This is a genomic window from Streptomyces sp. NPDC046909 (assembly GCF_040644695.1).
Lineage (GTDB): Bacteria > Actinomycetota > Actinomycetes > Streptomycetales > Streptomycetaceae > Streptomyces.
Genome location: NZ_JBEYXC010000021.1, coordinates 115344 through 171744, shown reverse-complemented (window position 1 = coordinate 171744; position 56401 = coordinate 115344). Strand labels below are relative to the sequence as shown.

Here is a 56401-nt window from a genome sequence, read left to right as displayed (position 1 = left end):
GGCGGCTCCTGGGGAGCGTAGGGCCAGGCGGCACAGACCATGGCGTTACGCGGCATACCGGCGGTGAGCGGATACTTGCCCCGACTCTCCTCAACCCCCTTCTGATACAGGGGGGTTGACGTGGGCCAGGCGACGTCGTTGCACAGCGTCCCCGCCCCCACGGCAGCGACGTTCTGCAACACCGCATCGGGCGGTGAGGCGGGCGCGGCAGGCAGGGTGCCACTCTCGGCGGCCAGCATCAACTTGGCGAGCACGGGAAAGTCATCGGGGTCGTACAGCACGTCCAGCATGGTCTGCCGCAACACATTCCCGTTCAGCTCCTCGGGATTGGCCCCGGGCCAAGGAATCGGCTCCCGATCGAGCCGAGCGGCCAACTCCAGGAAGAGCAGCCGCACTTGGTCGGCATTCTCGGCGAGCTGATACGGATTCCCGGGCGCCGCTGCCCACTTGGCGAACTCGGGGAACGTGTCCTCGACCCCCTGCTCATGCCCGGCGAGCCAGGCACGGGACACCTTCGTCGGATCCGGGTTGTCATTGCTGTCCAGGACGAAACGGTCGGTGCGCTGCGGAAACAACTGGGCGTAGACGGCCCCGACATACGTCCCGTACGACACTCCCCACGCGGAGATCTTCCGCTCGCCCAGCGCGGCTCGGAGGCGATCGAGGTCGCGGGCCTCGTTACGGGTGCTGATGTGCCCAAGCAGCTCACCCCCGTTGGTGGCGCAGGCGTCCGCCATCCGCCGGGCGGTGACCATGTTGCCCTCGACGGAGCCGTCGGCGCCGGGCCAGGGCCGCAGTCTGGACAGCGCGAGATCCTCGTGCGCCAGCCCGCAGTCCACGGAGGTGGAGGGCGCGAGCCCACGAGGCGCGAACCCGATCAGGTCGTAAGCATCCCGGACGTCCTGCGGCAGCTTCTGCCCTTTCCCGGAAGGGTCATTGAGGCTGGACCCACCCGGCCCCCCGGGAATGAGGAACAGCGCCCCGCGCCGAGCACTCGGCCTCTCGCTCACGATCCGGGAAACCGCGATGCTGATCTTCCGGCCACCGGGATCGGCGTAATCCATGGGGACTTGGAGGCTGGCGCACTGCTGACGGGGATCGACGGCGGAGCCGGTGCACGGCTTCCAGTCGAGAGCGGGCCCCGACTCGGCTGCGGCAGCGGCCGACGGAGTGGAGCCCCCGAAGGAGACGACGGCGGCGACGGCCGTGAGAGAGACGGCGAGGGCGGCGTTCCAAGCGATCTGCTTCTTCTTCATGTTCGTCATGCTCGAGAGCCTCGCGGATCTTCGCCCCCCGCCCCATCCGGCCAACTGCCTTGTCGAACGGGGGGTTTACCCCAGGCCCGGACGGAAATCGCGGCTAGAGGGTTCTTGCCGCGCGGGCTCGGCGAGCTGCGACAGTGGTCCGGCTCGCGCAGGTGTTGGAGCCGAAGCGGCGGATGCCGCGTGGCGCTGGCAGGCGGCGGCACCAATTGGCAGATCCGTTCCCACCCGCCGCCGGTAACACCGCAGGTGGCCGAGCCCCAAGCCCGGACAGATCTGCCAATTACTCAGCCAGCAACCCCGCCTCCACCCCCGCTCCACCAACCGGTAGCCGCTGAGCCCTCCCGGTGTCCCGCCGAGGCGCGCCCGCGCCCGCCCGGCCGTCCACCGACGGTCAGACGCCAGGCTCACCCGGCGTGCCGCCGAGGTACGGGGGCGCCCCACCCACCGCACCGCGAACCCACCCGGCGGGCCATCCATCCCCCAGGGCCGCCCGCTCGCTAATCACGACGCTGACAAAGAAGCGGGCGGCCGCACGGCAACGTCTCCGGCAGGCGCTCACCCCGAGGTCCGAATGCCAGGCGTGCCGCGCTTGAAAACGCCGTCGGTTGCGGCGTCCCCTCAATCCGCCGCCCCTCAATCCGCCGCCCCTCAATCCACCCGCCCGATATAAGCGCCGAATGGGGAGTCCACGGCCAAGGGGTTGAATCGTTGGCCATGGTTCGGCTTCAACGCCCGTACCTCGCCCCGCACTTGCAGTGCACAGACTCCTGCCGAGTGTAGGAGGAAAGACACGCACCGCATGCCTGAAGCGTGAAAGTCGAATAGGCGGGGGATTCAGGTGACGGTGACGAAAGAGGAGCCGAAATGAAACCCCCCGTCGGCAGCCACGTCGTGGACACCCGTAGTGGAAAGGTGGGCATCGTCATGGGGCATGAAGGACCGTACGTACAACTGAGACCGTACGGCGGCGGAAAGGAGTGGGACGTGGCGCCGGACACGGTCCGCCGGGCCACCCCCGCCGAGCGGCTCAGCGCCGCGACGGCGTATGCGAACGCCCGCAGCCGGGGTGAGGTGCCTTGACGCCGGTGTCGTAGGGTGCGGGCGCATGGGCCTGTGGAGCATACGGAGATGGACGAAGAAGAAGGCGGCGTCGGGGCAGAAGGTCTCGAAGCGCTACCCCGTCCCCCTCACCACCCACCAGCTCTGGATGGTCTCCCTGAGCGCCCCCGTCAGCCGGGGCCGGGACGCCTCCCGCACCACCCTCTACCCGTTCACGCGGCTCGACGACGACCGCGCCCGGAGCTGGCTGGCCGAGCAGTGGGAGATCACCTCGCGTGACGAGCTGGCCGACCGGCTCGACGACCTGGCCCGTTCCGGGTACCGGGCACGGGCCCAGCAGCTGCTCGGGGTGTCCCCGCTCGCCTGGGACGCCGCGCTGTACGTCGACATCTCCCGGCGCGGTTTCGCCTCCGGGCTGATCACCGAGGGCGAGGCGTGGACCGCCCTGAAGAACATCGTGCCGGCGGTGGTGTCGGCGTACGCCTCGTGGCAGGAGTACGCCGACCACTACCTGCTGGGCCGGAAGGTCTGGCGGGAGCGACTGGTAGGTACTCCCGACATCCCCGCCCAATCCACCCCCGCCCAATCCACCCCCGCCCAATCCACCCCCGCCCAATCCACCCCCGCCCAATCCACCCCTGCCCAGTCCACCCCCGCCCCCCAATCCACCGCCGACGCCCACCTCCGCGCCCTCCTCGACCCCGCCAACCGGGCCAGCCCCTGGAACCTCGCCCCCTGGGACACCATCAGCCGGCCGGACCGGGCACGGTGAGCCCCGCGCGTACGGGAGAATGAGGGCATGAGCCTGTTCCGGGATGACGGCATCGTCCTGCGGACCCAGAAACTCGGGGAAGCGGACCGGATCATCACCATGCTCACGCGCGGTCACGGACGGGTACGGGCCGTGGCGCGCGGTGTCCGGCGGACCAAGTCGAAGTTCGGGGCGCGGCTCGAACCCTTCTCCCATGTGGACGTGCAGTTCTTCGCGCGGGGAAGCGAGCTGATCGGGCGGGGGCTGCCCCTCTGCACCCAGAGCGAGACCATCGCGCCGTACGGCGGTGGCATCGTCAGCGACTACGCGCGGTACACCGCGGGGACCGCCATGCTCGAAACCGCCGAGCGGTTCACCGACCACGAGGGCGAGCCCGCCGTACAGCAGTATCTGCTGCTGGTCGGGGCGCTCAGGACCCTCTCCCGTGGTGAGCACGCCCCCCATCTCGTCCTCGACGCCTTCCTGCTGCGCTCCCTCGCCGTCAACGGCTACGCCCCCAGCTTCAGCGACTGCGCGAAGTGCGGAATGCCCGGGCCGAACCGGTTCTTCTCGGTCGGTTCCGGCGGCTCCGTGTGCGTGGACTGCCGGGTGCCGGGGAGCGTCGTACCCTCGCCGCAGACCCTCGAACTCCTCGGCGCGCTGCTTACGGGAGACTGGGAGACGGCGGACGCGAGTGAGCCCCGGCATGTCCGGGAGGGGAGCGGACTGGTCTCCGCCTACCTGCACTGGCATCTGGAACGCGGACTGCGTTCGCTGCGGTACGTCGAGAAGTAGGAACAGCGAGCAGGAAAAGCAAGCCGGAACAGCAAGCAGGAACAACAAGCCGGAAAAGCTGGAAGCAAGGAAGCAAGGGAGACGAGAAGCACATGGTCGTTCGCGGGATCCTGGGTCGCCAGCGCCGTGAGTACAAGGCGCCGGAGCCGCACCCGTCCGGTGCCCGCGCGCCGAAGCTGCCCGGCGAGCTCGTCCCCAAGCACGTGGCGATCGTCATGGACGGGAACGGGCGTTGGGCCAAGGAGCGGGGGCTGCCGCGCACCGAGGGTCACAAGGTCGGTGCCGAGCGGGTGCTCGATGTGCTCCAGGGCGGGGTCGAGATGGGCGTCGGCGCCATCTCCCTCTACGCCTTCTCCACCGAGAACTGGAAGCGTTCGCCCGACGAGGTGCGCTTCCTCATGAACTTCAACCGTGACTTCATCCGCAAGACCCGCGACACCCTCGACGAACTCGGCATCCGGGTCCGCTGGGTGGGCCGCATGCCCAAGCTGTGGAAGTCGGTCGCCAAGGAGCTCCAGGTCGCCCAGGAGCAGACCAAGGACAACGACAAGCTCACCCTGTACTTCTGCATGAACTACGGCGGCCGCGCGGAGATCGCGGACGCGGCGAAGGCGCTCGCGGAGGATGTCGCGGCGGGGCGTCTCGACCCGTCGAAGGTGACGGAGAAGACCCTCACCAAGTACATGTACTACCCGGACATGCCGGACGTGGACCTCTTCCTGCGGCCCAGCGGCGAGCAGCGCACCTCCAACTACCTGATCTGGCAGAGCGCCTACGCCGAGATGGTCTTCCAGGACGTGCTGTGGCCGGACTTCGACCGCCGTGACCTGTGGCGGGCCTGCGTCGAGTTCGCCTCCCGGGACCGCCGCTTCGGCGGGGCGATCCCGAACGAGGAACTTTTGGCCATGGAGGGAAGGACTGGCGACCAGTAGGCCACCTCGTAGCCGCTGTTCGTTCACCCGGGCCGTTGACGCTGCGGGAGATCACCCACCGGATCCCACCGGATCCCACCGGATCCCACCGGGTCCCACCGGATCCGCCCCTGATCTCCCGCTCGCCTCGCTGAAACGGCCACCCATGAACCGCCTGACGCCCGCCGCCGCCCTCGCCCTCGGCGCCCTCATCCTCACAGCGCTCCCCGCCCAAGCCGACTCCGGCTCCGGCCTCGACCCCGACCCCCACCTGGCCCACCGAGACAGCTACGGCACAAAGGCCACGTACGAGCCCGAGGGACACCGCTACTCGCACGCCCCCGCCGGTTTCACCCCCGTCTTCACCGAGAACGTCTCCCGGCACGGCTCCCGCTCCGCCACCGACAGCGAGGACGGCGACCTGATCCTCGCCTTGTGGGACAAGGCCGAGTCGGCGGGTCAACTCACCGGCAAGGGTGAGGAGTTCGGGCCGAAGGTGCGGGCTCTGGAGGCCGCGATGGCGAAGGTCGGCTACGGCAATCTGAGCGGACTCGGCAAGGAGGAGCTCCACGACACGGCGGTCCGCGCCGCCGAGCGGCTCCCCTCCCTCTTCTCGAAGATCGCCGCCGACGGCGAGAAGATCGACGTCGTCAGCTCCGGCCAGGGCCGGGCCATCGACAGCGCCAACGTGTACGCGAGCGCCCTCGCCGACACGAACCCCGCGCTCAAGCCGTTGATCGGCGAGACGCGCACCGACAAGGACCTGCTGTACTTCCACAAGGCGGCGGGCGGGGCGGCGTACCGCGACTACCTCGCGAACGACCAGCGCCTCGCGCGCACCCTTGAGTCGATCACCGACCAGCCGCGCACCCACACGGCCGCCCGGAGCGTGCTGCGGCGGCTCTTCACGGCCGACTTCGTCGACGGGCTGAGCGAGAGCGACCGGATCGCCGCCGCCACCGCCGTATACAACCTGTACGCCATCGCCCCCGCCATGAGCGACGAGAGCCCCGACGGCAAGGGCAAGGGCAAGGCCAAAGGCAAGGGCGAGGGCTGGGGCATGGAGCGGTACATCTCGCGCTCCGACGCCGCCTGGTTCGGATATCTCAGCGACGCCGAGGACTTCTACGAGAAGGGCCCGGGCTTCGCGGACAGCGACATCACCTACGACATGGCCAACGTCCTCCTCGACGACTTCTTCGAGCAGGCCGAGGCCAAGCGCGCAGGCACCAGCACCCTCGGCGCCGAACTCCGTTTCACCCACGCCGAGGAGATCATCCCGCTGGCCGCGCTGATGGGGCTGCCGGGGAGCACGGAGGGCGTGACCGAGGACAGCCCCTACACCTACGCCGACAACCCCTGGCGCGGCGCGTCCGTGTCGCCGCTCGGCGCGAACATCCAGTGGGACGTGTACGAGAAGGACGGCCGGTACCTGGTCCGCATGCTCTACAACGAGAAGGAGACCGCCTTCAAGGCTGCCTGCCGGCCCATCGCCAAGGGCAGCAAGTTCTATGACCTGGACGAACTGGAGCGCTGCTTCAAGCGTGAGTAAAGGCGGGAATAGGCTGTACGCACATGCGACTTAAGATCACGGACGACCGAATGATCTCAAGGGCGAGATCGTGAACCGCATGATCTCAACGGGGGTTCCCGCTTGTTCACGTTCGTGATTCCCGCGCACAACGAAGAGGCCACGGTGGCCACGATCGTCGCGCAGGCCCTGGCGGCCGCGCGGCGCGGCGACCGTGTGCTCGTCGTGGACAGCGGCTCGACCGACGGTACGGCCGCACGGGCGCGCGAGGCCGGTGCGGAGGTGCTCCGCGGGCCGCTCGGCAAGGGCGCGGCGATGCAGCTGGCGGTGTCGGAGGCGGACACCGAGTGGGTCTGCTTCCTGGACGCCGATCTCGTCACGTCGGAGCACAATGTCGCCGCGCTGCTCCGCGAGGCCGCGGCCCGCGGTACGGCGGACCATGTGGACCATGTGGTCGGCGACTACGAGTACGACCACCCGGGCACCGTCCTGGCGTCCACGTTCACCATCTACGAGCCGCTGACCGCCCGCTTCTTCCCCGAGGTCGGCTTCCACGGCGCGAACGCCCTCACGGGCTACCGTGCCCTGCGCACCCGGCGGTTGAGGTCCATGCCGCTGCCGCGGGACTTCGGGGTCGAGACCTTTATCAACATCTCCGTCGCGCTGGCCGGCGCGGAGGTCGACGTCCGCCACCTCGGCGTCATCGGCAGCCGCTACCGCGCCCACGGGGGTTCGATGGCGACCGAGATAGGCACCATGGTCCTGAACCTCGCGGAGACCCACGGCCGCCTGGACCCGGCCGACCGCCCGGAGTGGGAGGAGTGGCTGCGCGGGGGCGTCGCCGCGATCGCCTCGAACACGGCGGACCAGGGCCGCTCGGCGATGCTGCACCGGCTGTTCAGCACGGTCCGCAGGCCGATGCCGAGCGCGTCGGGGGTACGGGTCTGAACGGTTCTGAGGTGCCGCCGCGTCAGCCGCTCGCGGAGGCGCACTCCGCGCACGTGCCGAAGATCTCCACGGTGTGCGCCACATTGACGTACCCGTGCTCCGCGGCGATCGCCTCGGCCCACTTCTCCACCGCGGGCCCCTCCACCTCGACCGCCTTGCCGCACACCCGGCACACCAGGTGGTGGTGGTGTTCGCCGGTGGAGCAGCGGCGGTAGACGGACTCGCCGTCGGAGGTGCGCAGGACGTCGACCTCGCCGGCGTCGGCGAGGTTCTGGAGCGTGCGGTAGACCGTGGTCAGGCCGACCGAGTCGCCCTTGTGCTTGAGCATGTCGTGGAGTTCCTGCGCGCTGCGGAACTCGTCGACCTCGTCGAGCGCCGCCGCCACGGCGGCCCGCTGCCGGGTCGAGCGGCCCTTCACGGGCGGTCCAGCGGTCGTCACCGTTGCCTCCTACTGACATCTGCGGCTGCCGGGCCATTGTGCCAGCCCGGCCTGTGCGGAGTCAGACGCCGACCTTCCCCGATGCCTCCCGGCCGGCCGGAATCGAGCACTCCGCAGGGTCTCCTCCAGGCTGCCCGGAGGCGGCCTGCCGGGCCCGGCGCCGGGCCAGTGGGGTCGCCACCACGGTCAGGGCGATGAACGCGCCGATGGTGAGCAGCACGATCGTCGCGCCGGGCGGGACGTCCTGGTAGTACGAGGTCACGGTGCCGCCGATCGTCACGGCGACGCCGATGGCCACGGCGATCGCGAAGGTCGCCGCGAAGCTCCGGGTGAGCTGCTGCGCCGCCGCCACGGGGACGACCATGAGGGCCGACACCAGCAGCAGGCCCACGACCCGCATGGCCACCGTGACCGTCACGGCCGCCGTGACCGCCGTCAGCAGGTTCAGCGCCCGCACCGGCAGCCCCGTCACCCGCGCGAACTCCTCGTCCTGGCTGACCGCGAAGAGCTGGCGGCGCAGACCGACCGTGACCAGCACCACGAAGGCGGCGAGCACACAGATCGCGGTGACGTCGTCCTGCGAGACCGTCGAGAGCGAGCCGAAGAGATACGAGGTCAGGTTCGCGTTGGAGCCCGTGGGCGCGAGGTTGATGAACATCACGCCGCCGGCCATACCGCCGTAGAAGAGCATGGCGAGGGCGATGTCGCCGCGGGTCTTGCCGTACCAGCGGATGAGTTCCATGAGGACCGCGCCGAGGACGGAGACGATGGTCGCCATCCACACCGGGGACCAGGAGAGCAGGAAGCCGAGGCCGACGCCGGTCATGGCGACGTGGCCGATGCCGTCGCCCATGAGGGCCTGGCGGCGCTGGACGAGGTAGATGCCGATCGCGGGGGCGGTGACGCCGACGAGGACGGCGGCGAGCAGAGCCCGCTGCATGAAGGCGTAGTTCAGGAATTCCATCAGCTCAGCAGTCCCGTCCGGATCGGTTCGGCGTCGTGAGCCGCGTGCGGGTGTACGTGGTCGTGGCCGGGCAGCGCGTGCTGGCCGACGGCCTTCGGGGGCGGACCGTCGTGCAGGACGCAGCCGTCGCGCAGGACGACCGCGCGGTTGATCAGCGGCTCCAGGGGGCCCAGTTCATGCAGGACCAGCAGCACGGTCGTACCGTGCGCGACCTGCTCCCTGAGGGTCTGCGCGAGCACCTCCTGGCTGGCGAGGTCGACGCCCGCCATGGGCTCGTCCATGATCAGTAGTTCGGGGGCGGAGGCGAGGGCGCGGGCGATGAGGACGCGCTGGTGCTGGCCGCCGGAGAGGGCGTTCACGGAGTCCTTGGCGCGGTCCGCCATGCCGACCAGCTCCAGGGCGTGGCGTACGGCCGCGTGGTCGGCCTTGCGCAGCATGCCGAAGCGGGCGCGGGAGAGGCGGCCCGAGGAGACGACCTCGTTGACGGTGGCGGGCACGCCGCCCGCGGCGGTGGTGCGCTGCGGGACGTATCCCACGCGATGCCAGTCGCGGAACCGGCGGCGCGGGGTGCCGAACAGCTCGATCTCACCGGCCGCCACCGGCACCTGGCCGATGACGCTGCGCACGGCCGTGGACTTGCCGGAGCCGTTGGCGCCGAGCAGCGCGACGACCTCACCGCGGTGCACGGTGAGGTCGATGCCGCGGAGGACGGGCCGCGAGCCCAGGTCGGCGCGGACCCCGCGCATCGATATGACGGGCTCGCTCACGAGGGCCTCCGGATCGGTCATTTGGCGCCCAGTGCTGTCTTGAGCGCCGTGAGGTTGGACTCCATGACCTGGAAGTAGTCGTCGCCCTTGGACTTGTCGGTGATGCCCTCGAGGGGGTCGAGGACGTCCGTCTTGAGTCCCGCGTCCGAGGCGAGGGTCTTCGCGGTCTTGTCGGACACCAGTGTCTCGTAGAACACGGTGGTCACACCGTCGGCCTTGGCCTCGGTCTGGAGTTCCTTGATCCGGGCCGGGCTGGGCTCGCTCTCCGGGTCGAGGCCCGCGATGGCCTCCTGGTTGAGGCCGTAGCGCTCGGCGAGGTAGCCGAAGGCGGCGTGGTTGGTGAAGAAGACCTTGGTGTCGGTGGTCTTCAGGCCGTCCGCGTAGGCGGTGTTGAGGGCGTCGAGCCGCTTCGTCAGCGCGGCGGCGTTCTTCCTGTAGTCGGCCGCGTTGTCCGGGTCGGCCTTCTCGAAGGCCTTGGCGACGCCCTCGGCGACCTCGCGGTACTTGACCGGGTCGAGCCAGATGTGGGGGTCGAGGGCGTGCTCCTCCTCTTCGGAGGCTTCGCCGGAGGAGGCTCCCTCGCCGTCGTGGTCGTGCTCGACGGACCCGTGGTCCTCCAGCTTCGTCAGCGTCGCCGCGTCGATCTTCGTGCCGACCCCGGACTGGGCGACGGCCTCGTCGACGGCGGGCTGGAGCGACTTGAGGTAGAGCACCGCGTCCGCCTCGCCCAGCTCGGCGGTCTGCCGGGTGCTGAGCTCCAGGTCGTGCGGCTCCTGACCGGGCTCGGTGAGGGTGGTGACGTTGACATGGTCCCCGCCGATCTGCTCGGCGAGGTACTGCATCGGGTAGAAGGACGCGACGACGTCGAACTTGTCCGTGTTGCCGGCGGCCGCGCTCTCCCCGGAGCACGCGGAGAGGGTGGCGAGGGCGGAGGCCGCGGCCAGCGCGGGTATCAGGCGTCGTACGTTCATGACACTCATTTTCAACAAATATGGAAACCGTTGTCAACAAACCGTGGTGGGAGGCCCGTGGCGGCCCGTACTCCGAACCGATTTGATTGAGGGGCAGGGCCCGCCGGTAACCTGAGGCATTCGCTGCCGTCCATTCGTAATGAAGAGAGCACCGTGGCCGCCGACAAGATCGACACCATCGTCAGCCTGAGCAAGCGCCGTGGCTTCGTTTTCCCCTGTAGCGAGATCTACGGCGGTCAGCGCGCCGCCTGGGACTACGGACCGCTGGGTGTCGAGCTCAAGGAGAACCTCAAGCGCCAGTGGTGGCGCTACATGGTGACCTCGCGCGAGGACGTCGTCGGTCTCGACTCGTCCGTGATCCTGGCCCCCGAGGTCTGGGTGGCCTCCGGCCACGTCGCCACCTTCTCGGACCCGCTGACCGAGTGCACCTCCTGCCACAAGCGCTACCGCGCGGACCACCTGGAAGAGCAGTACGAGGAGAAGAAGGGCCGCCTCCCCGAGAACGGCCTCGCGGACATCAACTGCCCCAACTGCGGCACCAAGGGCCAGTTCACCGAGCCCAAGCAGTTCTCCGGCCTGCTCTCCACGCACCTCGGCCCGACCCAGGACTCCGGCTCGGTCGCCTACCTGCGCCCCGAGACCGCGCAGGGCATCTTCACCAACTTCGCACTCGTGCAGACCGCCTCGCGCAAGAAGCCGCCGTTCGGCATCGCGCAGATGGGCAAGTCCTTCCGCAACGAGATCACGCCCGGCAACTTCATCTTCCGCACCCGCGAGTTCGAGCAGATGGAGATGGAGTTCTTCGTCAAGCCGGGCGAGGACGAGAAGTGGCAGGAGTACTGGATGCAGGAGCGGTGGAACTGGTACACCGGCCTGGGTCTGCGCGAAGAGAACATGCGGTGGTACGAGCACCCGCAGGAGAAGCTCTCCCACTACTCCAAGCGCACCGCGGACATCGAGTACCGCTTCCGGTTCGGCGGCAGCGAGTGGGGCGAGCTGGAGGGCGTCGCCAACCGCACCGACTACGACCTCACCGCGCACTCCAAGGCCTCCGGCCAGGACCTCGTCTACTACGACCAGGAGGCCCAGGAGCGCTACACCCCGTACGTCATCGAGCCCGCCGCCGGTGTCGGCCGCACCATGCTGGCCTTCCTCCTCGACGCGTACGTCGAGGACGAGGCGCCCAACGCCAAGGGCAAGATGGAGAAGCGCACGGTGCTGCGCCTGGACCACCGCATCGCCCCGGTGAAGGTCGCGGTGCTCCCGCTCTCCCGCAACCCCGAGCTGTCCCCGAAGGCCAAGGGCCTCGCCCAGTCGCTGCGCCAGAACTGGAACATCGAGTTCGACGACGCCGGCGCCATCGGCCGCCGCTACCGCCGCCAGGACGAGATCGGTACGCCGTTCTGCGTGACCGTCGACTTCGACACCCTGGACGACAACGCGGTGACCGTCCGCGAGCGCGACTCGATGAAGCAGGAGCGCGTGTCCCTGGACCAGATCGAGGGCTACCTGGCGAGCCGTCTGATCGGCTGCTGACACCGCTGTACGAAGTCCCCGCACCCTCCGCAGGGTGCGGGGACTTCGGCGTGACAGGGCATGCGGCGGGCGTCAGTTGGAGGTGTGGCCGCCGTCCACGGCCAGTGCCGCGCCGGTGGCGAAGGAGGCGCGGTCGCTGAGCAGCCACAGAGCCGCCTCGGCGATCTCGGCCGGTTCGGCCATGCGCTTCATCATCTGCCGGGCGACGAAGTGCTCCCCGAGCTCCGGCCGGCTCTCGACGGCTGCGGCGATCATCTCGGTCCGGGTCGTGCCCACCAGAAGGGTGTTGATCCGGATGCCGTGCCCGGCGTACTCGGCCGCGGCCGACCGGGTCAGCCCCAGCACCGCGTGCTTGGCGGCGACATAGGGCACGGGAGCGCCGGTGGCGCCCATCGCGGCCGTACTGGCGGTGTTGACGACCGCGCCCCGGCCCGCTTCGAGCATCACCGGGATCTGGGCGCGCAGACAGTTCCAGGTGCCGCGCACATTGACGTCCATGACACGGTCGAACTGCGCCTCGTCCAGCTCGTGCAGCGGGGCGAGTACGTCACCGGCGTACCCGGCGTTGTTGAACGCCCCGTCCAGCGCCCCGAACCGCTCCCGCGCGGTGGTCACCGCACGCCGGACGTCCTCGGCGTCCGCGACGTCCCCGGCGCTGACCGCCGCCCGGCCGCCCGCCCCGGTGATCTCCTCGGCGAGGGTGTCCAGGGCCTTCTCGCGCCGGGCCATGAGGACGACGGCCGCCCCCTCCGCCGCGAACAGTCTGGCCGCGGCCTCACCGATTCCGCTGGACGCGCCCGTGATCATCACGACCTTGCCGCGGAGTATTCCATTCCCGTCAGTCATGCGATCAGTAAATCCCGGAGCGAAGGATTCCGGGTAAATCCCTTACGGACAGGGCCAGTTCGCGCCCCTGATTGGCCCTCCATGGGGCCGCGCGATTGGCTCTGTGGACAGGCCGCCGGGCCCGCCAGGGTGGCGGTATGAGTCTCGCGTTCCTGCTGACCACCCTCGTCGTGGTCGCCACTCCCGGTACCGGTGTCGTCTACACCCTCGCGGCGGGGCTGTCGCGCGGGCGGCGGGCGAGTGTCGTCGCGGCGTTCGGCTGCGCGCTCGGGATCGTGCCGCACGTGGTGGCGGCGATCACGGGGGCCGCCGCGCTGCTGCACGCGAGCGCGACGGCGTTCCAGGTGCTGAAGTACGCCGGGGTCGCGTATCTGCTGTGGATGGCGTGGGCGACCGTGCGGGATCGCGACGCGCTCGGCGTGGACGGTGAACCCGGGGAGCGGTCGCCGGGCCGGGTGATCGTCCGAGGTGTGCTGATCAACATCCTCAATCCGAAACTGACGTTCTTCTTCTTCGCGTTCCTGCCGCAGTTCGTGAGCTCGGGCGAACCGGACGCGGCGCTGCGGATGCTGATGCTGAGCGGCGTCTTCATGGCCGTGACGTTCGTGGTCTTCAGTGCGTACGGGGTGCTCGCGGCGTCGGTCCGCAGGCAGGTGATCTCGCGGCCGAGGGTGATGGCGTGGCTGCGGCGGGGGTTCGCCGGGTCGTTCGTGATGCTCGGGGCCAAGCTCGCCGTGACTGACAGATAACAGCTGACAGATATTGAAATCTGTCAGCTGTCATGCGATGGTGGAGGGCATGACGACACAGACCCCCCGCACCCTCGGAACCACCGGCCCCCGCGTCTTCCCGCTCGGCCTCGGCTGCATGGGCATGTCCGGGGCGTACGGCGAGACGGACCGCGCCGAGTCCCTCGCCACCGTCCACGCCGCCCTGGAAGCCGGCGTGACCCTGCTCGACACCGGCGACTTCTACGGCATGGGCCACAACGAACTGCTGATCGCCGAGGCCCTGCGCACCGCCCCGGCCGCCCTCCGGGAGAACGCGCTGACCAGCGTGAAGTTCGGCGCCCTGCGCGGCCCCGACGGCGAGTGGTCCGGCTTCGACGGCCGGCCCGCCGCCGTGAAGAACTTCGCCGCGTACTCCCTCCAGCGCCTCGGCGTCGACCACCTCGACATCTACCGCCCCGCCCGGCTCGACCCGGACGTGCCGATCGAGGAGACCATCGGCGCGATAGCCGAACTGGTCGAGAAGGGGTACGTCCGCCACATCGGGCTCAGCGAGGTCGGCGCGGACACCATCCGCCGGGCCGCCGCGACCGCCCCGATCGCCGACCTCCAGATCGAGTACGCGCTCATCTCCCGAGGCCCCGAGCGGGAGATCCTGCCGACCCTGCGCGAACTGGGCATTGCCGTCACCGCGTACGGCGTGCTCTCGCGCGGGCTGATCTCCGGCCATGTCGCGGCCGGTCAGCGGTACGCGGCGGACGACTTCCGCGCCCACTCACCCCGCTTCCAGGGCGACAACCTCCAGCACAACCTCACCCTCGTCGACTCCCTGCGGAAGATCGCCGAGCAGAAGGACGCCTCCGTCGCCCAGGTCGCCATCGCCTGGGTGCTCTCGCGCGGCGAGGACATAGTGCCGCTGATCGGCGCCAAGACCCGCGGGCGGCTCGACGAGGCCCTCGGCGCCCTGGACGTGACCCTGGACGCGGCCGACCTCGCCGCCATCGAGGCGGCCGTACCGGCGGACGCGGCGGCCGGTGAGCGGTACGCGCCCGCCCAGATGGCCATGCTCGACAGCGAACGCTGATCGCGGCGCCGGGTACCGTCTAGACATGGCCCCGACCAGCGAGACCCTGACCGCCGAGCGCATCCTCGTCGCCACCGAGGAGGTGCTGCGCCGCCACGGCCCGGCCAAGGCCACCGTGGTCGACGTGGCCCGCGCGCTCGGCGTCAGCCACGGCAGCGTCTACCGCCACTTCCGTACGAAGGCGGCGCTGCGGGAGGCGGTCACCAAGCGGTGGCTGGACCGTACGACGGAGGAGCTCGCCCAGGTCGTCGCGGCGGCGGACCGTGACCCGGAGGCCCGGCTGCGCGACTGGCTCGCCACCCTCTTCGAGGCCAAGCGGCGCAAGGCGGGCCACGACCCGGAACTCTTCGCCACGTACTCGGTCCTGGCCGCCGAGGCGGGCGAAGCGGTCAGCGGGCATCTCACCGATCTCACCGACCAGTTGACCCGCATCCTGCGCGCCGGCGCCGACGCGGGCACCTTCACCCCCGAGGCCCCCGGCACGGCCCGCGCCGTCTTCCAGGCCACGGCCCACTTCCACGACCCCGGCTACGCCCACGAGTGGGCCCGCCCGGAAGCGATGACCGACTTCGAGGCGATGCTGGACCTGGTGGTGCGGGGGCTGCGGGCCTGAACCGGCGTGCTCCGTCAGGTCTCTCGCGGTGCTCCGTCAGGTCTCTCGCGGGTCCACCGTCGCCTGATGGGCCTCCGCCAGATGTTCCTCGGCCTTCAGCCACGGCAGGAACTGCGCGCCCTTGCGCCAGCCGCAGGTGTCGCATCTGATCGTGCGTTGCGCGCCTTTGCGCTGCACTTGGACGACGTGCTCGCGCCCGTGCTGGTCCCAGCGGCTCACCTTGCTCGTGCTGATCTGCACCATGGTCTCGCCTCCGGCGAGAAGTGTGCAGCAAGACCAACATCAACAGCAGTATCTTCACGGCAAGTTCGTGGACGGGGTTGGAACCTCAGTCCGGATAGTCGCACAACTCCCGTAGTCGGTCCGGGGACCGGATCAGCAGGCGCTTGTATCCCGTGGCCAGGACGCCCTCGGTCCGCAGCTCCTTCAGCAGGCGTTCCGCCGTGGACGTCGCCGCTCCGGCCAGACTGCCCAACGAACGCTGGCTGAGGGAGAGTTCGAGGACGACCGTGCCGTCCCGGCGAGGGCGGCCGTACTCCGCGGTCAACTCGAACAGCACCCGGGCCAGCCGCTGCCGCGCGTCGCAGCCGCTGGTGTCGATCCGCCGCTCGGTGGCCGACCGCAGCTTGCGGACCACGCTGCGCAGCACCTGCAACTGGGCCGCCGGATGCGTGTGCAGAAAGCCGATGAACGAACCGGGGGCGATACGCAGCGCGACCACCCGCCCCGCCGCGCTCACCGTGGCGGTGCGCAGGTTTCCGTCCAGCACCGCCATCTCGCCGACGAGTTCACCGGCCGGCCGGATCGCCAGCAACGGTGTCTCACCCCGCCTGGTCTCACCCGTCACCACCACGACCCCGTCGATCAGCACGAACACCGCGTCCCCGACGGACCCCGCCAGCATCAACGCCTCGTCGTTCCCGAAACGCCGCCGCGTCCCGAGCCGCAGCAGCGCATCCCGGTCCACCGCATCGAGCGTGTCCAGCAGACTCCCGGCAGCCCAGGCGCCCTGCTGCGACACCGCGTCGACCACAGGCCCCGCCGGAACCGGCCCCGCCCGCATCAGCTCCGGCGGCTCCGATCGGGCCCGCCGCGACTCGGGCGACTCCGGCGGCTCCGGTCCCGGCTGCTTGGGCTCCAGTGGCGGCGGTCCGGCCCGCTGCGATTCCGGCGGCTTCGGTTCCGGCCGCTGCGATTGCGGCTGCTTGGGCTCGGGTGGCTTCGGTCCTGACCTCCTCGGTTCCGGTGGCCTCGGTTCCGACCGCTGCGGCTCCGGCTGCTGCGGCTCCGTTGGCTTCCGTTCCGGCCTCCTCGTTCTCGGCGGCTTCGGTTCCGGCCTCCTCGGTCCCGGCTGCTCCGCTCCCGCCCACGCCCCGCTCATCCGCTCTCCGGGTCTTCCGGAGCCGCTGGCCCGGTCGATCCGGTGGGTGCGGTCGGTACCCCGGCCCCTCCGGTCGACCCAGACCGTCCCCCCGTCCCCCCAGCCCCACCCAGCGTCTCCACCCGGAGGCGTAGGTCGCGTGAGTGGAGGCGGAGTGTTTGGAGTTCGGTGAGTTTGCGGCGGACGACTGGGAGGCGGTCGGTGCGTTCCTTGGCGGTGCTGCGGCGGGTTTCCTGGAGGCGGCGGACAGTTTCGGAGAGGGCGTCGGTCTGGGCCGAGAGTTGGTCTTCCAGGAGGTTGACGAGGGTGCGGTTGCAGTCGCGGAGCTGGCCGTTGAAGTCCTGCTCCACCTGACGGCGGCCGGACTCCAGCATGCGGATGACGCGTTCCTTCAGGCGGGCCACGCGTTGCCGGTCCCGGCGGTCCTCCTCCTCGGCCTGAGCCTGCTTGCTGCCGCCGAACCAGCCGGCGATATGGCCGATGACCCCGCCGATGAAGGCCCCGAGGTAGGTGCCGACCACCGGCACGACGCTGCCGACGACGGCACCGGCCAGCATGCCCATGCCGCCGCCCGTCTCCGAGCTGTTCCACACGGACCGGGCGCGCCGCCAGGACCGTACGCCGCTCATGCCGTCCTGGTCGGCGTCGAGGTCGCTCAGCGAGGTGTCGGGGAGGGTTGTGGACGGGGCGGCGACCTGGGTGGTGAGCGGGACCGAGGTGATCCTGCTGTAGCGCTCGGCGACCTCGGTGACTGCCGTCTCCAGCGCCTTGTGGGCGTCCTCGGCCGCCTCCAGCAGGGCCAGCGTGGCCTTGCGGACCAGCGGTTCGGGATCCTTCGCGGCCTGCTCCCGCTCACAGCCGCGCTGGAACGCGTCCCGGGCGGAGTCGACGGCGGCGCCGAGGCGTTTGCGGATGGGGCGGGCCGCCTGTTCGAGGTCGTCCTGGAGATCGCGCCGCCACCGGCTGCCCCCGGACCGCAGCGCCGTGAGCGTGTCCTGGGTGCGCTGGATCTCCTTCTCCACGGCGGCCAGCGCCTCCCCGCTCTGGAGCGCGGCGGCCTCGTTGGTGAGCGGCGCCGCGATCTCGTCGAGCGCCTCGTCCAGCTGGTCCAGGGCGATGTACAGCGCGGCCCGGCCGCAGGTGTCGGCGAGCCCGCCCCACAGCGCCGCCTCCAGCTCGGGGAACCCGGAGTCGGCCTCCAGCGTGGGGTCCTCGTCCTCCACGGCCTCCCAGCGCCGGAACGCCGACACCCCGACCACCACCAGGTCGTCCGGCGGGAGCTCGGAGACCTGGGCGATCCGGGCCCGTGCCTGGGCGACCACCGGTGTCGCGTCCACGACCTTGTCGACCATGGTGACCGCCGTGACGATCACCGGACAGGTCTCCAGGGCGTGCCGGACGAAGTCCAACTCCACGGTGGTGAGCGGCTGTACGGCCGAGCCGACGAACAACACCGCGTCGGCGCGCGGCAGAAAGGCCCGGGTCGCGGCCGTGTGCGCCGGGTTGATGCTGCCCACACCCGGGGTGTCCACCAGTACGAGCCCGGACTTCAGCGGGGCGAACGGCGCCTCCATCTCGATGCGTTCGACCTCCCTGACGTTGCGCGGATTGCCCTGCTCGGTGACGTACTGGTGCACCTCGGACAGTGGTACTTCGAAGGGTTCGGGGCGTTCGCCGGGCCGCTCGGGGTCGCTCAGCGGCCAGACCACCGCTCGCTCGGCGGGGCCCCAGCGCAGGGTGGACACGACGGCGGTGGTGACGTCGACGTCCACCGGGAACAGCCGGCGCCGCCGTACCAGCGCGTTGAGCAGACTGGACTTGCCGCGCCTGAACTCCCCGCACACCACCACGAAGAACTGCTCCGAGGCGAGCCGCTCCCGGCTCTCGCCGAGCACCCGGTGCCGGGTCCGTGCCTCCTCGGCGTCGAGCAGCGCGAGGACGGTCGGGAAGAAGCCGAGGATGTCCCGGCGCAGGAGGTCGAGTTCGGTCTTGGAATCGGATGATGACATGAGTACTCCGTCTTCCGTCTCGTGGCCGTCGCCGGGTCAGCGGGAGGCGTTGAAGGCGCCGATGACCGCTCCGGCGATGACGAAGAAGGCGATGAGGCCTTCGCTGGGGCCGCCGAAAACGGCACCCGCGAAGCCGGACAGCACGGCACCCGCGAGCGCTCCCAGGCAGCCGCCCCCGACCAGTTCCCCGGGCGGCGTGGACGAGGACGACGAGGAGGAGGTGGTCGAAGAGGAGGAGGTGGAGGGGGACGACACCGAGTGGGTCGTCGTACTCGCCTTCTCCTCCTCCTTCTTCGCCTTCTTCACCGTCTCGCGGGCGAGTTCGGCGGCCTTCTTCTCGCGCTGCTCCCGCGCGGCCTGCTCACGCCGTCGGCGTTCCGCGTCGGCCGCCTTCTTGGCCTGCCGTTCCCGTTCGGCCTTGGCCTTCGCCTCGGCCTTGGCCCGCCGCTTGGCCTCCTCCTGCTCCAGCCGGCCGCGCGCGGACAGCACCGCGCCCCGGACCACGGCCAGTTCGGGCTCGTCCAGCCGCTGCACGACGCTCCCGGACCGCTTGGCCAGCAGAGCCCCGACCAGCGGCATCCGGCTCGCCCCGCCGACCGGGATCACCCGGTCCACGTCCGCCCACGACAGCCCCGCGTCCCGCAGCATGGCCTCGCAGCTGTCCACCGTCCGCTGCACGAGCGGCCGTACGAGATCCTCGAACTCGGCGCGGGGGAGGGTCAGTTCGACGGGCGGGACGAGTTCGGGGACCAGGTCCTCGTAGGTGCGGCGGACGGACAGCCGGATCTTGATCGTCTCGCAGGTGTCGAAGAGCTGGATGCGGCGGCGCAGGGTGTCGGCCATATGGGCGGGCCCGTCCAGGAGTTGGGCGGTCCGGTCCGGGAACTTCGCCCGCAGCAGGGCGAGGACACCGCGCGTGAAGTCCGTACCGCCGATGTTGTCGAGGCCCCGGCTGCCCAGGATCGTGAAGGAGTCGTCCGCGGCCCGCCGGGCCACCGCGCAGTCGAAGGTGCCGCCGCCGAGATCGTGCACGAGGACCGTCCCGGGTCCCTCGATCGCGCCCTCGAAGGCGGCCCGGATCGCGGCCTCGGGCTCGGTCTCCAGGACGATCTTCCGCACGTTGAACCCCGCCTGCGCGGCCGCGGCCATGAGTTCGTTGCGCCGGGTCTGCGCCCAGGTCACCGGGACGGTCATCACGACCCGGCCGGGCTTGCCGTACACGGTCCGCTCGGCCTGTTCGCGCAGGAACCGCAGTACCTCCGCGGCCAGTTCGAGCGGCGTGTAGCTGCGGCCGCCGAGCGGCGAGGGGGCGTCCTCGCCGATGTCCCGCTTGAACTCGCTGCGGTACTCCGTCGGCCGCAGCCGCTTGCCGTTCTCGGCGGCGGCCCCCACCAGGAGTTTGCCCTCCGGGCCCACACAGACGCTCGTCGGGACGGCCACCTGCCCCGACACCGGGTCCGTGACCGGCACGAGGGTGCCGTCGCCCCTGCTTACCATGATCGACGAGTTGGACGTGCCCAGGTCGATGCCGTACGCCACTGCCAAGACGGGCATGATCGCTGCCTCCCCCTCCCCGGTCCCCCCGGGGTGCCGCGCTCTTCGTGTCTCTCTGGTTCTCGTGTTCAGGTCGCCGGGTCCTCGGCGTCGCCCGTTTCCGCGATGACCTGCTGCGGACGCAGCACGTGGTCGCGCCAGCGGTAGCCGGGTCGTACGGTGCTGAGGATGCGCGGCGCGTCGCCGCCGGGCCGGGTCTCCAGTACCTCGTGCCGGGTGAGGTCGAGCGGTCCCTCGTCGTCCACGGTCTCGATGCCGACCTCGGCGTGCAGTTCGGGCAGGCGGCGGTCCAGCCAGCGCAGCAGGGTCGCGGCATCGAGGGTGCCGGCCTCCACCGAGGCGCGCAGATCGGCCAGTTGGTCCGCCATACGCACCAGCACGGCCGCCACCGGGGGCGGCCGGTCCGCCGCCTCCTGCAAGGCCCGCAGCCGGCTCGCCGACTCGGCCTGCGCGTCGAGACGGCCCCGCAACTCAGCCACCTCCTCGGCGGCGCGCGCCGACTCCCGCTCCAGGAGGGTGAGTTCGGTCTGGTTGCTCTTGATCTCGGCCAGGGCGTGGTCGAGTCGGTGCCGGAGTGCGGCCAACTCGCCGCGCAGCGACTCGGCTTCGGCCCTGGCGGTCTGTTCGGCAGCTTGCAGTGATTCGGCTTCGGCCCTGGCCGTCTGTTCGGCGGCTCGCAGGGACTCCGCCTCGGCCCGCGCCGCCTGCTCGGCCGCCCGGAGTGTCTCGGTCTCGGCCCGCGCCGTCCGCTCTGCCTCCCGCGACTCGGTCTCGGCCGTGGTCGCTTGCTCGGCCGTCGCCCGGTCGTCGCGGCGCCTCGGCCGCCACCAGGACCGGCCCGGGCGCTCGGTCTCCGGCGTGTTCGTCGGCGTGGGCTGGGAGGGGTGCTGTCGGTCGGTGTGTTCCGTCATGGCGCACGCACCTCTCCGGCGGCTGCGGCCGTGGCCGGTTCCGTCGAGCCCGGTGGGCCGGGCCGGTCAGTCGGGTCCTGGACGCGGTGCAGCAGGCGTTCGCAGCTGCGGCGTACCGCTCGTACGGCCTGGACCGAGGCGCGGTCGAGGGTCGGGTCCTGTTCGCGGAAGGACCAGGCGTGGACGGCGGCCAGTGCGGCGGTGCGCAGTTCCTGTGGCGTTGCCCCGGCGGGGAGGCCCAGCCGGCTGGGGAGCGAGGTGCCGTCCTCTCCGGTGATGCGGCGCAGCTGAGCCGTCTCGTCCTGCGACAGCCGGAGTTCGCCGCGGTAGTGCGCGGCCAGGACGTCCAGTTCGGCGAAGCCGGAGACCCGCGCCCGCAGCCGCTCCAGCTCGGCGGCCACGGTGGCGGCCAGGGCCGGTACGGCATGCCCGGCGTTCGCCGAGTCCAGCCGCAGCCGGGCGAGCGCGCCCTCGGCCCGGCGCAGCCCGTGGTCCAGTTTGATCAGGGTGTAGCGGTTGCCGAAGTGGCGGCCGATCATGTCCCGCAGCCGTGACACCCCGCTCGCCTCGACCAGCCCCTGCCGCAGCCGCTCCTCGTCCGCGCCGTCCCGCAGCAGCCCGCAGGCGAGGTGGATGCCCCAGATGCCGAGCCGGTCGACCAGCGCCCTGCGGCGCGCCGCGGGCAGGGCCACGCCCGGGAGGGCCTCGGCGCGGGCGAAGCGTCCGGCGTCCCGCAACCGCCGTACGAGGATGGGTGGTTCGGTCTTGCGGAGGTCGTCGAGGTGGTCGATCTCCTCGGCCTCCAGCAGCCGGGCGCCTTCGCCGAGGAGGCCGGAGACCGGGACGATGGTGAAGAACAGGGAGCGTACTTCGGGGCGTTCCAGGTAGCGCTCGATGATCTTCTCGGACTCCGCCATGGGGTCCCAGGTCAGCGGGTCGGGGTCGCCGGGGAGGTCGGGGCCGGGCGGCCAGAGCTGGTCGACGCGGCTGAGCACGCCGAAGGCGCTGAACGGGGTGTGGCCGTGGTCCGCGCCGCCGAGGAACTCCCGTACCCCCACCCGGTCCCGCTCGTGCAGCCCGCGGTCGAAGAGATACAGCACCGCCTCGGCCTCGCGGATCTCCCGCGCGCTGTCGCTGTGCACGTCCTGCGGGGTACGGCCCGACGCCGCGAGGGCGGCCTCCAGCGCCTCCCGGTCGGCGTCCCCGGCGAACGCGGAGATGCCCAGGAAGTCGAGGGTGTTCTGGGAGTCGACGCCGTGCACACTGCCCAGGCCGGGGGTGTCGGCGAGCCGGAAGGAGCGCAGCAGGCGGTTGGGGATGCCGTACTCGACGCGGGCCACGTCGTCGAGCACCCCGGTCCCGGTCTCGTCGCGTCCGGTCATCCGCCGGAACTCCTCGGCGGGCAGGGTCCGGGCGGAGCCGTCCCGATGGCGGACGGTCACGATGCGGTCCTCGGCGTAGTACAACTCACTCACCGTGTAGGTGAGTTCGAGCTGTCCGGTGAGTGCCACGCGTTCGCCGAGCAGGGCGTTGACGAGAGTGGACTTGCCGCGCTTGATCTGCCCCGCGACGGCGAGCCGCAGCGCGTCCTCCAGGCCGCCGGCGGCGTCCCGCAGCGCGCGGGCCAGCGGCTCCGTCTCCGCGCCACCGCCGTCGGCCGTGTCGGCGCAGGTCAGCAACGTCCCGGCGGCCGCGGCGATTTCGTCCTCGGCGCCCTCGGCGCGGCCCTCGACGCGTGTGTCCCCCATGAGCCGTTCCCCCTCCGCGCAGCCCTCGCGCGCCCTTGATGTGAGACCCATCACACAAGGCTGACCATTGTGCCCGTCTCGACCCGTCCTCTGCTGGTTTTCCGCGGTTTGCTCGACGGCCCGCCGTCGGGGCCGCCATGATGTCGGCGACCACAGGGGGACGGATGACCGACGACGAACAGACCTGGGACGAGGGCCGGTTGACCGAGGACGACGTCATCGAGGCCGCGGACGGCACCGGTTACACCTCGGTGTCCGACTTCGTCGCCGGCGAGGACGGCTACGAACCGGACCCGTACGACGCGGGCCTCGACGACCACGACAGCGGCGACGGCTACGACGACACCACCAGCGACGGCGACTTCGGCCACGGCTTCTCCTGAACCGCCCGACCGTGCCCGCACCGCCGACCGTGCCCGCACCGCCGTCGGTGTCCGCACCGCACACGGTCCTGGACCGCCCGTCCCCCCGTGTTCCGGTCGCCCGGACGGACGGTCGCAGGCTCTCCCCCTGTGCGTGGGATCGGACGTTCCCCACAACCGTGAGAGTAGGCGGCCCCGGGCGGCCGGACTCCCTCACGCGAGGGAGTCCGGGCACTTCTCCGGGCCCCGTTCCACTCAAGTCGAAGGGAGGCCGCCGTGACCACTCGGGAACTGCGGATCGCCGGTGTCCGCCGGACCTGTCTCGTCGTGGACGTCGAGGGATACAGCAAGCGACTGACCGACGCGGCCATCGACGTGCAGGACCGTCTGCTGTGGACCATGTTGCAGGCCTGCCGGCTGGCCGACGTGGACCCGGCCCGCTGCGCACGGCAGGACCAGGGGGACGGCCAGCTGCTCGTGCTGCCGCCGGGCATCGATGAGGGACACGCGCTGCCGAACGCCCTGCGGGGGCTGCGCGCCGCGCTGCACCGCCTCAACCGGCACCCGGGACCCGGCGGCCGGATCAGACTGCGCGCGTCCCTGGCACAGGGCCTGGTGTACGAGGCCGCCACGGGCTTCGCCGGCGTCGCGGTGGTGCACGCCTGCCGGGTCCTGGACTCGCCCCAGCTGCGGGCGGCGCTCGCCGGACGGGCCGACAGCGACCTGGCCGTGGCCGTCACCGACGACCTCTACCGGGACGTCCTCGCCCAGCGCCGCGAGGAGCCCGCCGCCAAGCACTTCGCCCCGATGGACGCCAGCGTGCCGGAGAAGGACTTCCAGGCGCGCGGTTGGGTGTACGTCCCGCGCTCGGGAGGATCACGCGGCCTCGTACCGGCGTACTCCGTCCCCACCCCACCGGGCTCCCAGCCGCCCGCCCACCGCACCTGCTGGGGCCGCGGCCTCGCCGCCGCGGCCGGGGCGGCCGTCGCCATCGGCGCGGGCGCCTGGGGAGTGGAGGAGGCGCTGGCCGCACTCGGCGGAGGCGGCGGCGATGACGGTGACAGCGATGCCCACTCAGGCCTCGCGGCCGACGATCACACGCTCGACCACACCTGGATGGTGGCCGACGTCATGCTGCCGGGCGGCCAGGAGACGATCCTCTACATCGATCGCGTCCACGAGATCCAGCATTCAGTCAACGCCTCGGACGATGCGGAGATCTCGGACGCCCCGGACGACGACTACGGCGACTACGCCTCCGACTACGCCTCCGACGACGATCCGTACGACCAGGGCGACGACCACTTCGACGACCAGCCCGGCCAGGGCCTGACCTAGCCGACCGTCCGCGGCAGCCGCAGGCTGAGCAGCCCCGTCAGGGCCACGCCCGCCAGTTGCACCAGCAGGGTCGTCACCAGGGCGTCCCGCATGCCCAGCCCCGGGATCAGGGAGAGGAAGAGGGTGCCGAGGGTGGCCACGCCCAGGGCCAGGGCGGACTGCTGGGTGGTCACCATGACCCCGCTGCCCACGCCCGCCCTCGCGGCCGGTACCTCGGACAGCACGATCCGGAAGATGACGGGGAGTTGGAGGGCCTGGCCCGCGCCCGCGATCGCCGCGCCCGGCAGCAGCTCCACCAGACCCAGGTCGGGCCAGGAGCGCCACGCGGCGAGCGCCATCAGGCCCACGCCCACCGCCTGGATCGCGGCGCCCGCGGTCACCACGCGCGTCCCGAACTTCGCGACCAGGCGGGGACCGGCGAGCGAGACGAAGAAGAACACGACCGCCATCGGGGCGAGCGCAAGGCCCGCCCGGACCGGGCCGAGGCCCGCGCCCCGCTGAAGCGCCACCGCGATCACGAACATGAAGCCGCTGAAGCCGATGGAGAACGGCACGATCATCACCAACCCGCGCCGCAGGGACACCAGTTGGAAGAGGCTCGGCGGCACCAGCGGCGTACGGCCCCGCCGGTCCGCCCCGCGCTCCACCGCGTAGAACGCCGCCGCCAGGAACGGGAAGGCCGCCAACGACAGCCACGTCCACAGCGGCCACCCCGCCGAGCGGCCCTCCGTCAGCGGGGCCAGCAGCGCGAGCAGGGACGCGGCGAGCAGGACCGTGCCGGGGCCGTCCACCGGCTCCGGGTGCTGGGAGCGGGTCTCGGGCACCGCACGGGCGGCGAGGAACAGGCCCACCAGGACGACGGGGACGTTCACCAGGAAGACCGAGCGCCAGCCGGTGCCCGCGATGTCGGCGGCGACCAGGACTCCGCCGAGGATCTGGCCCGCGACCATCGAGAGGCCGGCCGTGGCGCCGTACAGGCCCATCGCCTTGGCCCGCCGCGGTCCGGACGTCGCCGCCTGGATCGTGGCGAGCACCTGCGGCAGCATCGCCGCGGACGCCGCGCCCTGCAAGATCCGGGCCGCGACCAGGGTCCACGCGGTGGGCGCGAGCCCGCAGGCCAGGGAGGTCAGACCGAAGGCCGCCATGCCGCCGAGGAAGAGCCGGCGGCGGCCGAAGAGATCGCCGAGCCGCCCGCCGAGGACCAGCAGGACGGCGTACGCCAGTCCGTAGCCGGAGATGACGAGTTCGAGGACCGACTCGCTCGCCGAGAGGTCCCGCGCGATGGTGGGCAGGGCGACGTTGACGATGAAGAAGTCGATGAGGGGGAGTGCCGCGCCGAGCAGCACGGTGAAGAGTCCGAGGCCGCGGAGCACGGGTGGCGCGCTCGCCGTGCGGACCTGGTGTGAGGTGGTGATGTCGGTGGTCACGGAGACCAGCCTCCGCTTTTCCGGAGACTGGTACCAGAGTCTCTTTATCCTGGTAGAAGGAGTACCTGGAAACAGGGTCCGTACGGCGGCACGCTGGAGGCATGACGATGACGGTCCAGGAGACGGTGACGGCCCCCGCGGCGGACATCCGGCGGCACGAACTCGCCGCCTTCCTGCGCCACCGCCGTGAGCACATCACCCCCGAGCAGGTCGGCCTGCCCCGCGGCCCCCGGCGCCGTACGCCCGGACTGCGGCGCGAGGAGGTCGCCCATCTCTCCGCGGTCGGCGTCACCTGGTACACCTGGCTGGAGCAGGCCCGCGACATCCAGGTCTCCGTGCAGGTCCTGGACGCCCTCGCCCGCACCCTGCTCCTCGACCCGAGCGAACGCGCCCACCTCTTCCAGCTCGCCGGCGCCGCCGACCCGACCCCGGCCACCAGCTGCCCCTCGGTCACCCCCGCACTGCGCCAGCTCCTCGAACAGATGGAGCCGATCCCGGCCTGCGTGCAGAACAGCCGCTACGACATCCTCGCCTACAACCGCACCTACGCCCTCCTCCTCTGCGACCTGGAGGCGATCCCGCCCGAGGACCGCAACTGCATGGTCCTCTGCTACACCAACCAGGAGTGGGCCGAGTCGATCGTGCACCTGGAGGAGACCCGCCGCCTCATGGCCGCCCGCCTCCGCGCCGCCATGGCCAACCACCTCGCCGAGCCCGCCTGGAAGATGCTCCTCAAGCGCCTCCGCGCCGAGTCCCCGGAATTCTGCGAGGCCTGGGACCGCCACGAGGTCGTCTCCCACCGCTCCAAGCAGAAGGAGTTCCGCAACGCCCACGTAGGCAGGCTCTCCCTCATCCACACCGACCTCTGGCTGGGCCCGGACCTGGGCCCGAGGATGGTGACGTACACACCGGCGGACGAGGAGTCGAGGGAGAGATTGGAGCAACTTCACAAGATTGCCCTGGCGAGACCCAGCCAGGGGCGCGGGGCTGAATCGAATGTGCGGCTACCGCCGCGTGGGCGCGACCAGCCACAGAAGACCGGTAGCCGCCAAACTACGTGCTGACTCCCGCCGCTTCGCGCACCTCAACCGCCTCCAACCGCGAAGCAGTCCGCTCAGCAGTACGCCGAGCCCACCGCCCACTGGTGAGCGCCCCCAACACCAGCACCACAGCCCCACACCCGGCGATGACCCACCACGCAGGCACAGCGGCGGAAACGAACGAGGCCTTGTAAGACGACGCCCCCACGCCGGCCACCAGCACCGCCCCCACCACAGCGACCCCGAGCGTCTGCCCCAACTGCCGACTCGTGGAGGCGACGGCCGCGGCGACCCCCGCCTGCGTCCGCGGCATCCCCGACACCGCCGTGTTCGTGATCGGCGCGTTCACGAACCCGAACCCGATCCCGAACAGCACATACCCGATCAGCAGCGTGACATCGGAGGTCTCCGCGTCGAACGCCGCGAACAGCACCCCGCTCACCGTCATCGCGACCCCCGCGATCAGCAGCGGCAGCCGCGGCCCCCGCGCCCCCACCAGCCGCCCCGACAGCGGCGCGCACAGGAACGCCGGCGCCGCCAGCGGCAGCATCCACAGCCCGGCGTGCAGCGCGTCGAGCCCCCGGACGTTCTGGAGATACAGCGTCGACAGGAACAGGAACCCGCCCAGCGAGGCGAACGCGGCGATCGCTATCACCGTCGCCCCGCTGAACGGCGCCGAGCGGAAGAACCGCAGATCGATCAGGGGCTCGGCCCGCCGGGGCTCATAGGCCAGCAGCCCCACCAGCGCGGCCACGGCCAGTGCCGCGAAGGGCAGCACCGAGGCGAACCCGGAGTTCGGCGCCTCGATGATCGCGTACGTCAGTGAGCCGAACAGCGCGATCACCAGCACCTGCCCGACCGGGTCGGGGCGGCGCGCCTTGGGGGCCCGGGACTCGGGGACGTACCGCAGGGTGAGCAGCAGGGCGGTCAGCCCGACCGGCAGGTTGAGCCAGAAGATCGAGCGCCAGCCGACGGAGTCCACGAGCAGCCCGCCGACCACCGGCCCGGCGGCCAGGGATATGCCCACGACCGCACCCCACGCACCGATGGCGCGGGCGCGTTCGCGCGGGTCCGTGAAGGTGTTGGTGATGATCGACATGGCGACCGGGTTGAGCATGGAGCCGCCCACCGCCTGCACCATGCGGAAGGCGACCAGCGCCTCCAGGTTCGGGGCGAGGGAGCACAGCACCGAGCCGATCGTGAAGATCACCAGACCGGCGGCGAAGACGCGCTTGCGGCCGATCCGGTCGGCGGTGGAGCCGGCCAGCATCAGCAGGGACGCCAGGACGAGCGTGTAGGCGTCGATGGTCCATTGCAGCCCCGACGTACTCGCGTCGAGGTCGTGCTGCATGGACGGCAGGGCGACATTGAGGACGGTGTTGTCGAGGCTCACGATCAGCAGGCTCATGCAGCAGATCGCGAGGACGAGGAGCCGTCGGCGAGGGCTGAGCTCGGGCATGCGGTCCAGCGTACGCTCAATTCGATAGTGCGTCTAACTAATGACTGTGGTGTACGTCATCGATGGGTGACAATGGGCGGATGTCCACGTCGTTGCAGATCGGCCCGCACACCGTCCAGCCCCCCGTCGTCCTGGCCCCCATGGCCGGGATCACCAACGCGCCCTTCCGCACCCTGTGCAGGGAATTCAGCGGCGGCAAAGGGCTGTTCGTCAGCGAGATGATCACGACGCGGGCGCTGGTCGAGCGCAACGAGAAGACCATGCAGCTGATCCACTTCGACGCGACCGAGAAGCCGCGCTCGATCCAGCTGTACGGCGTCGACCCGGCGACCGTCGGCAAGGCCGTCCGCATGATCGCGGAGGAGGGCCTCGCCGACCACATCGACCTGAACTTCGGCTGCCCGGTCCCGAAGGTGACCCGCAAGGGCGGCGGCTCGGCGCTGCCGTACAAGCGGAACCTGCTGCGCGCGATCCTGCGCGAGGCGGTGAGCGGGGCCGGGGACCTGCCGGTCACGATGAAGATGCGCAAGGGCATCGACGACGACCACATCACGTTCCTCGACGCGGGCCGGATCGCGGTCGAGGAGGGCGTCACGGCGATCGCCCTGCACGGCCGCACCGCCGCCCAGCACTACGGCGGCACCGCGGACTGGGACGCCATCGCCCGCCTCAAGGAGCACGTCCCCGAGATCCCCGTCCTCGGCAACGGCGACATCTGGTCGGCGGAGGACGCGCTGCGGATGGTGCGCGAGACGGGCTGCGACGGAGTGGTCGTGGGGCGTGGCTGCCTGGGCCGGCCGTGGCTGTTCGCGGACCTGGTGGCGGCGTTCGAGGGCCGCACCGAAGACATCGCCCGCCCGTCGCTCCGCGAGGTGGCTGACGTCATGGTCCGCCACGCCACGTTGCTCGGCGAGTGGATCGGCGACGAGGCCCGCGGCGTCATCGACTTCCGCAAGCACGTCGCCTGGTACCTCAAGGGCTTCGCGGTCGGCTCGGAGATGCGCAAGCGCCTCGCCATCACCTCCTCCCTGGAGGAACTCCGCTCCGGCCTCGACGAGTTGGACCTCGACCAGCCCTGGCCGACCGGCGCGGACGGCCCCCGCGGCCGTACGTCGGGCAACAACAGGGTCGTCCTGCCCGACGGCTGGCTGAAGGACCCGTACGACTGCGCGGGCGTGAGCGAGGACGCGGAACTGGACACCTCCGGGGGCTGAGGCGGCATCGACAGCGGGGTGGGGCCGCCGCACACTGAGTGGCGTGGGGGACGGCGCGGTGTGGATCGCGGCCTTCACCGGCGCTACGGCGGTGTTGGCGAGCTGGGTGACCAACCTGGGGAACGTCCGGGCTGCGAGGGCGCAGGCGGAGGCGTCTGCAGAGGCACAACTCCGGGGGCGCGTACGCGAATTGCGGCGGGCCGCCTATCTGGAGTTCATGGAGCAGGCGCATGTCGTCGGCGAGCTGTACTGGCAGACCGCCTTCGACCTGGACCAACTCGTCGACCCCGAGCGGCGGGCGACGCGTGTGCAGGATCTGCGGACGGAACTCCGAGGTGCCTTCGACCCGCTGATGCGTAGCGTCAGGGTCGTCGTCCTGGAAGGACCGGTCGGGCCCGCGGAGTCGGCAGAGGCCGTGCTGCGGGTCGTCGCGGACACCAATCGGGTGCTGTGGCGGATCTCCCGCGGGGAGCCGGAGGCGCGGGCGGCTTTCGATGAGGGGCACCAGGAGTTCGCGCGCGTTCTGGAGCGGTTCGTCGAGACAGCGCGTGCGGCGATGAAGGCCCCATGACCCTCAGCCCTTCGACGGATGCGGTGTCGAGCCGTACGCCGTCAGGAAGCGGTCGCGGAAGGAACTCATCTTCCAGACCGGGGCGTTGTGGGCGGGCTTGAGGCCGTCGGTCCAGTTCCAGTCGGCGATCTTGTCCAGCACCTTCGGGTCCTTCGCCACGATCGAGACGGGGACGTCACGGCTGGCGTGGTCGCCGCTGACGCGGGCGATGGGCTGGTGGTCGCCGAGGAAGACGAGGACGGTGTCGTCGGTGCCGTAGCGCTCCAGCCACTGGGTGAGGGCGGTCACCGAGTACTGGATCGACTTGCCGTACTCCTCACGGGACTTGGTGGAGCTGGTGACGATGTCACCGGGCTTGTTGCCGGCCTTCTGGATCGCGTCGAAGACCGACCCGTCGCCCAACTGGTCCCAGCCCACCAGCTTCGGGATCGGCGCCCACGGCTGGTGGCTCGACGTGAGGATGACCTCCGACATCAGCGGCTTGTCGCGCTTCTTGCCGTGGACGAGCCGCTGGAAGGCTTCGAGGGCGTACTGGTCTGGCATCGTGGACCAGCTGAACTTCGGCCCCTGATAGCCGAGTTGGAAGGCGTTGTAGACCTTGTCGAGACCGTAGTACTTCGCCTCGGGCCAGCCCTTCTGGATCCCCGGCATCACCCCGACCGTGTCCCAGGCGCCGGTCTTCTGGAACGCCTTGGTGAGCGACAGATGATCGCCCGAGGTCACCGTGCGGTACCGCTGCTGGTTGTCGATCCACAGCCCCGACAGGAACGTGGAGTGCCCCAGCCAGCTGCTGCCCCCGTACGTCGCCGACGTCAGCCACCCGCTCTTGGCATGGAACCCCGCCTTCGCGAGCGCTTCCGTCCGCGTTGCCAGCGTCGAGTCCACCCCCGGCGCCATGATCGGGTCCTCGACCGCGCTGCGCCCATAGCTCTCGATGAACGTGAAGATGACGTCCTTGCCCCGCAGATCCGGCACCAGCTCCGCACCCGGCGTCGCCCCGAAGCGGTCCGCCTTCGCCTCCTTCGCGAACGCCGCCTCGTCCCGGACCGTGTCCACCACCCGCCGCGCCTGCATCTTCAGCGCGTCGGCGGCCCGGTCCGAGGCGATGGGCATCCCGCCGATCTGCAACGAGAGCGCGTAACAGAGGATCCACGCCATGGCCGCGATCAGCGTGCCCCGCGCGGCCACGGGCCGATGGGCGGCCAGCAGATTGCTCAGCCGCACCATCGCCAGCGCCATGACCCCCACCAGCGCCAGCACCAGCACAACCGCCCCGATCGCGGCCAGCACCGCGAACGTCCCGCCCATCGAGTCCGCGACATACGACTGGGCGTCGTCCAGCAACTCCCAGTCAAGGACGAGGTTGAACCCCCGCCCCAGATACTCGCGGAAACCCATGTCCAGCACATTCAGCACGGTCAGCACCCCGAGCCCCACCCCGGACACCACCGCCACCACGACCCGGGGCCGCCGAGGCAACCACAACGCCACCCCCGCCCCGAGAATCGCCTCGACAGGAATCCGCGTGAACCGGTTCGGCTTCAACGCCCCCAGCACATTGGGCAGCAACAACGCCCCGAGCACGAGCAGCGCGGCAAGAACCGTCACCGCCCACCGAACATACGGCGGCCGCGAACGCGGCACGGACGCCTCCGGCACTTGCCGAGCGCGCAGGATGACAGCCACCCGAGGGTCCTTCCGTACGGGACTAGGTAGGTAGGCGGATCCGATATGGGGTCTCGGACCCGCCGCATTCCCGTACGGCCAGCACTCAGGGGCCGTTCACAGCACAGGGCAAACAGGCAGCAAACACCTGACCAAGGTCAACTGCACCTACCTAAGGGGCGCGGGGCTGTATCGATTTGCGGCTCCGCCGCGTGGGCGCGACAAGCCACGGCGGACCCGCACCCGCCATGCGACCTTCCTACGCACCCCCGACCGCGGTCAGCAACGCAAGAGGAGCCGCCGCGGAGCGAGACTCCCGCACACACGCATGCGGATACGGCACCGGCTCCCCATGCGTCTCCCGCCCGTACCCCGCGAGAACCTCCGGCAGCCGATGCCCCGTAGCCGTCGCCGCGTCCACCAACGCATGCGCCACCACCCGAGCCTCGTCATGCAGCCCGTACCGCGCCAGCCCCAACGCGATCAACGCGTTGTCATGCGGCCACACCGACCCCCGGTGGTACGACAACGGGTGATACGCCCCCTGTCCGGCCGCCACCGTCCGGACCCCCCACCCGGAGAAGAAGTCCGGCCCCAGCAGCCGCCGCCCGACGGCCTCCCCGTACTCCTTGTCCAGCAGCCCCGACCACAGCAGATGCCCGGCGTCCGAGGCCAGCGCGTCCACTTGCCGCCCCTCGCCGTCCAGGGCCAGCGCGGGGAAGGAAAGGTCCCGCATCCAGAAGTCCCGCTGGAACCGGTCCCGGAGATCCCCGGCCGCCTGTTCCAGGAGCGCGGCGTAGACCTCGTCCTCCCATACGGTGCGGGCCAGTTGAGCGGTCCGGCGCAGAGCGTCGTAGGCGTATCCCTGCGCCCCGGCCGCCGTGACGGCCCCGGTCGCGCGCGTGCCGTCGGCCCAGCAGATCGCGCCGGGGGAGTCCTTCCAGTTCTGGTTGGCGAGCCCGCCCTGGTCGGCGCGGTACACGAGGTAGCCGCGCGAGGTCAGCCCGCCGTGGTCCAGCATCCAGCCGATCGCGGCACGAGCGTTGGGTTCGAGACGCCGGGCCAGCGAGACATCCCCGGTCTGCTCGACGTACGCCCCGAGCAGCACCAGGAACAACGGTGTCGCGTCCACCGAGCCGTAGTACCGCCCGTACGGCACCTGTCCGAAGTGCGCCAGCTCCCCGTGCCGTACCTCGTGCACGATCTTGCCGGGCTGGGACACCGAGTCCGCGCTGGTCTCGGTCGCCTGGGTCGCGGCGAGGGCGGGGAGGGTGGCGGCGGCGAGTTGGGGGCGGTAGGGGAGGGCGAACAGGGAGGTGAGCAGCGCGTCGCGGCCCAGCAGGGTCAGGAACCAGGGCGCCCCCGCCGCCGGCACCCGCACCTCCTCGCCGTCCAGGCCGGTGGCCGGTACCTGGAGCGAGGCCAGGTCGGAGAGCCCCCGGGCACACGCGGCGGCCAGTTCGGGCCAGCCGGTCGGGAAGGCGACGCCCTCCACGAACTCGCCTTCCATGCGCAGCAGTTGGTCGTTGAGCGCGGCCGGTGACTGCGGTACCCGCAACGTCCGCTTGTCGCCGTGCGGCCGGGCCATCACCCGGAGCATCAGCTCGGCCGTGCCGTGCGGCTCCAGCTCCAGCGTCCAGACCAGGCGCCGCGCCCCGGTGCCCGTCTCCTCGACGCCGTCCGGAGCGGGCTCGGCCGTCACCGTCGTACAGGAACGCCATTCACCGCGCTGGTACGCGAACTCGACGCCCGCGTCCAGGATTTCGCGGGTGCGGGTGGCCCCTATTTTCGCGTACGTGCGGTAGTCGGAGCGGAGTTCGAACTGGTCCGTGAAGTCGGCGTCGGCGGTGACCGCGAGGCGGATCGTGGTGGGGACGGGGCGGTTGCTGGTGACGCGCAGGGATTCGACGAACGAGCCGTCGCCCACGGCCTGTTCGCGGAAGACCGTGTACGCGGGCGGCTCCTGGCGGCCGCCGCGCGGGACGAGGACACAGCGTGCGGTGTCGCCGTCGGCGACCGGGGTGAGGGCCTCGGGCACGGCGCCGTCGACCGTCAGCTGCCAGCGGCTCAGATGCCGGGCGTCCCGTACGAATAACCCTTCCGGGGAAGGGGAGTTGGCGCCCCGCACCCCGCTGATGTCCCCGCCGTCGCCCACGGCCGCGAACGTCCCGCCGTGCACGAGCAGATGATGCCGGTCCGTCATTCCTGGTCCCCTCCCTTGAAGGTGTTGCTGTGCAGCAGGTCGAGCGTGAGCGCGGCGGTCCAGCCGAAGCCGGTCGCCCCGCAGGCCTCGCCGGTGTACGGGTCGACGTACTCGGCGAACCCGGAGGTGTCCGCGACGTCCAGGACGGCCCGGCGCAGCGCGTCGGCGCGGCCCCGCTCGCCATGGGTGCGCAGGCCGCGCTCCAGCAGCCAGCTGGTGTTGAACCAGGCCGGTCCCCGCCAGTAGCGGTGCGGGTCGAAGGCCTCGCCGAGCAGGTCGTAGCTGGGCACCAGGCGGGTCGAGCCGCCCAGGCCGAAGTGCTTCGAGGCGGCCGTGCGGACGAGGGCCTCGACGATGTGCCGGGGGAGCGTCGGCAGGAGCAGCGGCACGAGACCGGAGACGGACCGCTCGGGGATCAGACCGCTGCCCCGCGGGCCGCTGCCCCGCAGGTCCCTGCCCCGAAGGGCTCCACCCGACAGGCTCCCGCCCCGCAGGTCCCCGTCCCGAAGGTCCCCATCCCGCAGGCTCCCGCCCCGCAGATCCCGGCAGAAGAACATGCCCTCCGTCGGGTCCCACAGCCGGTCGATCAGTGCCGCCGTCAGTCGTTCCGCGCGCGCGTGCCGGGCCGTGCCGGTGGCGCCCAGTTCCTGGGCGATCCGGGCGAGGGCGTGTTCGGAGGCGATGAGCAGGGCGTTGAAGGAGGGGTCCTCCACGGCGAAGTCCCCCCGGCCGGCCCCTTGTCTCCCACCCAGCCCGTCCCTGTACTCCCCGTCCCTGTAGTCCGTCGCCAGCCGCACGTACCGCCCGTAGTCCAGATCCGTCGGCCGGTCCTCCGCCGCCCCGTGGTCGAGGTCCGCGCGCCGGAAGGAGCGGGCGGGAGCGGGTGTGATCCGGCCGAGGGGCGCGTCCCAGCAGGGGCTGTTGTCCATCCCCTGCTCCCACGGGTGCACGACGGACGCGAGGCCGCCCCCGCCCAGGTCCCGCCGGTGCAGCAGATAGCGGTGCCAGGCCGCCAGGCGGGGATACATCCGGGTGAGGAAGCCGCGCGCCCGTGACAGACCCGGGTCCGCGCAGTGCACCAGCCACACGGCCAGCGCGTGGACCGGTGGCTGCACGATGCCCGAGGTCTGTACGGTGCGCGGAGCGCCCGCAGCGCGCCCCGCGGTCGAGGAGCGCCAGAAGTCGGGGCTCGGGAAGTACGCGTCGAGCGGGACGGAGGGGTTGAAGACGATGTGCGGGATCCGCCCGTCGCCCCACTGGGCGGCGAGCAGTGTCTCCAGTTCCGTCTGGGCCCGAAGCGGCGAGAGGTGCCGCTGTCCGATCGCGATGAACGCCGAGTCCCAGGACCACTGGTGCGGATACAGGCTGCGCGAGGGCACTGTGGAGGTGCCGGTCCAATTGGCCTCCAGTACCTCGGCAGCCCTGACGTGCAGAGAATGTGTCGAGACGTCCGGTTCGTATACGAAAGGCTGCCGCGTGGTACGGGAGGTCAGCTGGGCAGTGCGATCCACTCGGGGCTCCCCGAAGACGTTCGGCCTGACCGGTTCGGTCGAGGCCACCGTAGAGTTACGTCTATTTAACACGCAAAACTCAATATGTAATGCAAGCTTGAGAAACACAAGGGGGTGCGCATGAGTGGTCGTACTCAGGCCAGCGCCGGCGATCTGCTCGAACTGGTGCGAAGCGGACGCGCCACGACCCGGGGCGCCCTCCAGCAGGCCACCGGCCTCTCCCGCGCCACCGTCGGCCAGCGCCTGGACCGGCTCTTCCGCGCGGGCTGGCTGCGCGAGGGCGCGGGCGGTCCGGTGGACTCCCCGCTCGGCGGGCGGCCCTCGATCACCCTGGAGTTCGACGACGCCCATGCCGTCGTCCTCGCCGCCGACCTCGACACCCGGCACGCCCGCGCGGCCGTTCTCTCCCTCACCGGCGAACTCCTCGCCGAGCACAGCGGCACCCTCGTCATCGAGGACGGGCCGGACGCGGTCCTCGGGGAGCTGGGGCGGTGGTTCGCCGAACTGCTGGAAAAGGCCGGTCATCGGGCCGGCGAGGTCTGCGGGATCGGCCTCGCGGTGCCCGGGCCCGTCGACAGCGACAGCGGCCGCGTGGTCCAGCCGCCGATGATGCCGGGCTGGGACGGCTACGACATAAGAGGCCACCTCACCCGTTCCTTCGCCGAGCACACCGGGGCGACCGGCGTCCCGGTCCTCGTCGACAACGACGCGAACCTCATGGCGTACGGCGAACAGCGCACGTCCTACGCCGACTGCTCGGCGTTCGTCCTGGTCAAGGTGTCGACCGGTATCGGTGCCGGTGTGGTCGTCGGCGGCTCGATCTACCGGGGCATCGACGGGGGTGCCGGGGACATCGGGCACATCCGGGTGGGCGCGGAGGCGCTGTGCCGGTGCGGGTCGTACGGCTGTCTCGCCGCCGTCGCCAGCGGTGGCGCCGTCGCGCGGCAGCTGGCCGAGACCGGGGTGCCCGCGGCCTCGGGCTCGGATGTGCGGGATCTGCTGACCTCCGGGCATCCGGAGGCGGCCGCGCTCGCCCGGGACGCGGGGCGGCAGGTCGGGGACGTGCTCGCGACCGTCGTGACGCTGCTGAACCCCGGGGTGCTGATGATCGCCGGGGATTTGGCCGGAACCCCCTTCCTCACGGGAGTGCGGGAGCTCCTGTACCAGCGGGCGCTGCCGCGCTCCACCGCTCATCTGGACGTCGTGACCTCGCGGCTCGGGGAGCGGGCCGGGCTGGTGGGGGCGGGTGCGCTGGTCGTCGAGTACCTGTACGCACCCGAGCGGGCCGAGGAACGGCTCGCCGCGCTCGGCGTATGACCGGCATGTTTCGGTCCGAATACCGGTCCGCATGGTGAAATCCGGGCGTCTGTGGCAGCGTGATTCTCGCCACCCTTGATAAGGGTTACGCTCAGATGAGCGGATCTTGGGCGACTGCACTTCTGAAAGGGGTGGCACTGGGTGCCACCCCTTGATCGTTCATCGATCGAAATCAGGCGTGCGAAATGGTGCTCAGATGAGCGAAATCTTCGGGGTTTGAGGGTTCCTGTGTTCAAGAAGTGAACACATAAGCGCTTGGTTGCTTGCCAAGCTTTGACTTTCGATCCACTGGCGGACGGGTGGTTACAGGCGCATGACGCGCAGGTGGACCTCCCCAGGCGCCTTCGATCTGGGTATGTTCCCCGTCGTCAGGGCAGCCACCGCGTCCTCGAGGGAGTCGAGAACCGTGTCGGAAAACGTAGAGACCCACGGAACGAAGTTCGTTTACGACTTCACCGAGGGAAACAAGGACCTCAAGGACCTCCTGGGTGGCAAGGGCGCGAACCTCGCCGAGATGACCAACCTGGGACTCCCCGTTCCCCCCGGCTTCACCATCACGACGGAAGCCTGCAAGGTCTACCTGGAGAGCGGCGCGGAGCCGGTGGCACTGCGTGACGAGGTGAGTGCGCACCTCGACGCCCTGGAGACGCGGATGGGCAAGAAGCTCGGCCAGGCCGACGACCCGCTCCTCGTCTCGGTCCGCTCGGGTGCCAAGTTCTCCATGCCCGGCATGATGGACACGGTCCTGAACATCGGCCTCTCCGACAAGTCGGTGAAGGGCCTCGCCGAGCAGGCGGGCGACGAGCGGTTCGCCTGGGACTCCTACCGCCGCCTCATCCAGATGTTCGGCAAGACGGTCCTCGGCGTCGACGGCGAGCTCTTCGAGGAGGCGCTGGACGCCGCGAAGGACGCCAAGAAGGTCACGGTCGACACGGACCTGGAGGCGGCCGACCTCAAGAAGCTCGTCACCAAGTTCAAGCGGATCGTCAAGGCCGAGGCCGGCCGGGACTTCCCGCAGGACCCGCGCGAGCAGATGGACCTCGCCATCGAGGCGGTCTTCAACTCCTGGAACACCGACCGCGCGAAGCTCTACCGCCGCCAGGAGCGCATCCCGGGTGACCTGGGGACGGCCGTCAACGTCTGTTCGATGGTCTTCGGCAACCTGGGTCCCGACTCGGGCACGGGCGTCGCCTTCACCCGCGACCCCGCCAGCGGCCACCAGGGCGTCTACGGCGACTACCTCCAGAACGCCCAGGGCGAGGACGTCGTCGCGGGTATCCGCAACACGGTCCCGCTCGCGGAGCTGGAGTCGATCGACAAGAAGTCGTACGACCAGCTGATGCAGATCATGGAGACGCTGGAGAACCACTACAAGGACCTCTGCGACATCGAGTTCACCATCGAGCGCGGTCAGCTGTGGATGCTCCAGACGCGGGTGGGCAAGCGGACGGCCGGTGCCGCCTTCCGCATCGCGACCCAGCTGGTCGACCAGGGCCTGATCGACGAGGCCGAGGCGCTCCAGCGCGTCACCGGTGCCCAGCTCGCCCAGCTGATGTTCCCCAAGTTCGACGAGGACGCCAAGGTCGAGCAGATCGGCCGGGGCATCGCGGCCTCGCCGGGTGCGGCGGTCGGCAAGGCGGTCTTCGACTCGTACACCGCGGTGAAGTGGTCGCGTTCGGGCGAGAAGGTCATCCTGGTCCGCCGGGAGACCAACCCCGACGACCTCGACGGCATGATCGCGGCCGAGGGCATCCTGACCTCGCGCGGCGGCAAGACGTCCCACGCGGCCGTGGTCGCGCGCGGCATGGGCAAGACCTGTGTCTGCGGTGCGGAGGAGCTGGAGGTCGACACCAAGCGCCGCCGGATGACCGTCCCGGGCGGTCATGTGGTGGAGGAGGGCGACGTCATCTCCATCGACGGGTCGAGCGGCAAGGTGTACCTCGGCGAGGTGCCCGTGGTCCCCTCCCCGGTCGTGGAGTACTTCGAGGGCCGCATGCACGCGGGCGCCCAGGACGCCGACGAGCTGGTCGAGGCCGTGCACCGGATCATGGCCTTCGCCGACCGCAAGCGCCGCCTGCGGGTCCGCGCGAACGCGGACAACGCCGAGGACGCGCTGCGCGCCCGCCGCTTCGGCGCGCAGGGCATCGGCCTGTGCCGCACGGAGCACATGTTCCTGGGCGACCGCCGTGAGCTGGTGGAACGCCTGATCCTGGCCGACACGGAGGCGGAGCGCGAGGAGAGCCTGAAGGAGCTCCTCCCGCTCCAGAAGCAGGACTTCGTCGAGCTGTTCTCGGCGATGGACGGCCTCCCGGTGACGATCCGTCTCCTGGACCCGCCGCTGCACGAGTTCCTGCCGGACATCACCGAGCTGTCGGTCCGCGTGGCCCTCGCCGAATCCCGTCAGGAGCCGCACGAGAACGAGCTGCGGCTGCTCCAGGCCGTCCACCGCCTCCACGAGCAGAACCCGATGCTGGGCCTGCGAGGAGTGCGTCTGGGTCTGGTGATCCCCGGCCTGTTCACGATGCAGGTCCGTGCGATCGCCGAGGCCGCCGCCGAGCGCAAGAACGCGAAGGCGGACCCGCGCGCCGAGATCATGATCCCGCTCGTCGGCACGGTCCAGGAGCTGGAGATCGTCCGCGAGGAGGCCGACCAGGTCATCGCGGAGGTCGAGGCGGCGACCGGCACCAAGCTCAAGCTGGCGATCGGCACGATGATCGAGCTGCCGCGCGCGGCGCTGACGGCGGGCCAGATCGCCGAGGCGGCGGAGTTCTTCAGCTTCGGCACGAACGACCTCACCCAGACGGTGTGGGGCTTCAGCCGGGACGACGTCGAGGCCAGCTTCTTCACGGCGTACCTGGAGAAGGGCATCTTCGGGGTGTCCCCGTTCGAGACGATCGACAAGGACGGCGTCGGCTCCCTGGTCAGGCTGGCAGCCGAGGCGGGCCGCAAGACCCGCCCCGACCTCAAGCTCGGCGTCTGCGGCGAACACGGCGGCGACCCGGAATCGGTCCACTTCTTCCACGAGGTAGGCCTCGACTACGTCTCCTGCTCCCCGTTCCGCATCCCGGTCGCCCGCCTCGAAGCGGGCCGCGCGGCCTCGGAGTCGACGGGCAGCGACCACCGCTGACCCACCGCTGATTCACCGAGCTGATCCACCGAAAACGCCGGAGTCGTCGTCCGTCCCCGACCCTCAACACCGATGGGCGGCGGCTCCGGATCACCAAGAAGGGGCGGCACCCTGTGCGGGGGTGCCGCCCCTTCGGTGTGCGCTCACTGGTTCGCGCGCCGGCGGTTCATCGCCACCGTCAGGGCCGTGCCGGCGAGGAGGACGGACATGCCTGCGGCTGCGAAGTACGGGGTGTTGTCGGTGGGGCCGGTTTTTGCGAGGTCGTTGTCCGGTTGCTCGGCGGCGGTGTCCGGGGCGGGTTCGAAGCCCGCGGGTGGGTTGTCGCAGCCGATGCCGTCGCCGTCGCGGTCCAGGTGGGTGCCGTAGTGCTCGTCGCCCTTGGGGATGTTGGCGTAGCCGTTCTCGTAGGCGTCCGTGCAGTTGACGAACGGGTGGCTGCCGTCGTGGGCCTCGGCGGCCGAGGGGAGGACGGCGAGGGCCAGCGCGGCGACGACGATGGCGCCGGGCTTGCGGAGCAGGTTCACGGCGGATCCTTATGGGGGTCGTGATGACAAGAGGTGCCCGAAGGTAGTGGGGGACCGCGGTGGTGGAGGTGGCGTGAAGAAGCCGTGACGCGAACGTGATGTGATCGGACGGAAGCGCACGGTGAGTGTTCAAGTTCGGTCGTACGGCGTGGAGTTGCGGTCTGGATGATGGGGTCATGGAAACTGTCGCGGCCCTCTACCGCTACCCCGTCAAGTCCATGCTCGGCGAGGCGCTCACCGTCGTGGAGGTGACGGAGCGCGGGCTGCGGGGGGATCGGGTGGCTGCCGTCCTCGACGGTGCCGGGGCCGTCGGGAGTGCCAAACACCCGCGCAAGTGGGGGGAGTTGCTGCGCTGTCGTGGTCGATTCGACCGCGATGGGTCCGTCGTCGTCGAGCTGCCTGACGGGGGCGTTCTCTCCGCCGGGGATCCCGAGTTGGACACCCGTCTCTCCAAGCTGCTGGGCCGTGATGTGCGGGTGTCACAGACCCCGGGGGAGGGGGAAGGGGGCTTGCTGGAGCGGGCTGTGCCCGAGTATGACGGTGGAGCCCCCGACCACGCGCGCGCCTCGGCCGTCACCGATGCCACGGGTACGGCGATCACCTCCGGCGCGGTTCGGCCGGGTACCTTCTTCGACTTCGGCACGGTTCATCTGGTCACCACGGCGACCCTGGGCAGCCTTCGGTCCGCCTATCCCGCCGGGGACTTCGACGCCCGCCGCTTCCGTCCCAACCTGGTCGTCGATGTACCGGGCGGCGGGACCGGCTTCCCCGAGGACGCCTGGGTCGGCGGGAACCTGCGCATCGGCGACGCGCTCTTCCGCGTCCTCGTACCGACCCCCCGTTGCGTGGTCCCCACCCTCGCCCACGCCGAACTCCCGGCCGACCCCGCCCTCATGCGCACGGTCGCCCGCGAACACCGCATCCCCGTCCTCGACTTGGGGCGCCTGTCGTGCGTCGGCGTCTACCTGGAGGTCCTGGAGCCGGGCGCGGTGCGGGTCGGTGCCCCGGTCACACTCGTCTGACCCGACCGGCCGGTCTGGCCCGTCCGACCGACCTGAGGCGCCTGAGCCGTCAACTGTCGCACGCCACCCCGTCGTTGTCCCGGTCCAGATGCGACGCGTAACCCGGCTCGCCCCGGTAGATGGGAGCGGCACCCGCGGCCCGGGCCTCGCTGCAATTGGCGTAATAGACGTCGGCGCCGCTGTCGGAGTCGTCCTCCTCCGCCGCCGGTTCCGCGGTGACCGTCTTCGTGACCTTGACGGTCTCCGTGGCGGTCACTGTCTCGGCGGGCTCGGGATCGGCCACCGCCTCGGCGGAGACCGTTGCCGTGGCCGTCACGGTGACCGTCGGCCGCGGCTTCGCCGAGACGGTCTTGGCGTCGGTCTTCGTGTCCTCACCGTTCGCTCCTATGCCGACCCCGATGAAGAGGGCGAGACCGAGGGCGGGCAGGACGTACCGCTTCCGGGCCCACTTGGGGGCGGGGCCGGAAGCGGCGGGCGGCGCGGTGTACGGGTTGGTCATGGTGTCCCCCCAGAGGTGTTACGTGAGGGGATGACCGTATTGCTGTGCCCTTAGATGTGGAGGTTGAGTGCTCAAATTGTGATCGTCACTCGCCTACGACCGGAACGGCCCCGTCACCTCATACGTGATACCGCCCGATGAACTCCCCGTCGTCCCCCGCTGGCTGGAGAAGTACAGCCGGGTGCCGTCGGGCGAGAAGGCCGGGCCCGTGATCTCCGAGGAGGACTGGCCGCTGATCCGCAGGAACGGGGCGACGACGTCGTCCGGGGTGATCAGGCAGATCTCCATGTTGCCGCCGTCCTCGGCGACGAAGAGGTCGCCGGAGGAGGTGCCGGTGATGTTGTCGACGCCGGTGAGGGGAGCCGTGCCCGATGTCACCAGGGAGTCGTCGTAGGCCAACTCGTAGGTGTTCGAGGTCAGGTTGAGCTGCCAGACGCGGTTGTCGCCCTTGGTCGTGAACCAGACGGTGTCGTTGGCGTAGTGGCAACCCTCGCCGCCGTTGAAGGACTTGGAGCCGGAGACCTGGGTGCGGGTGGTGGTGGGGGAGCCGTCCGGGTCGGGGATCGTGGTCCAGGTGAAGGAGCCGGACGTGGCGGAGCCGGCGACGAGGACCTGGAGGGTGCCGGAGGACAGGTTGCCCCAAGTCGTGGGGATGAAGCGGTAGAAGCGGCCGTTCGTCTCGTCCTCGGTCAGGTAGATGACTTGGCGGACCGGGTCGGCGGCCGCCGCCTCGTGCTTGAAGCGGCCCATCGCCGGCCGCTGCACTGCCGCGTTCACACCCCACGGGTCCGTCTCGTAGACGTAGCCGAGCGACACCTCCTCGCAGGACAGCCAGGTGTTCCACGGCGTTCTGCCACCCGCGCAGTTCTGCCGGGTCCCGGACAGGATGCGGTACGCCGAGGTGATCGTGCCCGAGGACGAGAACCTCACCGCGCTCGTGCCGCCGGACGGGTTGATCTCCGAGTTGGAGACATAGATCCAGCCCGTGCCGTCCGCGTAGCAGGCCCCGCCGTCGGGCGCGTTGTGCCAGGTGTACGACGTTCCCGTGACCGTCTGGCCCGAGCGGGCGATGACCCTGCTGGTGAAGCCGGACGGGAGTGCGATGCCATTGGCGTCGGCCGAGCCGAGCGCCCCGTAGGGGCCGGTGCCGGGCTGGGCCGGGGCGGCGTAGGCGGCGCCGCGCCACAGGGTGCCGCCGAGGACGGCGGTGGTGCCGCCGATGGCGGTCGCACGGAGGAAGGTACGACGTTCCACTGTCGCTCCAAGGGTGCGGTGACCGTCCCGCCACCCGGTCGGGGGGCGGGGGCGTGCGAGGGGAACTTAGAGGAACCCGATGGACATGTCATGGACAGGTCGTGAACTCGACGGCGGGCCGCATCGGGAGCAGGCTGGCGGAAGGTGCCGAAAGGGCGGCTGCGCCGAAAGGGCGGCTGCGCCGAAAAAAAACGGTGGCTGCGCCGACGTGGCGGGAAGGAGCCCGGTCATGACCTCCGGCTGGAACGAGAAGGACATCCCCGACCAGCACGGCCGCACAGCCGTCGTCACCGGAGCCAACAGCGGCATCGGCTACGTCACCGCGCGCGAACTGGCGCGCGGCGGCGCCCGGGTGGTGCTCGCCTGCCGGAGCGGGGCGCGCGGCACGGAGGCGGGGGACCGGCTCGTCACCGAAGTGCCGGGCGCGGAGGTGGAGTTGCTGCGGCTGGACCTCGGAGACCTGGCATCGGTACGGGAGTTCGTGCGGACCCTGCCGTACGACCGTCTCGACCTGCTGATCAACAACGCGGGCGTGATGGCCCTGCCGTACGGCACGACGGCGGACGGCTTCGAGACGCAGTTCGGGGTGAACCACCTCGGGCACTTCGCGCTCACGGGACTGCTGCTGCCGGTGCTCCTGGACACTCCGGGGGCCCGGGTGGTCACGGTCGCCAGCGGGGCCCACGCGATGGCCAACATCGACATCGACGACCTCAACAGTGAACGCAGGTACCACCGTTGGATCGCCTACGCCCGTTCCAAGACGGCGAACCTCCTCTTCACCCATGAACTCTCCCGCAGGCTCGCCACCCACGGCTCCGACGTCACCGCGGCGGCCGCCCACCCCGGATACGCGGCGACCAACCTCCAATCCGTAGGCCCCCGCATGGCCGGCCGCCGCCTCACCGAACGCTTCATGGCCGTCGGCAACAGGTTCTTCGCCCAGTCCCCGGACACCGGCGCCCTCCCCACCCTCTACGCCGCCACCGCTCCCGACATCGCCCCCGACTCCTTCACCGGCCCCTCGCTCGGGGGCTACCGGGGATCGCCGGGGCCGTCCTGGCGGGCGCCGTGGACCCGGAACGACCGTGCGGGGGAGCTGCTGTGGGCCGCGTCGGAAGCGCTGACGGGAGTGTCGTACGACGCGCTGAAGGTGTGACGCGGGGCCTCGCCGACGACCACCAGCCATTGCCGACGGTGGGGCGCCCCGCTCAGGCCGTCGCCCCGCTGTCCACCACCAGGTCCGTGCCCACCACCGAGGACGCGTCGTCCGAGGTCAGGTAGAGGACGGCGGCGGCGATCTCCGAGGTGGTGGAGATGCGGCCCAGGGGGAGGGTGGCGGCGGCTCGTTCGGCGCGGTCGGTGGTGGTCTCGCCGGGGCGCAGGGACATCGGTGTCTCGACGGCTCCGGGGCTGACGGCGTTGATACGGACGCCGTCGCGGATGTGGTCGAGGGCGGCGCCCCTGGTGAGGACGGAGACGGCGGCCTTGGTGGCGGAGTAGGCGGCGGCGCCCGGGTGGCGGGTGTGGGCGCCGAAGGTGGAGGCGATGTTGACGATCGCGCCGCCGGTCGGCTGGGTCCGCATCTGGCGGATCTCCGCCCGGAGGGCCAGGAAGACACCCGTGACGTTGATGTCCAGCTGTGTCTGCCAGTCGTCCTCCGACAGCTCGGCGAGGGGGGCTCCGCCCCGGAAGACGCCCGCGTTGTTGACGGCTACGTCGAGGGAGCCGAAGCGGTCTACGGCGGCGGCGACAAGTGCCTCGACATCGGCGGCACTTGTGACGTCGGCGGTCACCGCCAGCGCCTTGCCGCCCCCCGCCTCCTCCACCAGCCGGACCGTCTCGTCGAGCGGTTCCCGACGGCGTCCCGCCACGACGACCTGCGCCCCCTCGGCGGCGAGGGCGAGGGCGATCGTCCGGCCTATCCCCGAGCCCGCGCCGGTGACGAGAGCGGTCCTGCCCGTGAAGCGGGTCCTGTCCGAGAAACGTGTCCTGCTGGTCATGATCTCCCCTTATTCTTGACCGAACGGTTCAGTATCGCGCCAAATAAAAAGCACCCGACGCGGCCGCCCTCACTCCCTCACCCCAGCAACGCCAGCGCCTGCTCCGCCGCGTCCCGCACCCGTGCCGGATCCGGTGACGCCTTCCCGACCACCTTGAGGCCCTGGAGCAGCACCAGCAGCATGCGCGCGAGAGTGAGTGGGTCGCGGTCCTCGCCGAGCTCGCCCTGGGCCCGCGCCCGGGTCAGCGCCGAGTGCAGGACCGTCTCCACGTGGTCCCAGTTCCGCTCGACCTGCCGGGCGGCGGCGGGGTCGTGCGGGGCGAGCTCGGCGGCGGTGTTGGTGATGAAACAGCCGTTCAGGCGCAGGTGTTCGGCGGCGGCCTCGTCCGCGTACCGCCGTACGAGCGCGCGTACGGCGGGCAGGACCGGGCCCGGCTGGGACAGTTCGCCCAGCAGGTCCGGGAGCCGCTCCTGATAGCGCTCCAGCGCCTTGAGGTACAGCTCGTGCTTGTTGCCGAAGGTCGCGTAGATGCTGGCGCGGCCGATGCCGAGGTGCTCGACGAGGTCGGACATCGACGTCGCCTCGTAGCCGCGCCGCCAGAACAGCTCAAGGGCTGCCTGCAGCGCGGCCTCCGGATCGAACTCCTTGGTCCTGGCCACGTACCGCAGCCTAGATATTTCCAGAACGATCAGTCAAGTAAAGGCCACTCGGTGAGACCTCACGACTCGCAGTCCGTCGCCACCCGCACCTTGTTGGACCACGTGTTCGTCGTGACGTCGAGCGCCATCAGCGTGGAGTTCGCCGCCCGGCCCGGGTAGTACGCGGTGCAGTCCAGCTTCCCCGTCGTCACGTCGAAGCCGCCGCCGTGGCGTCCGGAGGCGGAGCGCGCGGTGGTCGTCCGGTACCAGACCGGCACCCCGGGGACGCCCCCGTCCTTGAAGAGGACCAGCTTCACCTGGCCGCCGACCGTGAAGCTCTGGCCGTGCAGGACGATGCCGTAGATCCCGATCGTGCTCTTGCTGCGGGTCGCCCAGGCGTACGGGTTGTAGCCGTACGCCTTGCCCTCCACGTCCTTGAGGCCCTTGCCCTTGCCCTCGGCCGGAGCCGATGAAGTGGCCGCCTTCGGGGCGGACTTGGCGCCGTCCGCGCGGTCCGCGCCGCACGCCGTCGTCGTGGCGGCCGTCGCCGCGACGAACAGGGCCGTGAGGCCGAGAGCGGTGATACGTCGAGCACGTCCGGAACGGGCCGGGAAGCGCGAGCTGTTCATGGTCATCCCCCGATGTCCTCGGCCGCCACCTGGCGTGCGCGGCCGATGCCGTGAGGGACACTGGGCCGCGTGGCGTGGTTGCGGGCGTACGGGGGCCGAGAGGGCGCGCGAGGAGTGCGTCACCTGCGGCGTAGTCGGGCCGGTCGGTACGAGCCGCACGTCATCGCCGCTGTTCGCAGACCTGTACGAACGACGGGGTGGGCGACGGACGTAGTCCGCACCCACCCCGTAGACGTACTGTCCGGCGTCAGGACGCGCGTACCTCGTACGCCGCGATCCGCACCGACTCGTCGTCCAGGCACTGCCCGGTCTCCAGGTCGAAGCGCTGCTTCAGCAGCGGCGAGGCGACGAACGGGCGGCCCTGGTGGGTGCCGGTGAGGCCGCGGGAGAGGACCGCCGCGCCGCCGAACGGGTCGCGGTTGTCGATGGCGTACAGCTTACCCGCGCGGTCACGGAACAGGGCCACCTGGCGGCCGTCGGGCAGCAGGGCCGCGACGCCGCGGCCCGGCAGCAGGACGTTCAGGTCGCAGACCGTGAACCAGCTGTCGCCGAGCAGCAGTTGGATCTTCAGGTCGGTGGTCTCGGGTGCGAGAGTCATCGCTGGGCGGATCCTTCCAGGACGTCTACGGTGCTTTCATCGGGTCCGGTGGCTCGCATGCCGATGGACAGCAGCGGCAGGTCGGGCTTGATCTGGTCGCGCTCGGGGACGAAGCCGACGACCGGGTCGGGGGTGTCCGGGGCGTTCACGAAGGACACGAACCGGGCGAGCTTCTCGGGGTCGTTGATGGTGGTCGCCCACTCGTCGGCGTAGTGCGCGACATGGGCCGTCATCAGCGACTCCAGCTCCTCGCAGATACCGAGGGAGTCCTCGACGACGACATCGCGTACGTGGTCCAGGCCGCCCGGGATCCGCTCCAGCCAGGTCGAGGTGCGCTCCAGACGGTCGGCGGTGCGGATGTAGAACATCAGGAACCGGTCGATCAGCTTGATGAGTTCGGCGTCCGACAGGTCCTGGGCCAGCAGGTCGGCGTGGCGCGGGGTGGCGCCGCCGTTGCCGCCGACGTAGAGGTTCCAGCCGTTCGAGGTGGCGATGACGCCGAAGTCCTTCGACTGGGCCTCCGCGCACTCGCGGGCGCACCCGGAGACGGCGGACTTCAGCTTGTGGGGGGACCGCAGGCCCCGGTAGCGCAGCTCCAGGTCGATCGCCATCCGGACCGAGTCCTGGACGCCGTAGCGGCACCAGGTCTGGCCGACGCACGACTTCACCGTACGGAGGGACTTGCCGTAGGCGTGCCCTGACTCGAAGCCGGCGTCCACCAACCGGGTCCAGATCAGCGGGAGTTGCTCGACACGGGCGCCGAACATGTCGATCCGCTGGCCGCCCGTGATCTTGGTGTAGAGGCCGAAGTCACGGGCGATCTCACCGATGACGATGAGCCCCTCGGGGGTGATCTCACCGCCGGGGATGCGCGGGACGACCGAGTACGAGCCGTTCTTCTGGAGGTTGGCGAGGAAGTGGTCGTTGCTGTCCTGGAGCGATGCCTGCTCGCCCTCCAGGACATAGCCGCTCGCGCCGATCGTCGGGGCGAGGGAGGCGATGATCGAGGCGACGGCCGGCTTGCAGATCTCGCAGCCGTCGCCGCCCTTGGCCTCGTCGCGGCCGTAGCGGTCCAGCAGGTCCTGGTAGGTGTTGACGCGCAGGGCGAGGACGATCTCGTACAGCTCCTCGCGGGTCTGCGAGAAGCAGCCGCACAGGCCCTTGTCGACGACGACGCCGGACGCCTCCAGTTCGGCGGTGACCAGCTGGCCGAGGACCTTGACGCAACTGCCGCACGTCGTACCGGCCTTGGTGCACTTCTTCACCTCGGGCACGGTCGTGCAGTTGTGCTCGGTGACCGCCCCGCGGATGGTGCCCTTGCGGACGTTGTTGCAGGAGCAGATGATCGCGTCGTCCGGCAGCGCGGTCGGGCCGAGCTGCGCGGACTCCCCGGCGCCGGCGGGCAGCACCAGGGACTCGGGGGAGACCGGCGGGACGGAGCCGGTGAACGCCTTCAGCGTGCCGTACGCCTCCGCGTCCCCGACCAGGATGCCGCCGAGCAGCGTGCCGTCGCGGCCGATGACCAGCTTCTTGTACAGGCCCGCGCGGGAGTCGGAGTAGACGACGTCCAGGCAGTCCTCGGTCGCGCCGTGCGCGTCACCGAAGGAGGCGACGTCGACGCCGAGCAGCTTCAGCTTGGTGGACAAGTCCGCGCCGGTGAAGGCGGATTCGTCCTGGGCGATGGTCGCGGCGGCCGTCTCGGCCTGCTCGTAACCGGGGGCCACCAGGCCGTACACCCGGCCGTCGGCGGCCAGCGCGCACTCGCCGATCGCGAAGACACGCGGGTCGGCGACGGTCCGGCACTGCTCGTCGACCGTGATGCCGCCGCGCTCGCCGACCGTCAGACCGCAGTCGCGGGCCAGCTGGTCGCGGGGACGGACACCGGCGCTGAACACCACCAGATCCGTGGCGAGTTCGGAACCGTCCGACAGCTTCATGCCGGTGACGGCACCTTCGGCGTCGACCACGATCTCCTGTGTGCCGACGCCCGTGTGGACGCTCAGCCCCATCCCCTCGATGGTCCGCAGCAGCGCCGCGCCACCGCCCTCGTCGACCTGCACCGGCATCAGCCGCGGCGCGAACTCCACGATGTGGGAGGTGAGTCCGAGCCCCTTCAGCGCACCGGCCGCCTCAAGTCCGAGCAGACCGCCGCCGACCACGGCACCGGTCGTGCGCGTCCTGGCGTACTCCTCGATCGCGAGAAGGTCCTCGATCGTGCGGTAGACGAAACAGCCCTTGGCGTCCTTGCCCGGGACCGGCGGCACGAACGGGTACGACCCGGTGGCGAGGACGAGGACGTCGTACTCGAAGACCTGCCCGGACCGCGCGGTCACCTTGCGGGCGTCCCGGTCGATGGTCTCGGCCGGGTCGCCGACGTAGAGCTCGATGCCCTGCGCCTCGATGAACTCCATGTCCGTCATGGACAGTTCCTCGGGTGTCCTGCCCGAGAAGTACGAGGTCAGCGCCACGCGGTCGTACGCGGGACGCGGCTCCTCGCACAGCACGACCACGCGGTGCGTGGCGGTCAGGCCGCGCTCGGCGAGCGCTTCGAGGAAGCGCTGGCCGACCATGCCGTGGCCGACGAGCACGATCGTGGGGGTGGCCTCCGTGGCCTCCGGGGTGGCGGTCATCAGGAGCCTCCATCGTTGGTGAGCAGGTGGAGCAGAGGGCCGCCGTCGGACGGGAGCGGCTCTGCTCCCTCCCAGGCGCGGGCGAGCGCGCCGACGGTGCCGAGTTCGCCGACGAGGACCCCGCCGACCAGACGGTCGTCGCGGACGACGACCTTGCGGTAGGTGCCCCGGGTGGCGTCGGCGAGTTGCACGACGTCGTCGCCGGGAAGTGCCTCCGTCTCACCGAACGCGGCGAGGTCGAAGGCGGTCTGACCCGGCAGCGTGAGCCGGGTCAGCGAACGGGTGCCGGTGTAACGGGCGTTGGCCCGACCGGCGAGCAACTCGGCGAGCACCTCGGCCTGTTCGAGGGCCGGGGTGGCGAGCCCGTACACGTTTCCGTCGTGCTGGGCGCAGTCGCCGATGGCGTGGATGTACGGGTCGGACGTACGGAGTTCGTCGTCCACGACGATGCCCTTACGGACGTCCAGTCCCGCGACCTGGGCGAGCCCGACCTTCGGGTGGACCCCGCAGGCCAGGACCACGAGGTCGGCGTCGAGGGCGTAACCGTCGGCCATCTCGACCGAGCGGACCGCGCCGCCGACACAGCGCACGTCCCGCACCCGGCACTCGGTGTGGACCTCGACACCGAGGCCGGTCAGATGCCGGCGGACCAGCTTCGAGGCGTTCGGGTCGAGCTGGCGCTCCATGAGCCGCTCGGACTGCTGGGCGAGGATCACCTGCGCGCCGCGCTGGGCGAGCGCGCGGGCGGCGGAGACGCCGAGGAGCCCGCCGCCGATCACGACCGCCTTGGCCCCCGGCCGGACCGCCTTCGACAGCCCGAGGCAGTCGTCCATGGTCCGGAACGCGTGGACGCCCTCGGGCAGCACATGGTCGGGGGTGAACAGGCCGCGCAGCGGCGGCAGCACCGGGTTCGAGCCGGTGGCCAGAACCAGCCGGTCGTATGCGATCTTCGAGCCGTCCGCGAGGTGTACGGCTCGCACCTCGCGGTCGATACCCGTGACCCGGCCGCGCGTGAGCTCCGCGGGAGCGGGCAGCGCGATCACGTCGGGGCTGTACCGTCCGGCCAGCACCTCGGCGAGCAGCACCCGGTTGTAGGGGCGGTGCTCCTCCTCGCCGATCAGCGTCACGGGCGTACCGAGCTCGCCGAGCCGCCGGGCGAGACGGACGCCCGCGAGCCCGGCGCCGATCACCACCACACGCGTATTCGAGGTCATGTCCAGGAGCGTGCGGTGCCGGTGTTACCCGACCGCATCACATCTGTTTCCCGCGAGGAACGCTGCCCTCAACAGGGGCGGGCGGTGGGTGTGAGGGTTCCCGGGATCCGCCGGGGGCGGGCTGTGAGGTGCGGAAACCCTGGGGGGATCGGTGCAGGTGACATCGTCTACGAGGCGGATACGGCGGGGCGTGCGGCGGCCACGGCGGTGGGTACGGCAGTGGACGGCGGTGGGTACGGCGGCGGGTGGCGGGCGGCTGAGATCACACTCAATTCCGTGGACCGCACATCTATCGGTTCTCTAGGGTCGCGATCATGCCCGACATATCGCTGACCACTCTCGTCGTCCTCTGCCTCGCGGCCCTCGCGGCCGGCTGGGTCGACGCCGTGGTCGGCGGCGGGGGCCTGCTCATGCTCCCGGCCATGCTGCTCGGCCTCCCGGCGAACACCCCGGCCGCGTACGCCCTCGGCACCAACAAGGCGGTCGCCATCGTCGGCACCGGGGGCGCGGCGGTGACGTACGCCCGTAAGGCCCGGGTCGACGTACGCCTGGCGGTCCGTATCGGGCTGGCGGCGCTCGCGGGCTCCTCGGCGGGCGCCTTCTTCGCGGCGGGCATGAGCACGGACGTACTGAAGCCCGTGATCATGGTGGTCCTGCTGGCCGTGGCCGCCTTCGTGATCCTGCGCCCCGCCTTCGGCACCGCCCCCGCGACCGGCCCGGCAACCCGCCGCCAGATCCTCGCCGCGATCGGCCTCGCGGGCCTCGGCATCGGCTTCTACGACGGTCTGATCGGCCCCGGCACCGGAACGTTCCTGGTCCTCGCCCTCACCGCCGTCCTCCACCTCGACCTGGTCACCGCCTCCGCCACCGCGAAGATCGTCAACTGCTGCACCAACGCCGGCGCCCTCGCCACCTTCGCCTGGCAGGGCACGGTCCTGTGGCAGCTGGCGGGCCTGATGGCGGTCTTCAACCTGGCGGGCGGCACGCTCGGCGCGCACACCGCACTGAAGAAGGGCAGCGGTTTCGTGCGGGTCGTGCTGCTGACGGTGGTGTTCTCGCTGGTGACGAAAATGGCGTACGAGCAGTGGGTCGCCTGACGCTACGGTGACCCGGTGACGACGACCCAGGTGATCGTGCTCAACGGCGGCTCCAGCTCCGGCAAGTCCGGGATCGTCCGCTGTCTCCAGGCCGTACTGCCGGACCCGTGGCTGACGTTCGGAGTCGACTCCCTCATCGAGGCGATGCCGGGCCAGGGCGCGGGCATCGAGTTCGCCCCCGACGGCGGGATCGAGATCGGCCCGGAGTTCATGGCCCTGGAAGCGGCCTGGGCGCAGGGCATCGCGGCCATGGCCCACTCCGGCGCCCGGATCATCATCGACGACGTCTTCCTCGGCGGCGCCTCCACCCAGGACCGCTGGCGCCGGATCCTCGACGGCCTCGACGTCCTCTGGGTCGGCGTCCACTGCGCGCCCGAGGTGGCCGCGGGCCGGGAGATCGCGCGAGGCGACCGGGTGCGGGGGATGGCGGAGAAGCAGGCGGAGATCGTCCACCAGGGAGTGGTGTACGACGTGGAGGTGGACACGGCGGGGGCGGAGTCGCTGGAGTGTGCGCGGACGATTGCGAGGCGGGTCGTCGGCGAGTAGTCCATCCGGTCTCAGTCGGTCTCATCCGGTCTCAGCCGGTCTCAGCGGCTCGCGGTGAGGTGCGCGAAGACGACGACGTTCCCCTGATAGCCGGTCGACCGTGAGTACCCGCCCCCGCAGGTGATCACCCGCAGCTCGGGGCGGTCGGCGGCCCCGTACACCTTCTCGTCCGGGAAGTCCTTCGCGTCGTACACCTCGACGGCGTCGACCGAGAAGAGGGCCGTGGTGCCGTCGCGCCGGTCCACCTCGATGGTGCCGCCCTTCTTCAGGGCGCCGAGGGAGTAGAAGACGGCGGGGCCGTCGGCGTTGTCGACATGGCCGGCGACGATCGCGGTGCCCGTCTCACCGGGGGTGGTGCCCGCCTCGTACCAGCCGGCGAGGTTCTCCTTCTCGGCGGGCGGGACGTCGAGGCTGCCGGTGGGGGTGAGGCCGAGGCCCATGAGGGGGGCGTTCACGCGGATCGACGGGATGCGGATCCGGTCGGGCGGGGAGGGTGGCAGCGCGGGCGCCGAACGCGGATCGGCGTGACCCGGGCGGGCCTCGGCGACGGAGGGCTGCGGCGGCGCGTGGGTCTCGGCGCCACTGCGCAGGAGCCAGGCACCGCAGCAGAGGGCGACGACGGTGACGGCCGCTATGACGAGGTTGCCGGAGCTGCGGGGGGCGCGGGGGGTATGGGCGTTGCGGGGGTTGCCGGAGCTGGCGGGGGCGCCGGAGTTGCGGGAGTCGTCCGGGTTGCCGGGGCTGTAGGAGTTGTCGGGGCGGCCAGGGCTGTGGGAGTCGTCGGGGCGGCCGGAGCTGTGGGAGTCGTCGGCGCGGCCGGAGCTGTGGGGGCCGTCGGCGTCGGTGGAGTTGTTGTGGTGGTGCATGCGGGGCCTCCTTTCTCGCTGGGCCGGGCCCCGGTCCCCCTCCGGGCCGCGAGGGGCGTCGGGCCCGGAGGGGGAGGGGACGTGCGGTACCGGCGGACGGACAGCGGAGGGTGTCCGTCAGATCCCGTCGCCTCTCGCCCGGCGATGCAGGAGCCAGGTACCGCCCGCGGCGGCGACGGCGAGAGCCGCCACACCGGCCGCGGTCTGCACGGGATCGGGGCCCAGAGCGCCACCGACCCCCGTCTTCACACTTCCCCGGGGATGCACCTGCTGACGTGCGGAGGTGAGCGTCACCACGAGGTCACCCGTGACCCGCCGCCCGCCCTCCGCACAGGTCGCGACGATCTCGTACGTCCCCGGCTGCGCGCTCTCGGGCACCTTGAACTGCCCGATCGCGTCCTGCTCATGGGCGCTCGGCGCGAGCGTGAACGTCCCGGCGCCCACCGCACTCGCGTCGCCCTCCGCCGTACCGCCGTCCCCGCACGCCGCCGTGTTCACGGTGACCTGCCCGCCCGGCACGACCGAGGACGGGTACACCTCGAGGTTCGCAGCGAGGGAGCCGAAGGGGCGCGTCGGTGTCGAGAGCGCGAGCGCGCGGAGGCCCGAAGGGGTGAGCACGGTCGCGGTCTCGACACCGACTGAGGCGCCCCGGAGGTGACCCGCGACAAGAGGGGCGTCAGCGGCGTACACCGGTGCGGCGACCAGCCCCGCGGCCGCGACGGCGAGCGCGGTGCCGGTGAGCATGCGGGCGGTACGGCGCATCGGTGCTCCCTGGAGCTGTTCGGTGTCCCCTGCCCTTCCGAGGTAAGTGGCAGCGGGCCGAGCGCGCTTCCTGAGGGTGTGTCAGAAATGCGGTGAATGGGTGTCAGGTGTGTGCGCGAGGGGCCGTCGGCGGAGGCATTCCGGCAGGTCATCGACGTAGGAGCGATGCGGCACGGAAGAGAACCCGAAGGGCGCAGGGCGGGGGTGCGACCGGGTGACCCCCGACGTGCGTCCGCGACTTGACCTCAACCTTCCTTGAGGTACGAGGCTGTCCCGCATGCAGACCACCGACACCCCGCTGCGGGTCACCCTCGTCGTCGGCAGCAACCGCCACGGCCGCTTCGGCCCGGTCGTCGCCGACTGGCTCCTCACCCTGATGCGCGACCGCGACGACCTGCTCCCGGAAATCGTGGACGTCGCGGAGGCCGACCTCCCCATGTCCTTCGCCCGCACCCCGGAGACGACGGCGACCCTGTCGGCCGTCACCCCGAAGCTGGCGTCGGCCGACGCCTTCGTGGTCCTCACCCCCGAGTACAACCACTCCTACCCGGCCGGCCTGAAGAACCTCATCGACTGGCACTACACCGAGTGGCAGACCAAGCCGATCGCCCTCGTCTCCTACGGCGGCATCTCGGGAGGTCTGCGCGCGGTGGAGCACCTGCGCCAGGTCTTCGCGGAACTGCACGCGGTGACGGTGCGCGACACGGTGTCCTTCCACAACGCGGGGGGTTCCTTCGACGACGAGGGAAAGCTGAAGGACCCATCGGCCCCGGAGGCGGCGGCGAAGACGATGCTGGATCAACTGGTCTGGTGGGGAAGGGGTTTGAGGGAGGCGAGGGAGGCGAGGCCCTACGGGGCGTAGCCCCGGCCATAGGGCCCCGGCCACAGGTTCCCAGCCACAGGACACCCGCCGCCGTCTATGCCGTGAGCCGGAGGGCGAGTCCGTCGAGGACGACCTCCAGGCCGTACCCGAACTTCTCCTCCCGCAGGGCGGCGGGGTCGGTGAGGGCGGCGGTGTCGGCGTAGGAGCCGGCGAGGTGTTCGTGGCCGGCGGCGGCCTGCTGCGCGGCGGGCATGAGGCGGGCGATGAACTCGGCCTCGGTCTCGCCGGAGCGGGCGACCGTGGTGAGCCAGGCGGCCTCGGTGGTGCTCATGCCGATGACGTACGACAGCACGGTGTCGATGGCACGGCTCGGTTCCGGGAATCCGGCGGCCGTGAAGAGGGCGGCGAGACGCTCGGAGAAGTTCATGAGGTTGGGGCCGAGGTAGGCGAGCCCGGCCTGGCCGAGGACCGAGGACAGCCAGCGGTGGCGCAGGGCCGTGGCCCGGAACGCGGCGGCGGCCCCGGTGACGGCGGCCCGCCAGTCGCCGTCCTCGATGGCCGGTACGTCGATCTCGGCGGCGACCTCGTCGACGGCGAGCTCCATCAGCTCGTCCTTGGTGGCCACGTGCCGGTACAGGGAGGTCGCGCCGGCGTTGAGGCGGGCGCCGAGCTTGCGCATGCTCAGCGCCTCGATGCCGTCGGCGTCGAGCATCGCGACGGCCTCGCGCACGATCGCGGCCCGGCTGAGGGCGGGCTGGTCGGGGGTGCGCTGCTCGCGGGTCCAGACGGAGGGGATGGGGGCGGCGGGCTTGGCTTTGGGGGGCATGGCGGCGGCTCCTTGAGCTCCCGGCGAGCTCTTGTGCGAGCTCCTCTGCGTACGTCGTGCGCGTCCAGCGTACAGAGTTCCAATCTTGCGCACACTGTTCCGCTGTGCGTACAGTGTTCGCATCGAAGGAACGGTGTTCGCACCAGATCGACGAGCAGGTCGATGAGTAGATCGATGAGGGGATGTCTGCGATGGAACCGCGTGACCCACGAAACCCGCGCCGCTGGTGGATCCTGATCGTGCTCTGCCTGAGCACGCTCGTGCTGACGGTCGACAGCATGGCGCTGACCGTGGCGGTGCCGTCCATGGCCGAGGACCTGGGCGCGAGCGCCCGGGACACCCAGTGGATCCTCGACTCCTACATCCTGGTCTTCGCCGGTCTGCTGCTGGCCTCGGGAAGCCTGGGCGACCGCTTCGGCCGCCGG

The 56401-nt window shown here is 70.9% G+C and carries 52 protein-coding genes (2 of these 52 only partly in view); 23 read left to right on the top strand and 29 right to left on the bottom strand.

The annotated features are described in order from the left end of the window. Positions 1 to 1265, bottom strand: the 5' portion of a protein-coding gene (locus ABZ928_RS45885; RefSeq protein WP_361533447.1) for an alpha/beta hydrolase. 244 nt of this gene lie to the left of the window's left edge; the window shows 1265 of its 1509 coding nt (coding positions 1-1265); it begins with the start codon at positions 1263 to 1265; its stop codon lies off the left edge, out of view. Between the two features lie 864 nt (positions 1266 to 2129). Between ABZ928_RS45885 and ABZ928_RS45880 the strand changes: the two genes are divergently transcribed. The 6 genes from ABZ928_RS45880 (at position 2130) to ABZ928_RS45855 (ending at position 7260) form a co-directional block, all read left to right on the top strand. Next, positions 2130 to 2345, top strand: a complete 216-nt coding sequence (locus ABZ928_RS45880; protein ID WP_361533444.1) for a hypothetical protein — start codon at positions 2130 to 2132, stop codon at positions 2343 to 2345. 25 nt (positions 2346 to 2370) lie between these two features. Continuing rightward, positions 2371 to 3096, top strand: a complete 726-nt coding sequence (locus tag ABZ928_RS45875; protein WP_361533441.1) for a DUF1266 domain-containing protein — start codon at positions 2371 to 2373, stop codon at positions 3094 to 3096. A gap of 27 nt (positions 3097 to 3123) precedes the next feature. Continuing rightward, on the top strand, positions 3124 to 3870 hold the full coding sequence (recO, locus tag ABZ928_RS45870; RefSeq protein WP_361533438.1) for a DNA repair protein RecO: 747 nt from the start codon (positions 3124 to 3126) through the stop codon (positions 3868 to 3870). A gap of 92 nt (positions 3871 to 3962) precedes the next feature. Continuing rightward, positions 3963 to 4802, top strand: a complete 840-nt coding sequence (locus tag ABZ928_RS45865) for an isoprenyl transferase (protein WP_361533435.1) — start codon at positions 3963 to 3965, stop codon at positions 4800 to 4802. 145 nt (positions 4803 to 4947) lie between these two features. Then, positions 4948 to 6333: a histidine-type phosphatase gene (locus tag ABZ928_RS45860; RefSeq protein WP_361533432.1), complete on the top strand. Its 1386-nt coding sequence runs from the start codon at positions 4948 to 4950 to the stop codon at positions 6331 to 6333. Between the two features lie 102 nt (positions 6334 to 6435). Further along, positions 6436 to 7260, top strand: coding sequence for a glycosyltransferase (locus tag ABZ928_RS45855; protein ID WP_361533429.1), 825 nt, complete (start codon positions 6436 to 6438; stop codon positions 7258 to 7260). 22 nt (positions 7261 to 7282) lie between these two features. Here ABZ928_RS45855 and ABZ928_RS45850 read toward each other — a convergent pair whose 3' ends face one another. The 4 genes from ABZ928_RS45850 to ABZ928_RS45835 form a co-directional block, all read right to left on the bottom strand. After that, positions 7283 to 7699 (bottom strand): transcriptional repressor, encoded by a 417-nt coding sequence (locus ABZ928_RS45850; RefSeq protein ID WP_361533426.1) that lies wholly within the window; start codon positions 7697 to 7699, stop codon positions 7283 to 7285. Between the two features lie 61 nt (positions 7700 to 7760). Continuing rightward, positions 7761 to 8663 (bottom strand): metal ABC transporter permease, encoded by a 903-nt coding sequence (locus ABZ928_RS45845; RefSeq protein ID WP_361533423.1) that lies wholly within the window; start codon positions 8661 to 8663, stop codon positions 7761 to 7763. Beyond that, complete coding sequence (locus tag ABZ928_RS45840; protein ID WP_361533420.1) at positions 8663 to 9451, bottom strand: metal ABC transporter ATP-binding protein; 789 nt, start codon at positions 9449 to 9451, stop codon at positions 8663 to 8665. The genes ABZ928_RS45845 and ABZ928_RS45840 overlap by 1 nt, the downstream gene beginning before the upstream one ends. Continuing rightward, on the bottom strand, positions 9448 to 10401 hold the full coding sequence (locus tag ABZ928_RS45835) for a zinc ABC transporter substrate-binding protein (protein ID WP_361533417.1): 954 nt from the start codon (positions 10399 to 10401) through the stop codon (positions 9448 to 9450). The genes ABZ928_RS45840 and ABZ928_RS45835 overlap by 4 nt, the downstream gene beginning before the upstream one ends. A 153-nt stretch (positions 10402 to 10554) precedes the next feature. Here ABZ928_RS45835 and ABZ928_RS45830 point away from each other — a divergent pair, with 153 nt between their 5' ends. After that, on the top strand, positions 10555 to 11937 hold the full coding sequence (locus ABZ928_RS45830) for a glycine--tRNA ligase (protein WP_361533414.1): 1383 nt from the start codon (positions 10555 to 10557) through the stop codon (positions 11935 to 11937). 72 nt (positions 11938 to 12009) lie between these two features. On the opposite strand, the gene ABZ928_RS45825 is transcribed toward ABZ928_RS45830, so the two are convergent. Beyond that, complete coding sequence (locus ABZ928_RS45825) at positions 12010 to 12783, bottom strand: SDR family NAD(P)-dependent oxidoreductase (protein WP_361533411.1); 774 nt, start codon at positions 12781 to 12783, stop codon at positions 12010 to 12012. Between the two features lie 137 nt (positions 12784 to 12920). On the opposite strand from ABZ928_RS45825, the gene ABZ928_RS45820 reads away from it, so the two are divergent. The 3 genes from ABZ928_RS45820 to ABZ928_RS45810 are packed head-to-tail and all read left to right on the top strand — an operon-like array spanning position 12921 to position 15208. Then, positions 12921 to 13532, top strand: coding sequence for a LysE family translocator (locus tag ABZ928_RS45820; protein WP_361533408.1), 612 nt, complete (start codon positions 12921 to 12923; stop codon positions 13530 to 13532). 49 nt (positions 13533 to 13581) lie between these two features. After that, a complete protein-coding gene (locus ABZ928_RS45815) occupies positions 13582 to 14595 on the top strand; it encodes an aldo/keto reductase (protein WP_361533405.1) in 1014 nt (337 codons plus the stop codon). Between the two features lie 25 nt (positions 14596 to 14620). Further along, complete coding sequence (locus ABZ928_RS45810; RefSeq protein WP_361533402.1) at positions 14621 to 15208, top strand: TetR family transcriptional regulator; 588 nt, start codon at positions 14621 to 14623, stop codon at positions 15206 to 15208. Between the two features lie 36 nt (positions 15209 to 15244). Here ABZ928_RS45810 and ABZ928_RS45805 read toward each other — a convergent pair whose 3' ends face one another. The 6 genes from ABZ928_RS45805 to ABZ928_RS45780 all read right to left on the bottom strand — a co-directional run bounded on the left by ABZ928_RS45805 (position 15245) and on the right by ABZ928_RS45780 (position 22811). After that, entirely contained in the window at positions 15245 to 15451 is a 207-nt protein-coding gene (locus ABZ928_RS45805; RefSeq protein WP_361533399.1) for a hypothetical protein, read from the bottom strand. Positions 15452 to 15536: 85 nt separating this feature from the next. Continuing rightward, positions 15537 to 16229 (bottom strand): Crp/Fnr family transcriptional regulator, encoded by a 693-nt coding sequence (locus ABZ928_RS45800; RefSeq protein WP_361533396.1) that lies wholly within the window; start codon positions 16227 to 16229, stop codon positions 15537 to 15539. Between the two features lie 356 nt (positions 16230 to 16585). Further along, complete coding sequence (locus ABZ928_RS45795) at positions 16586 to 18598, bottom strand: dynamin family protein (RefSeq protein WP_361533393.1); 2013 nt, start codon at positions 18596 to 18598, stop codon at positions 16586 to 16588. A 36-nt stretch (positions 18599 to 18634) separates the two neighbouring features. Then, on the bottom strand, positions 18635 to 20152 hold the full coding sequence (locus ABZ928_RS45790) for an Hsp70 family protein (protein WP_361533390.1): 1518 nt from the start codon (positions 20150 to 20152) through the stop codon (positions 18635 to 18637). 68 nt (positions 20153 to 20220) lie between these two features. Continuing rightward, positions 20221 to 21063: a nucleotide exchange factor GrpE gene (gene grpE, locus ABZ928_RS45785; RefSeq protein WP_361533387.1), complete on the bottom strand. Its 843-nt coding sequence runs from the start codon at positions 21061 to 21063 to the stop codon at positions 20221 to 20223. Continuing rightward, positions 21060 to 22811, bottom strand: a complete 1752-nt coding sequence (locus ABZ928_RS45780; RefSeq protein WP_361533385.1) for a dynamin family protein — start codon at positions 22809 to 22811, stop codon at positions 21060 to 21062. Before ABZ928_RS45780 ends, grpE begins: the two co-directional genes overlap by 4 nt. 164 nt (positions 22812 to 22975) lie before the next feature. On the opposite strand from ABZ928_RS45780, the gene ABZ928_RS45775 reads away from it, so the two are divergent. Beyond that, positions 22976 to 23194: a hypothetical protein gene (locus tag ABZ928_RS45775; RefSeq protein ID WP_361533382.1), complete on the top strand. Its 219-nt coding sequence runs from the start codon at positions 22976 to 22978 to the stop codon at positions 23192 to 23194. Positions 23195 to 23449: 255 nt separating this feature from the next. Then, positions 23450 to 24511 carry a hypothetical protein gene (locus tag ABZ928_RS45770; protein WP_361533380.1) on the top strand — a complete coding sequence of 354 codons (1062 nt, stop codon included), beginning with the start codon at positions 23450 to 23452 and terminating at the stop codon, positions 24509 to 24511. On the opposite strand, the gene ABZ928_RS45765 is transcribed toward ABZ928_RS45770, so the two are convergent. Continuing rightward, positions 24508 to 25926, bottom strand: a complete 1419-nt coding sequence (locus tag ABZ928_RS45765) for an MFS transporter (RefSeq protein WP_361533515.1) — start codon at positions 25924 to 25926, stop codon at positions 24508 to 24510. The two genes, ABZ928_RS45770 and ABZ928_RS45765, sit on opposite strands and share 4 nt — an antisense overlap. A gap of 119 nt (positions 25927 to 26045) precedes the next feature. On the opposite strand from ABZ928_RS45765, the gene ABZ928_RS45760 reads away from it, so the two are divergent. Further along, entirely contained in the window at positions 26046 to 27002 is a 957-nt protein-coding gene (locus tag ABZ928_RS45760; protein WP_361533513.1) for a helix-turn-helix transcriptional regulator, read from the top strand. Here the strand turns inward: ABZ928_RS45760 and ABZ928_RS45755 are convergent. After that, positions 26992 to 28437 (bottom strand): MFS transporter, encoded by a 1446-nt coding sequence (locus ABZ928_RS45755; protein ID WP_361533378.1) that lies wholly within the window; start codon positions 28435 to 28437, stop codon positions 26992 to 26994. The genes ABZ928_RS45760 and ABZ928_RS45755 overlap by 11 nt on opposite strands. Positions 28438 to 28517: 80 nt before the next feature. On the opposite strand from ABZ928_RS45755, the gene dusB reads away from it, so the two are divergent. Together dusB and ABZ928_RS45745 are read left to right on the top strand one after the other, a co-directional pair. Then, positions 28518 to 29651, top strand: a complete 1134-nt coding sequence (gene dusB, locus ABZ928_RS45750; protein WP_361533376.1) for a tRNA dihydrouridine synthase DusB — start codon at positions 28518 to 28520, stop codon at positions 29649 to 29651. A gap of 43 nt (positions 29652 to 29694) precedes the next feature. Next, positions 29695 to 30222, top strand: coding sequence for a hypothetical protein (locus tag ABZ928_RS45745; RefSeq protein ID WP_361533373.1), 528 nt, complete (start codon positions 29695 to 29697; stop codon positions 30220 to 30222). Positions 30223 to 30225: 3 nt separating this feature from the next. Here ABZ928_RS45745 and ABZ928_RS45740 read toward each other — a convergent pair whose 3' ends face one another. The 3 genes from ABZ928_RS45740 to ABZ928_RS45730 form a co-directional block, all read right to left on the bottom strand. Further along, positions 30226 to 31881 (bottom strand): CDP-alcohol phosphatidyltransferase, encoded by a 1656-nt coding sequence (locus tag ABZ928_RS45740; protein ID WP_361533510.1) that lies wholly within the window; start codon positions 31879 to 31881, stop codon positions 30226 to 30228. A gap of 265 nt (positions 31882 to 32146) precedes the next feature. Beyond that, positions 32147 to 34090 (bottom strand): glycogen debranching N-terminal domain-containing protein, encoded by a 1944-nt coding sequence (locus ABZ928_RS45735; protein ID WP_361533370.1) that lies wholly within the window; start codon positions 34088 to 34090, stop codon positions 32147 to 32149. Then, complete coding sequence (locus ABZ928_RS45730) at positions 34087 to 35601, bottom strand: hypothetical protein (protein ID WP_361533367.1); 1515 nt, start codon at positions 35599 to 35601, stop codon at positions 34087 to 34089. The genes ABZ928_RS45735 and ABZ928_RS45730 overlap by 4 nt, the downstream gene beginning before the upstream one ends. A gap of 120 nt (positions 35602 to 35721) precedes the next feature. Between ABZ928_RS45730 and ABZ928_RS45725 the strand changes: the two genes are divergently transcribed. Together ABZ928_RS45725 and ppdK are read left to right on the top strand one after the other, a co-directional pair. Continuing rightward, positions 35722 to 36918: an ROK family protein gene (locus tag ABZ928_RS45725; RefSeq protein WP_361533364.1), complete on the top strand. Its 1197-nt coding sequence runs from the start codon at positions 35722 to 35724 to the stop codon at positions 36916 to 36918. Positions 36919 to 37231: 313 nt separating this feature from the next. Next, entirely contained in the window at positions 37232 to 40045 is a 2814-nt protein-coding gene (gene ppdK / locus ABZ928_RS45720; protein WP_361533361.1) for a pyruvate, phosphate dikinase, read from the top strand. Positions 40046 to 40188: 143 nt separating this feature from the next. Here the strand turns inward: ppdK and ABZ928_RS45715 are convergent, their stop codons facing one another. Beyond that, positions 40189 to 40569, bottom strand: coding sequence for an excalibur calcium-binding domain-containing protein (locus ABZ928_RS45715; protein WP_361533358.1), 381 nt, complete (start codon positions 40567 to 40569; stop codon positions 40189 to 40191). Positions 40570 to 40745: 176 nt separating this feature from the next. Here ABZ928_RS45715 and ABZ928_RS45710 point away from each other — a divergent pair, with 176 nt between their 5' ends. After that, positions 40746 to 41591: an MOSC domain-containing protein gene (locus ABZ928_RS45710; protein WP_361533355.1), complete on the top strand. Its 846-nt coding sequence runs from the start codon at positions 40746 to 40748 to the stop codon at positions 41589 to 41591. 49 nt (positions 41592 to 41640) lie between these two features. Here the strand turns inward: ABZ928_RS45710 and ABZ928_RS45705 are convergent, their stop codons facing one another. Both ABZ928_RS45705 and ABZ928_RS45700 read right to left on the bottom strand, forming a co-directional pair. After that, a complete protein-coding gene (locus ABZ928_RS45705) occupies positions 41641 to 42090 on the bottom strand; it encodes an excalibur calcium-binding domain-containing protein (RefSeq protein ID WP_361533352.1) in 450 nt (149 codons plus the stop codon). A gap of 93 nt (positions 42091 to 42183) precedes the next feature. Beyond that, on the bottom strand, positions 42184 to 43344 hold the full coding sequence (locus tag ABZ928_RS45700) for an alkaline phosphatase PhoX (RefSeq protein WP_361533349.1): 1161 nt from the start codon (positions 43342 to 43344) through the stop codon (positions 42184 to 42186). A gap of 229 nt (positions 43345 to 43573) precedes the next feature. On the opposite strand from ABZ928_RS45700, the gene ABZ928_RS45695 reads away from it, so the two are divergent. After that, entirely contained in the window at positions 43574 to 44503 is a 930-nt protein-coding gene (locus ABZ928_RS45695) for an oxidoreductase (RefSeq protein ID WP_361533346.1), read from the top strand. Positions 44504 to 44555: 52 nt separating this feature from the next. Here ABZ928_RS45695 and ABZ928_RS45690 read toward each other — a convergent pair whose 3' ends face one another. The 6 genes from ABZ928_RS45690 to ABZ928_RS45665 all read right to left on the bottom strand — a co-directional run bounded on the left by ABZ928_RS45690 (position 44556) and on the right by ABZ928_RS45665 (position 51056). Then, positions 44556 to 45347 (bottom strand): glucose 1-dehydrogenase, encoded by a 792-nt coding sequence (locus tag ABZ928_RS45690; RefSeq protein WP_361533343.1) that lies wholly within the window; start codon positions 45345 to 45347, stop codon positions 44556 to 44558. Between the two features lie 77 nt (positions 45348 to 45424). After that, positions 45425 to 46006, bottom strand: coding sequence for a TetR/AcrR family transcriptional regulator (locus tag ABZ928_RS45685; protein ID WP_361533340.1), 582 nt, complete (start codon positions 46004 to 46006; stop codon positions 45425 to 45427). Between the two features lie 59 nt (positions 46007 to 46065). Further along, a complete protein-coding gene (locus ABZ928_RS45680; RefSeq protein ID WP_361533337.1) occupies positions 46066 to 46620 on the bottom strand; it encodes a hypothetical protein in 555 nt (184 codons plus the stop codon). A 241-nt stretch (positions 46621 to 46861) separates the two neighbouring features. Next, a complete protein-coding gene (nirD, locus tag ABZ928_RS45675; RefSeq protein WP_361533334.1) occupies positions 46862 to 47212 on the bottom strand; it encodes a nitrite reductase small subunit NirD in 351 nt (116 codons plus the stop codon). After that, on the bottom strand, positions 47209 to 49842 hold the full coding sequence (gene nirB, locus ABZ928_RS45670; RefSeq protein ID WP_361533331.1) for a nitrite reductase large subunit NirB: 2634 nt from the start codon (positions 49840 to 49842) through the stop codon (positions 47209 to 47211). Before nirB ends, nirD begins: the two co-directional genes overlap by 4 nt. After that, positions 49842 to 51056, bottom strand: coding sequence for an FAD-dependent oxidoreductase (locus ABZ928_RS45665; RefSeq protein ID WP_361533328.1), 1215 nt, complete (start codon positions 51054 to 51056; stop codon positions 49842 to 49844). The genes nirB and ABZ928_RS45665 overlap by 1 nt, the downstream gene beginning before the upstream one ends. A gap of 314 nt (positions 51057 to 51370) precedes the next feature. On the opposite strand from ABZ928_RS45665, the gene ABZ928_RS45660 reads away from it, so the two are divergent. Then, entirely contained in the window at positions 51371 to 52153 is a 783-nt protein-coding gene (locus ABZ928_RS45660; protein ID WP_361533325.1) for a TSUP family transporter, read from the top strand. 15 nt (positions 52154 to 52168) lie between these two features. Next, entirely contained in the window at positions 52169 to 52699 is a 531-nt protein-coding gene (gene cpt, locus ABZ928_RS45655) for a chloramphenicol phosphotransferase CPT (RefSeq protein WP_361533322.1), read from the top strand. A gap of 41 nt (positions 52700 to 52740) precedes the next feature. Here the strand turns inward: cpt and ABZ928_RS45650 are convergent, their stop codons facing one another. Both ABZ928_RS45650 and ABZ928_RS45645 read right to left on the bottom strand, forming a co-directional pair. Further along, entirely contained in the window at positions 52741 to 53334 is a 594-nt protein-coding gene (locus tag ABZ928_RS45650) for a class F sortase (RefSeq protein WP_361533507.1), read from the bottom strand. Positions 53335 to 53682: 348 nt separating this feature from the next. Next, a complete protein-coding gene (locus ABZ928_RS45645) occupies positions 53683 to 54327 on the bottom strand; it encodes a hypothetical protein (protein WP_361533319.1) in 645 nt (214 codons plus the stop codon). A 277-nt stretch (positions 54328 to 54604) separates the two neighbouring features. Between ABZ928_RS45645 and ABZ928_RS45640 the strand changes: the two genes are divergently transcribed. Further along, positions 54605 to 55189, top strand: a complete 585-nt coding sequence (locus tag ABZ928_RS45640; RefSeq protein WP_361533316.1) for an NAD(P)H-dependent oxidoreductase — start codon at positions 54605 to 54607, stop codon at positions 55187 to 55189. Between the two features lie 55 nt (positions 55190 to 55244). Here ABZ928_RS45640 and ABZ928_RS45635 read toward each other — a convergent pair whose 3' ends face one another. Then, positions 55245 to 55976 carry a TetR/AcrR family transcriptional regulator C-terminal domain-containing protein gene (locus ABZ928_RS45635; protein ID WP_361533313.1) on the bottom strand — a complete coding sequence of 244 codons (732 nt, stop codon included), beginning with the start codon at positions 55974 to 55976 and terminating at the stop codon, positions 55245 to 55247. A gap of 191 nt (positions 55977 to 56167) precedes the next feature. Between ABZ928_RS45635 and ABZ928_RS45630 the strand changes: the two genes are divergently transcribed. Then, positions 56168 to 56401 carry the start of an MFS transporter gene (locus tag ABZ928_RS45630; RefSeq protein ID WP_361533310.1) on the top strand. Its footprint extends 1266 nt past the window's final position, so only the first 234 of its 1500 coding nucleotides appear in the window; the start codon lies at positions 56168 to 56170; its stop codon lies beyond the right edge, outside the window.

Excerpts from the sequence above, each read along its gene's own strand:
- ABZ928_RS45735 (WP_361533370.1), bottom strand. The coding sequence starts at position 34,090 with ATGACGGACCGGCATCATCTGCTCGTGCACGGCGGGACGTTCGCGGCC.
- ABZ928_RS45845 (WP_361533423.1), bottom strand. The coding sequence starts at position 8,663 with ATGGAATTCCTGAACTACGCCTTCATGCAGCGGGCTCTGCTCGCCGCC.
- ABZ928_RS45795 (WP_361533393.1), bottom strand. The coding sequence starts at position 18,598 with ATGTCATCATCCGATTCCAAGACCGAACTCGACCTCCTGCGCCGGGAC.
- grpE (WP_361533387.1), bottom strand. The coding sequence starts at position 21,063 with ATGACGGAACACACCGACCGACAGCACCCCTCCCAGCCCACGCCGACG.
- recO (WP_361533438.1), top strand. The coding sequence starts at position 3,124 with ATGAGCCTGTTCCGGGATGACGGCATCGTCCTGCGGACCCAGAAACTC.
- ABZ928_RS45820 (WP_361533408.1), top strand. The coding sequence starts at position 12,921 with ATGAGTCTCGCGTTCCTGCTGACCACCCTCGTCGTGGTCGCCACTCCC.
- ABZ928_RS45875 (WP_361533441.1), top strand. The coding sequence starts at position 2,371 with ATGGGCCTGTGGAGCATACGGAGATGGACGAAGAAGAAGGCGGCGTCG.
- ABZ928_RS45880 (WP_361533444.1), top strand. The coding sequence starts at position 2,130 with ATGAAACCCCCCGTCGGCAGCCACGTCGTGGACACCCGTAGTGGAAAG.
- ABZ928_RS45860 (WP_361533432.1), top strand. The coding sequence starts at position 4,948 with ATGAACCGCCTGACGCCCGCCGCCGCCCTCGCCCTCGGCGCCCTCATC.
- ABZ928_RS45780 (WP_361533385.1), bottom strand. The coding sequence starts at position 22,811 with ATGGGGGACACACGCGTCGAGGGCCGCGCCGAGGGCGCCGAGGACGAA.
- ABZ928_RS45755 (WP_361533378.1), bottom strand. The coding sequence starts at position 28,437 with ATGCCCGAGCTCAGCCCTCGCCGACGGCTCCTCGTCCTCGCGATCTGC.
- ppdK (WP_361533361.1), top strand. The coding sequence starts at position 37,232 with ATGACGCGCAGGTGGACCTCCCCAGGCGCCTTCGATCTGGGTATGTTC.
- ABZ928_RS45810 (WP_361533402.1), top strand. The coding sequence starts at position 14,621 with ATGGCCCCGACCAGCGAGACCCTGACCGCCGAGCGCATCCTCGTCGCC.
- ABZ928_RS45640 (WP_361533316.1), top strand. The coding sequence starts at position 54,605 with ATGCAGACCACCGACACCCCGCTGCGGGTCACCCTCGTCGTCGGCAGC.
- ABZ928_RS45790 (WP_361533390.1), bottom strand. The coding sequence starts at position 20,152 with ATGCCCGTCTTGGCAGTGGCGTACGGCATCGACCTGGGCACGTCCAAC.
- ABZ928_RS45645 (WP_361533319.1), bottom strand. The coding sequence starts at position 54,327 with ATGCGCCGTACCGCCCGCATGCTCACCGGCACCGCGCTCGCCGTCGCG.
- ABZ928_RS45865 (WP_361533435.1), top strand. The coding sequence starts at position 3,963 with ATGGTCGTTCGCGGGATCCTGGGTCGCCAGCGCCGTGAGTACAAGGCG.
- dusB (WP_361533376.1), top strand. The coding sequence starts at position 28,518 with ATGTCCACGTCGTTGCAGATCGGCCCGCACACCGTCCAGCCCCCCGTC.
- ABZ928_RS45805 (WP_361533399.1), bottom strand. The coding sequence starts at position 15,451 with ATGGTGCAGATCAGCACGAGCAAGGTGAGCCGCTGGGACCAGCACGGG.
- nirD (WP_361533334.1), bottom strand. The coding sequence starts at position 47,212 with ATGACTCTCGCACCCGAGACCACCGACCTGAAGATCCAACTGCTGCTC.
- ABZ928_RS45665 (WP_361533328.1), bottom strand. The coding sequence starts at position 51,056 with ATGACCTCGAATACGCGTGTGGTGGTGATCGGCGCCGGGCTCGCGGGC.
- ABZ928_RS45835 (WP_361533417.1), bottom strand. The coding sequence starts at position 10,401 with ATGAACGTACGACGCCTGATACCCGCGCTGGCCGCGGCCTCCGCCCTC.
- ABZ928_RS45705 (WP_361533352.1), bottom strand. The coding sequence starts at position 42,090 with ATGACCAACCCGTACACCGCGCCGCCCGCCGCTTCCGGCCCCGCCCCC.
- ABZ928_RS45680 (WP_361533337.1), bottom strand. The coding sequence starts at position 46,620 with ATGACCATGAACAGCTCGCGCTTCCCGGCCCGTTCCGGACGTGCTCGA.
- ABZ928_RS45690 (WP_361533343.1), bottom strand. The coding sequence starts at position 45,347 with ATGACCAGCAGGACACGTTTCTCGGACAGGACCCGCTTCACGGGCAGG.
- ABZ928_RS45710 (WP_361533355.1), top strand. The coding sequence starts at position 40,746 with ATGGAAACTGTCGCGGCCCTCTACCGCTACCCCGTCAAGTCCATGCTC.
- ABZ928_RS45840 (WP_361533420.1), bottom strand. The coding sequence starts at position 9,451 with ATGACCGATCCGGAGGCCCTCGTGAGCGAGCCCGTCATATCGATGCGC.
- ABZ928_RS45695 (WP_361533346.1), top strand. The coding sequence starts at position 43,574 with ATGACCTCCGGCTGGAACGAGAAGGACATCCCCGACCAGCACGGCCGC.
- ABZ928_RS45815 (WP_361533405.1), top strand. The coding sequence starts at position 13,582 with ATGACGACACAGACCCCCCGCACCCTCGGAACCACCGGCCCCCGCGTC.
- ABZ928_RS45775 (WP_361533382.1), top strand. The coding sequence starts at position 22,976 with ATGACCGACGACGAACAGACCTGGGACGAGGGCCGGTTGACCGAGGAC.
- ABZ928_RS45660 (WP_361533325.1), top strand. The coding sequence starts at position 51,371 with ATGCCCGACATATCGCTGACCACTCTCGTCGTCCTCTGCCTCGCGGCC.
- nirB (WP_361533331.1), bottom strand. The coding sequence starts at position 49,842 with ATGACCGCCACCCCGGAGGCCACGGAGGCCACCCCCACGATCGTGCTC.
- ABZ928_RS45635 (WP_361533313.1), bottom strand. The coding sequence starts at position 55,976 with ATGCCCCCCAAAGCCAAGCCCGCCGCCCCCATCCCCTCCGTCTGGACC.
- ABZ928_RS45825 (WP_361533411.1), bottom strand. The coding sequence starts at position 12,783 with ATGACTGACGGGAATGGAATACTCCGCGGCAAGGTCGTGATGATCACG.
- ABZ928_RS45760 (WP_361533513.1), top strand. The coding sequence starts at position 26,046 with ATGACGGTCCAGGAGACGGTGACGGCCCCCGCGGCGGACATCCGGCGG.
- ABZ928_RS45725 (WP_361533364.1), top strand. The coding sequence starts at position 35,722 with ATGAGTGGTCGTACTCAGGCCAGCGCCGGCGATCTGCTCGAACTGGTG.